Annotated in this window: 59 protein-coding genes, 2 tRNA genes and 1 pseudogene (1 of these 62 only partly in view); 32 read left to right on the forward strand and 30 right to left on the reverse strand. The window is 68.9% G+C overall.

Annotation, left to right across the window (positions count from 1 at the left end; all coding sequences use genetic code 11):
• Window positions 1-638: 638 nt before the first annotated feature.
• Complete coding sequence (locus L2C96_RS26760; protein WP_237338210.1) at window positions 639-1,178, reverse strand: TetR/AcrR family transcriptional regulator; 540 nt, start codon at window positions 1,176-1,178, stop codon at window positions 639-641.
• An 83-nt stretch (window positions 1,179-1,261) separates the two neighbouring features.
• Between L2C96_RS26760 and L2C96_RS26765 the strand changes: the two genes are divergently transcribed.
• Together L2C96_RS26765 and L2C96_RS26770 are read left to right on the forward strand one after the other, a co-directional pair.
• Complete coding sequence (locus L2C96_RS26765) at window positions 1,262-2,422, forward strand: MFS transporter (RefSeq protein ID WP_237338211.1); 1,161 nt, start codon at window positions 1,262-1,264, stop codon at window positions 2,420-2,422.
• Between the two features lie 22 nt (window positions 2,423-2,444).
• Window positions 2,445-3,056 carry a D-sedoheptulose-7-phosphate isomerase gene (locus tag L2C96_RS26770; protein ID WP_020416531.1) on the forward strand — a complete coding sequence of 204 codons (612 nt, stop codon included), beginning with the start codon at window positions 2,445-2,447 and terminating at the stop codon, window positions 3,054-3,056.
• Window positions 3,057-3,193: 137 nt separating this feature from the next.
• Here L2C96_RS26770 and L2C96_RS44675 read toward each other — a convergent pair.
• Window positions 3,194-3,373, reverse strand: a pseudogene (locus L2C96_RS44675) (DUF2188 domain-containing protein); the annotation flags it as partial.
• A gap of 119 nt (window positions 3,374-3,492) precedes the next feature.
• Here L2C96_RS44675 and L2C96_RS26780 point away from each other — a divergent pair.
• Window positions 3,493-3,867 carry a helix-turn-helix domain-containing protein gene (locus L2C96_RS26780; RefSeq protein ID WP_237338212.1) on the forward strand — a complete coding sequence of 125 codons (375 nt, stop codon included), beginning with the start codon at window positions 3,493-3,495 and terminating at the stop codon, window positions 3,865-3,867.
• Window positions 3,864-4,454 carry an ImmA/IrrE family metallo-endopeptidase gene (locus tag L2C96_RS26785; RefSeq protein ID WP_237338213.1) on the forward strand — a complete coding sequence of 197 codons (591 nt, stop codon included), beginning with the start codon at window positions 3,864-3,866 and terminating at the stop codon, window positions 4,452-4,454. The genes L2C96_RS26780 and L2C96_RS26785 overlap by 4 nt, the downstream gene beginning before the upstream one ends.
• 152 nt (window positions 4,455-4,606) lie before the next feature.
• On the opposite strand, the gene L2C96_RS26790 is transcribed toward L2C96_RS26785, so the two are convergent.
• From L2C96_RS26790 to L2C96_RS26820, 7 genes are all read right to left on the reverse strand, one after another.
• Entirely contained in the window at window positions 4,607-5,107 is a 501-nt protein-coding gene (locus L2C96_RS26790; protein WP_237338214.1) for a hypothetical protein, read from the reverse strand.
• A gap of 224 nt (window positions 5,108-5,331) precedes the next feature.
• Window positions 5,332-6,513, reverse strand: coding sequence for a CaiB/BaiF CoA transferase family protein (locus tag L2C96_RS26795; RefSeq protein ID WP_237338215.1), 1,182 nt, complete (start codon window positions 6,511-6,513; stop codon window positions 5,332-5,334).
• Window positions 6,510-6,839, reverse strand: coding sequence for a putative quinol monooxygenase (locus L2C96_RS26800; protein WP_020416526.1), 330 nt, complete (start codon window positions 6,837-6,839; stop codon window positions 6,510-6,512). Before L2C96_RS26800 ends, L2C96_RS26795 begins: the two co-directional genes overlap by 4 nt.
• 37 nt (window positions 6,840-6,876) lie before the next feature.
• Entirely contained in the window at window positions 6,877-7,569 is a 693-nt protein-coding gene (locus tag L2C96_RS26805) for an SDR family oxidoreductase (RefSeq protein WP_237338216.1), read from the reverse strand.
• Between the two features lie 77 nt (window positions 7,570-7,646).
• A complete protein-coding gene (locus L2C96_RS26810; RefSeq protein WP_020416524.1) occupies window positions 7,647-7,769 on the reverse strand; it encodes a ribosomal protein bL36 in 123 nt (40 codons plus the stop codon).
• 24 nt (window positions 7,770-7,793) lie between these two features.
• Window positions 7,794-9,284 (reverse strand): DHA2 family efflux MFS transporter permease subunit, encoded by a 1,491-nt coding sequence (locus tag L2C96_RS26815; protein ID WP_237338217.1) that lies wholly within the window; start codon window positions 9,282-9,284, stop codon window positions 7,794-7,796.
• Window positions 9,281-10,360: a TetR/AcrR family transcriptional regulator gene (locus tag L2C96_RS26820; RefSeq protein ID WP_237338218.1), complete on the reverse strand. Its 1,080-nt coding sequence runs from the start codon at window positions 10,358-10,360 to the stop codon at window positions 9,281-9,283. Before L2C96_RS26820 ends, L2C96_RS26815 begins: the two co-directional genes overlap by 4 nt.
• Window positions 10,361-10,449: 89 nt before the next feature.
• Here L2C96_RS26820 and L2C96_RS26825 point away from each other — a divergent pair, with 89 nt between their 5' ends.
• The 4 genes from L2C96_RS26825 (at window position 10,450) to L2C96_RS26840 (ending at window position 14,941) form a co-directional block, all read left to right on the forward strand.
• Window positions 10,450-11,589, forward strand: a complete 1,140-nt coding sequence (locus L2C96_RS26825) for a cytochrome P450 (RefSeq protein WP_237338219.1) — start codon at window positions 10,450-10,452, stop codon at window positions 11,587-11,589.
• Window positions 11,590-11,621: 32 nt separating this feature from the next.
• Entirely contained in the window at window positions 11,622-12,662 is a 1,041-nt protein-coding gene (locus L2C96_RS26830; protein ID WP_237338220.1) for an LLM class flavin-dependent oxidoreductase, read from the forward strand.
• Window positions 12,663-12,728: 66 nt separating this feature from the next.
• Entirely contained in the window at window positions 12,729-14,309 is a 1,581-nt protein-coding gene (locus L2C96_RS26835) for an AMP-binding protein (RefSeq protein ID WP_237338221.1), read from the forward strand.
• Window positions 14,310-14,350: 41 nt separating this feature from the next.
• Complete coding sequence (locus tag L2C96_RS26840) at window positions 14,351-14,941, forward strand: LURP-one-related family protein (RefSeq protein ID WP_237338222.1); 591 nt, start codon at window positions 14,351-14,353, stop codon at window positions 14,939-14,941.
• A 4-nt stretch (window positions 14,942-14,945) separates the two neighbouring features.
• Here L2C96_RS26840 and L2C96_RS26845 read toward each other — a convergent pair whose 3' ends face one another.
• From L2C96_RS26845 to L2C96_RS26855, 3 genes are all read right to left on the reverse strand, one after another.
• The gene (locus L2C96_RS26845) at window positions 14,946-15,359 is read right to left on the reverse strand and encodes a lysyl oxidase family protein (RefSeq protein ID WP_237338223.1); all 414 of its coding nucleotides are present in this window, start codon (window positions 15,357-15,359) and stop codon (window positions 14,946-14,948) included.
• A 398-nt stretch (window positions 15,360-15,757) separates the two neighbouring features.
• Window positions 15,758-16,159, reverse strand: a complete 402-nt coding sequence (locus L2C96_RS26850; protein WP_237338224.1) for a hypothetical protein — start codon at window positions 16,157-16,159, stop codon at window positions 15,758-15,760.
• 469 nt (window positions 16,160-16,628) lie between these two features.
• Window positions 16,629-17,159, reverse strand: a complete 531-nt coding sequence (locus tag L2C96_RS26855; protein WP_272883314.1) for a very short patch repair endonuclease — start codon at window positions 17,157-17,159, stop codon at window positions 16,629-16,631.
• Window positions 17,160-17,210: 51 nt separating this feature from the next.
• Between L2C96_RS26855 and L2C96_RS26860 the strand changes: the two genes are divergently transcribed.
• The gene (locus tag L2C96_RS26860) at window positions 17,211-18,449 is read left to right on the forward strand and encodes a DNA cytosine methyltransferase (RefSeq protein WP_237338225.1); all 1,239 of its coding nucleotides are present in this window, start codon (window positions 17,211-17,213) and stop codon (window positions 18,447-18,449) included.
• A 68-nt stretch (window positions 18,450-18,517) separates the two neighbouring features.
• Here L2C96_RS26860 and L2C96_RS26865 read toward each other — a convergent pair whose 3' ends face one another.
• From L2C96_RS26865 to L2C96_RS26880, 4 genes are all read right to left on the reverse strand, one after another.
• On the reverse strand, window positions 18,518-19,339 hold the full coding sequence (locus L2C96_RS26865) for an HNH endonuclease (protein WP_237338226.1): 822 nt from the start codon (window positions 19,337-19,339) through the stop codon (window positions 18,518-18,520).
• Between the two features lie 74 nt (window positions 19,340-19,413).
• A complete protein-coding gene (locus tag L2C96_RS26870) occupies window positions 19,414-19,866 on the reverse strand; it encodes a HEPN domain-containing protein (RefSeq protein WP_237338227.1) in 453 nt (150 codons plus the stop codon).
• Window positions 19,867-19,907: 41 nt separating this feature from the next.
• Window positions 19,908-21,092: a DUF262 domain-containing protein gene (locus L2C96_RS26875; RefSeq protein WP_237338228.1), complete on the reverse strand. Its 1,185-nt coding sequence runs from the start codon at window positions 21,090-21,092 to the stop codon at window positions 19,908-19,910.
• Between the two features lie 971 nt (window positions 21,093-22,063).
• Entirely contained in the window at window positions 22,064-22,321 is a 258-nt protein-coding gene (locus L2C96_RS26880) for a GntR family transcriptional regulator (protein WP_237338229.1), read from the reverse strand.
• 202 nt (window positions 22,322-22,523) lie between these two features.
• On the opposite strand from L2C96_RS26880, the gene L2C96_RS26885 reads away from it, so the two are divergent.
• Window positions 22,524-22,769 (forward strand): winged helix-turn-helix domain-containing protein, encoded by a 246-nt coding sequence (locus L2C96_RS26885; protein ID WP_237338273.1) that lies wholly within the window; start codon window positions 22,524-22,526, stop codon window positions 22,767-22,769.
• A gap of 31 nt (window positions 22,770-22,800) precedes the next feature.
• Entirely contained in the window at window positions 22,801-23,703 is a 903-nt protein-coding gene (locus tag L2C96_RS26890; protein ID WP_237338230.1) for an aminoglycoside phosphotransferase family protein, read from the forward strand.
• 6 nt (window positions 23,704-23,709) lie between these two features.
• Here L2C96_RS26890 and L2C96_RS26895 read toward each other — a convergent pair whose 3' ends face one another.
• Entirely contained in the window at window positions 23,710-25,113 is a 1,404-nt protein-coding gene (locus L2C96_RS26895) for an NsdA family TPR-like regulatory protein (protein WP_486303669.1), read from the reverse strand.
• 364 nt (window positions 25,114-25,477) lie between these two features.
• Window positions 25,478-25,822, reverse strand: coding sequence for a GntR family transcriptional regulator (locus tag L2C96_RS26900; protein WP_027935631.1), 345 nt, complete (start codon window positions 25,820-25,822; stop codon window positions 25,478-25,480).
• 124 nt (window positions 25,823-25,946) lie between these two features.
• Between L2C96_RS26900 and L2C96_RS26905 the strand changes: the two genes are divergently transcribed.
• From L2C96_RS26905 to L2C96_RS26955, 11 genes are all read left to right on the forward strand, one after another.
• Window positions 25,947-26,279 (forward strand): hypothetical protein, encoded by a 333-nt coding sequence (locus tag L2C96_RS26905; protein ID WP_237338232.1) that lies wholly within the window; start codon window positions 25,947-25,949, stop codon window positions 26,277-26,279.
• 322 nt (window positions 26,280-26,601) lie between these two features.
• Window positions 26,602-26,850: a hypothetical protein gene (locus L2C96_RS26910; RefSeq protein ID WP_237338233.1), complete on the forward strand. Its 249-nt coding sequence runs from the start codon at window positions 26,602-26,604 to the stop codon at window positions 26,848-26,850.
• 188 nt (window positions 26,851-27,038) lie between these two features.
• On the forward strand, window positions 27,039-27,302 hold the full coding sequence (locus L2C96_RS26915; protein WP_027932934.1) for a hypothetical protein: 264 nt from the start codon (window positions 27,039-27,041) through the stop codon (window positions 27,300-27,302).
• 3 nt (window positions 27,303-27,305) lie between these two features.
• Window positions 27,306-27,491 (forward strand): hypothetical protein, encoded by a 186-nt coding sequence (locus tag L2C96_RS26920; RefSeq protein WP_237338234.1) that lies wholly within the window; start codon window positions 27,306-27,308, stop codon window positions 27,489-27,491.
• A gap of 83 nt (window positions 27,492-27,574) precedes the next feature.
• A complete protein-coding gene (locus L2C96_RS26925; protein ID WP_237338235.1) occupies window positions 27,575-28,939 on the forward strand; it encodes an FtsK/SpoIIIE domain-containing protein in 1,365 nt (454 codons plus the stop codon).
• Window positions 28,939-29,178 (forward strand): hypothetical protein, encoded by a 240-nt coding sequence (locus tag L2C96_RS26930; RefSeq protein WP_027932937.1) that lies wholly within the window; start codon window positions 28,939-28,941, stop codon window positions 29,176-29,178. The genes L2C96_RS26925 and L2C96_RS26930 overlap by 1 nt, the downstream gene beginning before the upstream one ends.
• A complete protein-coding gene (locus L2C96_RS26935) occupies window positions 29,145-29,570 on the forward strand; it encodes a hypothetical protein (protein WP_237338236.1) in 426 nt (141 codons plus the stop codon). Before L2C96_RS26930 ends, L2C96_RS26935 begins: the two co-directional genes overlap by 34 nt.
• A gap of 15 nt (window positions 29,571-29,585) precedes the next feature.
• On the forward strand, window positions 29,586-30,263 hold the full coding sequence (locus L2C96_RS26940) for a DUF2637 domain-containing protein (protein WP_237338237.1): 678 nt from the start codon (window positions 29,586-29,588) through the stop codon (window positions 30,261-30,263).
• Window positions 30,264-30,428: 165 nt separating this feature from the next.
• The gene (locus L2C96_RS26945; RefSeq protein WP_237338238.1) at window positions 30,429-31,775 is read left to right on the forward strand and encodes a replication initiator; all 1,347 of its coding nucleotides are present in this window, start codon (window positions 30,429-30,431) and stop codon (window positions 31,773-31,775) included.
• Window positions 31,772-31,948: a helix-turn-helix transcriptional regulator gene (locus L2C96_RS26950; RefSeq protein WP_020416502.1), complete on the forward strand. Its 177-nt coding sequence runs from the start codon at window positions 31,772-31,774 to the stop codon at window positions 31,946-31,948. The genes L2C96_RS26945 and L2C96_RS26950 overlap by 4 nt, the downstream gene beginning before the upstream one ends.
• A complete protein-coding gene (locus tag L2C96_RS26955) occupies window positions 31,948-33,129 on the forward strand; it encodes a tyrosine-type recombinase/integrase (RefSeq protein ID WP_237338239.1) in 1,182 nt (393 codons plus the stop codon). The genes L2C96_RS26950 and L2C96_RS26955 overlap by 1 nt, the downstream gene beginning before the upstream one ends.
• A gap of 103 nt (window positions 33,130-33,232) precedes the next feature.
• Here L2C96_RS26955 and L2C96_RS26960 read toward each other — a convergent pair.
• The 5 genes from L2C96_RS26960 to L2C96_RS26980 form a co-directional block, all read right to left on the reverse strand.
• Window positions 33,233-33,305, reverse strand: a tRNA-Arg gene (locus tag L2C96_RS26960).
• Window positions 33,306-33,347: 42 nt separating this feature from the next.
• Window positions 33,348-33,437 (reverse strand) — tRNA-Ser (locus L2C96_RS26965).
• Window positions 33,438-33,499: 62 nt separating this feature from the next.
• Window positions 33,500-35,206 (reverse strand): phosphatidylglycerol lysyltransferase domain-containing protein, encoded by a 1,707-nt coding sequence (locus L2C96_RS26970; protein ID WP_237338240.1) that lies wholly within the window; start codon window positions 35,204-35,206, stop codon window positions 33,500-33,502.
• A 24-nt stretch (window positions 35,207-35,230) separates the two neighbouring features.
• Window positions 35,231-37,198: an acetoacetate--CoA ligase gene (locus L2C96_RS26975; protein ID WP_237338241.1), complete on the reverse strand. Its 1,968-nt coding sequence runs from the start codon at window positions 37,196-37,198 to the stop codon at window positions 35,231-35,233.
• A 12-nt stretch (window positions 37,199-37,210) separates the two neighbouring features.
• On the reverse strand, window positions 37,211-37,837 hold the full coding sequence (locus L2C96_RS26980; RefSeq protein ID WP_237338242.1) for a dienelactone hydrolase family protein: 627 nt from the start codon (window positions 37,835-37,837) through the stop codon (window positions 37,211-37,213).
• 104 nt (window positions 37,838-37,941) lie between these two features.
• On the opposite strand from L2C96_RS26980, the gene hisC reads away from it, so the two are divergent.
• A complete protein-coding gene (hisC, locus tag L2C96_RS26985; protein WP_237338243.1) occupies window positions 37,942-38,994 on the forward strand; it encodes a histidinol-phosphate transaminase in 1,053 nt (350 codons plus the stop codon).
• Here hisC and L2C96_RS26990 read toward each other — a convergent pair.
• Window positions 38,984-39,748 (reverse strand): sulfite exporter TauE/SafE family protein, encoded by a 765-nt coding sequence (locus L2C96_RS26990; protein ID WP_020416496.1) that lies wholly within the window; start codon window positions 39,746-39,748, stop codon window positions 38,984-38,986. The two genes, hisC and L2C96_RS26990, sit on opposite strands and share 11 nt — an antisense overlap.
• A gap of 54 nt (window positions 39,749-39,802) precedes the next feature.
• Between L2C96_RS26990 and L2C96_RS26995 the strand changes: the two genes are divergently transcribed.
• The 6 genes from L2C96_RS26995 to L2C96_RS27020 all read left to right on the forward strand — a co-directional run bounded on the left by L2C96_RS26995 (window position 39,803) and on the right by L2C96_RS27020 (window position 45,957).
• Entirely contained in the window at window positions 39,803-40,858 is a 1,056-nt protein-coding gene (locus tag L2C96_RS26995; RefSeq protein WP_237338244.1) for an Rv2629 family ribosome hibernation factor, read from the forward strand.
• A 118-nt stretch (window positions 40,859-40,976) separates the two neighbouring features.
• Window positions 40,977-41,411 carry an ATP-binding protein gene (locus L2C96_RS27000; protein ID WP_027935629.1) on the forward strand — a complete coding sequence of 145 codons (435 nt, stop codon included), beginning with the start codon at window positions 40,977-40,979 and terminating at the stop codon, window positions 41,409-41,411.
• Window positions 41,408-42,214, forward strand: coding sequence for a SigB/SigF/SigG family RNA polymerase sigma factor (locus L2C96_RS27005; RefSeq protein ID WP_020416493.1), 807 nt, complete (start codon window positions 41,408-41,410; stop codon window positions 42,212-42,214). Before L2C96_RS27000 ends, L2C96_RS27005 begins: the two co-directional genes overlap by 4 nt.
• A gap of 41 nt (window positions 42,215-42,255) precedes the next feature.
• Entirely contained in the window at window positions 42,256-43,197 is a 942-nt protein-coding gene (ligD, locus tag L2C96_RS27010) for a non-homologous end-joining DNA ligase (protein WP_237338245.1), read from the forward strand.
• The gene (gene ku, locus L2C96_RS27015) at window positions 43,197-44,186 is read left to right on the forward strand and encodes a non-homologous end joining protein Ku (RefSeq protein WP_237338246.1); all 990 of its coding nucleotides are present in this window, start codon (window positions 43,197-43,199) and stop codon (window positions 44,184-44,186) included. The genes ligD and ku overlap by 1 nt, the downstream gene beginning before the upstream one ends.
• Window positions 44,187-44,475: 289 nt before the next feature.
• Complete coding sequence (locus L2C96_RS27020; RefSeq protein ID WP_020416490.1) at window positions 44,476-45,957, forward strand: adenylate/guanylate cyclase domain-containing protein; 1,482 nt, start codon at window positions 44,476-44,478, stop codon at window positions 45,955-45,957.
• Here L2C96_RS27020 and L2C96_RS27025 read toward each other — a convergent pair.
• The gene (locus L2C96_RS27025; protein WP_237338247.1) at window positions 45,954-46,961 is read right to left on the reverse strand and encodes a beta-ketoacyl-ACP synthase III; all 1,008 of its coding nucleotides are present in this window, start codon (window positions 46,959-46,961) and stop codon (window positions 45,954-45,956) included. The genes L2C96_RS27020 and L2C96_RS27025 overlap by 4 nt on opposite strands.
• A 120-nt stretch (window positions 46,962-47,081) precedes the next feature.
• On the opposite strand from L2C96_RS27025, the gene L2C96_RS27030 reads away from it, so the two are divergent.
• The 3 genes from L2C96_RS27030 to L2C96_RS27040 all read left to right on the forward strand — a co-directional run bounded on the left by L2C96_RS27030 (window position 47,082) and on the right by L2C96_RS27040 (window position 49,262).
• Window positions 47,082-48,191, forward strand: a complete 1,110-nt coding sequence (locus L2C96_RS27030; RefSeq protein WP_237338248.1) for a winged helix DNA-binding domain-containing protein — start codon at window positions 47,082-47,084, stop codon at window positions 48,189-48,191.
• A 37-nt stretch (window positions 48,192-48,228) separates the two neighbouring features.
• Window positions 48,229-48,705, forward strand: coding sequence for an Lrp/AsnC family transcriptional regulator (locus tag L2C96_RS27035; RefSeq protein ID WP_027935626.1), 477 nt, complete (start codon window positions 48,229-48,231; stop codon window positions 48,703-48,705).
• 152 nt (window positions 48,706-48,857) lie between these two features.
• Entirely contained in the window at window positions 48,858-49,262 is a 405-nt protein-coding gene (locus L2C96_RS27040; protein WP_020416486.1) for an SsgA family sporulation/cell division regulator, read from the forward strand.
• Window positions 49,263-50,005: 743 nt separating this feature from the next.
• On the opposite strand, the gene L2C96_RS27045 is transcribed toward L2C96_RS27040, so the two are convergent.
• The 5 genes from L2C96_RS27045 to L2C96_RS45180 all read right to left on the reverse strand — a co-directional run.
• Window positions 50,006-50,692 (reverse strand): hypothetical protein, encoded by a 687-nt coding sequence (locus L2C96_RS27045; protein ID WP_237338249.1) that lies wholly within the window; start codon window positions 50,690-50,692, stop codon window positions 50,006-50,008.
• Window positions 50,693-50,948: 256 nt separating this feature from the next.
• Complete coding sequence (locus L2C96_RS27050) at window positions 50,949-51,599, reverse strand: response regulator (RefSeq protein ID WP_237338250.1); 651 nt, start codon at window positions 51,597-51,599, stop codon at window positions 50,949-50,951.
• Window positions 51,596-52,843, reverse strand: a complete 1,248-nt coding sequence (locus L2C96_RS27055; protein WP_237338251.1) for a sensor histidine kinase — start codon at window positions 52,841-52,843, stop codon at window positions 51,596-51,598. The genes L2C96_RS27050 and L2C96_RS27055 overlap by 4 nt, the downstream gene beginning before the upstream one ends.
• 184 nt (window positions 52,844-53,027) lie before the next feature.
• Entirely contained in the window at window positions 53,028-55,325 is a 2,298-nt protein-coding gene (locus tag L2C96_RS27060; protein WP_237338252.1) for a molybdopterin-dependent oxidoreductase, read from the reverse strand.
• Window positions 55,326-55,458: 133 nt separating this feature from the next.
• Window positions 55,459-55,830 carry the final stretch of a rhodanese-like domain-containing protein gene (locus L2C96_RS45180; protein WP_308191181.1) on the reverse strand. It continues 1,434 nt past the right edge of the window, so 372 of the gene's 1,806 nt are visible here — the last part of the coding sequence; the start codon falls outside the window, past its right edge; the stop codon is at window positions 55,459-55,461.

Raw genomic sequence — 55,830 nt, forward strand, 5'->3', positions numbered from 1 at the left:
AGCAACGCCGCCGCGATCGCCTTCACCTGCAGGGCCGGCTCCGCACCGCGCCCGCCAAGCGCCACCACCACCGCCCACATCGCGGAGTCTCGACTTCACCCCAGCCGACCCCTGCGCCCTCAGCCACCGCGCCAGCCAACGCCGCACCACCCGTCAGTCCAGCAACGCCGCCGCGATCGCCTTCGCCCTCAGGGCCGGCTCCGCGCCGCGCCCGCCAAGCACCACCACCACCGCCCACATCGCGGAGTCTCGGCTTCCACCCCAGCCGGCCCCTGCGCCCTCAGCCACGGCGCCGGCCAGCGGCCCACCGCCCGTCAGCCCAACAACGCCGCCGCAATCGCCTTCACCCTCAAGGCCGGCTCCGCGCCGCGCCCGCAAAGCGCCACCACCATCGCCCACACCGCGGAACTCGACTTCGCCCCACCCGAGCCGACCCCTGCAACCCTCAGCCCCCACGCCGGCCCGCGGCCCACCGCCCGTCAGCCCAACAACGCCGCCGCAATCGCCTTCACCCTCAAGGCCGGCTCCGCGCCGCGCCCGCCAAGCGCCACCACCAGCGCCCACACCGCGGAGCCCGACTTCACCCCACCCGACCCGTGCGCCCTCAGCCACCGCGCCAGCCAACGCCGCACCACCCGTCAGCCCAGCAACGCCGCCGCAATCGCCTTCGCCCTCAGGGCCGGCTCCGCGCTGCGCTCACGTAGCGCCGTGACCAGCGCGCCGTCCACCAGCAGCATCAGCTGCTTCGCGAGCGTCGCGCTCGAGGCGTACCCGGCCTTCTCCAGCAGCCCCGCCAGGTAGTCCGTCACCGCCCCCTTGTGGGCCCGCGCCAGCCGGTACACCGCCGCGTCCGCGTCGCCCACCTCGGCCATCGCGTTGATGAACGCGCAGCCCCGGTAGTCCGCCCGCGCGAACCGCTCGGCGAGGAAGTCGAACACCGCCAGCGGGTGGTCGCCGCGCGCGGCGACGCCCTCCGCCAGCGCCTGCCGCCACTGCTGGTCGCGCTCGGTCAGGACCGTCTCGACCAGGTCGTCCTTGCTCGCGAAGTGCCGGTAGAACGACGCGCGCCCGACGCCGGACACCTCCAGCAGCCGCTCGACCCCCACCGCGCGGATGCCCTCCGCGTAGAACAGGTCCTCGGCGCTCTGCACGAGACGTTCACGGGCTCGGGTCGGCATGACTCCACGGTATCGGATCTTGACCAGAAACGGAACCGATCAGTACCGTTCAAACGGAACCGATCAGTACCGTTTGAGGAGCCATGGTCACCACCACCCACCGCCTGCCCGCCCGGATCGGCGTCCTGACGATCGCGACGTTCGCAGTCGGCACGGACGCCTTCGTCGTCAACGGCGTCCTGCCCGAACTGGCCCGCTCGCTGGACGTCAGCGTCGGCGAGGCCGGCCAGCTCGTGTCCGTCTTCGCGATCGCCTACGCCGTGCTGTCCCCGGTGCTCGCCGCCGCGACCGGGAACTGGCCGCGGCGCACCGTCCTGCTGGCCGCGCTCGGCGTCTTCGTGCTGGGCAACGCCGTCACCGCCCTCGCGCCGGGCTACGGCCTCGCCCTGGCGTCGCGGGTGATCGCCGCAGCCGGTGCCGCCGCCATCACGCCGACCGCCTCCACCGCCGCGGCCGCCCTGGCGCCACCGGAACGGCGTGGCCGCGCGATGTCGCTGGTCACGCTGGGCCTGGTGTCGTCGACCGCGCTGGGCGTGCCGATCGGGACGCTGCTCGGCTCGGTGGCGAGCTGGCGCCAGACGATGTGGCTGGTCGCCGCGCTCGGCCTGGTGGCCGCGGCGGGCGTCGCGCTCTGGCTGCCGCCGGTGCCGAACCCGCCTGCCACCACCCTGCGGGCGCGCCTGGCTCCGCTGCGGGACCGGACGGTGCTGCTGATCCTGACCGCCACGGTGGCCATGTTCGTCGGGATCTACCTGGTCACGATCTACCTCAGCGTGATCGTCGAACAGGCCACCGCGGGCGACGGCGTCCGCCTCACCGTCCTGCTGTTCGCCGCCGGGGTTGCCGGCACGGTCAGCAACGTGGTGACCGGCGGGTGGACCGACCGCTTCGGCCCGATGCGGGTCATCACCGCCGCGATGGCGCTGGGCGCGCTCGACTTCGCGCTCATGCCGTGGACGGCGGCGACGTTCGCGGGCGCGCTGATCGCCGTCGTCGCCTACGGGCTGGCCTCGTGGTCGGTGATGGTGCCGCAGCAGCACCAGCTGATCGCCGCCGCGCCCACGACGCCGTCGCTGGTGGTTTCGCTGAACGCGTCGGCGATCTACCTCGCGGTGTCCCTGGCCGGGGTGCTGGGCGCCGCCGCACTCGAGGTGATGCGTGGCGCTTTCCTGCCGTGGCTCGCGGCGCTCTTCCTCCTCGCCGGGCTGGCCGCCGCGTGGGCGGCGGAGAAGTTTAAACGTTGAACAGCAGGCAAACCTCCTCCACATGAGCGCGACCACCACACTGCCGAACGTGGCGCGCGGACACCTGGACACCCTGGACGAGACGCTGGGCGCGCTCCGTCGGCAGACCGGGCGCCTCACGCGATGGGGCCGCGTGCTCGCCGAGCGGTTGAGCGAGGGCGGCCGGCTGCTCGCCGCGGGCAACGGCGGGTCCGCGGCCGAGGCCAGGCAACTGACCGCGGACCTGCTGGGCCGCTACCACGACGACCACCCGCCGTTCTCCGCGATCGCCTTGCACGCCGACGCCTCCAGCCTCATCGCGGTGGGCGACGAGTACGAGTACGACCACGCCGAGGTCTTCGCGCGGCAGGTGCGCGCGCACGCCCGGCCGCGCGACATCCTCCTGCTGCTGTCGGCGAACGGCCGCAGCCGCAACCTGACGCGCGCGGCCGAGGAGGGTGTGCGGGCGGGGGCGAACGTGTGGGCGCTGACCGGGCCGAGCCCGAACCCGCTGGCGAACGTCGTCGAAGACGCCCTGTGCCTGCCCGGCACGGCGGCCACCGTGCAGGAAGCCCACCTCGTGGCGGTCCACATCCTCTGCGCGGAGGTGGAAACCGCACTGTCCACAGGGGACGCCGGGCGGAGGGCCTCCTGAGGCGCCGGGACGAAGCGCCCCGAATTGTCAGACCCCACCCCTATCGTCCACCCCATGCCCACCCACCCCACCCCCGGCGGCAGGCCGCGGGAGAAGTCACCCGGCGCAGGCAGCGGATCGTTGCCGTAGAGCCGTCTGCTCTCGATCGACCCGTCGCGCCGCTGGATCCTGAGCACGCTCGGGCGGTCGGCGCGCGCCAGCTTCGCGGCCGCGCGCACCGCATCCCGCTTGCGTTCGTGGTGCGACAGCACGGCCTCGCCCCGCTTCACATCCCAGCTGCCCAGCATCGGCGAGACCCAGTACACCGTCCGCGACATGATCCCTCTCCCTCCTCGGGTGTTGCACTGGAGCAACACTGTCCCTATAGTACATCACCGTTGCACCTCCGCAACGGTTCGGCAAAACTGCGACGGAACGGAAAGCGGAGGTGTGCCACATGGGCGGACGGCTGGACACGGGGAGGCTCTATGCGGCCCTCGACGCGGAGCGCGAGTCACGCGGATTGTCGTGGCGGCAGCTCGCGGCCGAGGCCGGGGTGAGCGCGTCCCTGGTCAGCCGGATGGGCAACGGTCACCGGCCGGACCTGGACGGGTTCATCGCGCTCGTCCAGTGGCTCGGGATGCCCGCCGAGACGTTCATGGTGTGGCCGGAGGGCCAGCCCGACGGGCGCCGCCGGCCCTCGCTCGAAGCGCAGCTCGCGCCGCTGCTCCGGGCCGAGGAAGAACTCAGCGAGTCCGACCAGCAGCACCTGCTGGACGTGGTCGGCCTGACGATGCGACACATCCGCACCAAGAACAAGGAGTCGAAATGACCCTCCGCCGTGGTTTCAAGAAGGAGGCCAGGGAACTCGCCCTCGAGGTGCGGGCCGAGCTGGGGACCGAGGTCTTCGCCCCGCTGGACCCGTGGGCGCTGGCCGAGCTGTACGGGATCGAGGTGTTCGACCTGCGCAGCCCGTTCCTGCCCGCGGAGTCGGTGCGGCACCTGACGGAAGAACGCCCGCACGTGTTCTCCGCGGCGCTGGTCCCGCTCGACCCGAGCGGCGCCGTGATCATCGAGAACCACGTGCACCCGATGCGCCGCAGGCGATCCACGATCGCGCACGAGATGGCGCACGTGCTCCTGGAGCACCCGTTCGGTCCAACGCTGACCGACGAGAACGGCTGCCGCTCGGCCGTGGCGGGCATCGAGGAGGAGGCCGCCGAACTGTCCGGCGAGCTCCTCATCCCCACCGACGCCGCGCGGATCGCGGCGTTCAAGGGCTGGTCGGATCACTCGGTGGCCAACCACTTCCGGGTCAGCGTCGCGATGGCCACGTGGCGCATGAACATGAGCGGCGCCCGCCGGATCGCCGCGCGAACGCGGTTCAAAGCTGAAGCACGGTACGCCACACCCGCCTGAGCGGTTGTCCACAAAGCGATCCACAGGTGGATGGATCTGTGGACAACTCGACTGTCCATTGCGGACTGATGGGAGACGCCTAACACACGACGCGACGAAACGGGTTAACCACAGGGGAAGAACTCGTGGATCCTGGCGCGCGACCGGTGTCGTCAGGCGGCCTGGTCGGTTTCCTCACCGAACAGCTCGGCCACCGCGCGTGCCCGCAGGCGTTCGAGCCGCGTCGCCTGACTGCGCCCGTTCGCGATCAGCTCGTCGAGCCGGTCGGCGTCCAGCCGCGGGTCGACGGCGGCGCGGGCACGCAGGGTGCGCCAGGCCGCGACCTTGCCCTCGACGCCGAGCCGGAGCCCCTCGAGTTCGACGACGCGGCTGAGCGGCGAACGGTTCAGCAGGCGGCCGTTGAACTTGAGCCTGCCCGCCTTCTCCAGGAGCCACCCGGCCCAGTGGCCGGTGGGGCGGGAGGGTTCGCCGAGAGCGCGCATCATGTCGACGAGGGCGTCGCGGTCCTCGGCCATCTCCTCGGCGAGGCGATCGAGCTTGCCGTTGCCCGCCCAGTCGGCCTCGGCACGGGCGAAGCGCCTGGCCAGCTCCACCCCGGCCGTCACCACGGCCACATGGTCGTTCAGGTAAATCCCGAGCAACGTGCGACGCATACTGGGGAGTACCCCACGAACGAGGGGCTCAATCCAGGTCACCCAGCCCCCCGAAGCGCTGCGGGCTCTGCTTCCGCCGGACCAGCACCCCGCACCACAGCAGGAGGCGGCGCCGGCGGGCCAGGAACAGACCACACCCGCCACCCAAAACCGCTCGGCAGGCACATCGTCGCCCAGCCGCAAGGCCACTCGACTATGAGAACAACCCCCGCCAACCCCGCGGGTCAGACCACACCCTCCGCCCGCAGTCGCTCCACGGCGGCCTCGTCGTGGCCGAGTTCCTGGAGGATCGCGGAGGTGTGCGCGCCCACCTCGGGCACCGGCCCCATCCACGGCTCGAACCCGCCCATGATCACCGGCGGGAGCAGCGCCTCCACCGTCCCGCCAGGGATCGGCACCGTGCGCCACCGGTCGCGCTCGGCGAGCACCGGGTGCGCCAGGAACTCGTGCACCGAGTTCACCCCCGCGTTCGCCACGCCGATGTCGTCCAGCAGGGCCATGATCTTGTCGCTGTCCAGCTCACGGAACCGCGCCGCCACGATCTCGTTCAGCTCGTCCCGGTGCACCACCCGCGCGGAACCGGTCGCGAACCGCGGGTCGTCGACCAGCTCGGGCCGCTGCAGGAACCGCGAGCACAGCGCGACCCACTCCGGCTCGTTCTGGATCGAGAACAGCACGTCCTTGCCGTCGGCCGCGGTGTACGCCCCGTAGGGCGCGATCGTCGCGTGCTGGGTGCCCACCCGCGGCGGCTGCGTGCCGCCGTAGCGCGTGTAGTAGGCCGGCTGTCCCATCCACTCGGACAGCGCGTCGAACAACGACACCTCCACCGGCTCCGCCCGGCCGGTCGTGGCCCGCGTGAACAGGGCCGTCAGGATGCCCGAGTAGGCGTACATGCCGCCCGCGATGTCCGCGACCGACACCCCCGCCCGCGCCGCGCCCTCCGGCGTCCCGGTCAGCGACACCAGGCCGGTCTGGCACTGGACGAGCAGGTCGTAGGCCTTCCGCTCCGCCCACGGCCCGTCCGTGCCGTACCCGCTGATCGTGCACGGGATCAACGACGGGTACCGCTGCGCGAGCGTCGCCGGATCCAGCTCCAGGCGGGCCGCCGCGCCGGGCGCGAGGTTCTGCACGAACACGTCCGCGCCGGCGAGCAGGCCGGCCAGGACCTCCCGGCCGCGGGGGTCCTTGAGGTCGAGGGTCAGCGACTCCTTGGACCGGTTGAGCCAGACGAAGTAGCTGGACTGGCCGTGCACGGTCGTGTCGTAGCGCCGCGCGAAATCGCCGCCACCGGGACGTTCCACCTTGATCACCCGGGCGCCCAGATCGGCGAGCTGGCGCGTCGCGAACGGCGCCGCGACGGCCTGCTCCAGGCTGACGACGGTGATCCCGGCGAGCGGCAGGTTCACAGCGCGCCCAGCTTGCCGTCCCCGTCCGGCAGCGGGGTCAGCAGCCGCACGTCCATCGGCTTCGCGAGCAGCCCGTCGAGGGCCGCGCCCAGTTCGGCGAGGGCCGCGCCCTTGCCGTGGGCGCCGAGCGCCGGGCCGGACGCCCACTTCTCCACCATCACGAACGTCGTCGGCGACTTCGCGTCGCGGTGCAGCGCGTAGCGTTCGCAGCCCGGCTCGGAGTGCACCGCCCGCACCGCGGTCCGCAGCGCCTCCTCGACCTGGGCCTCCTTGCCTTCCGCGGCCTCGATGGTCGCGATCACGACGACAGCGTCCGTCTGGTTCATGCCGCCATACCACCGGATGCGGGCCGCGACCGCAAGGTCACGGACGCCATTCGGGCTCGATCACGAGTTCGGTCGGATGCGTGTTCGGCGGCGCGTCCAGCACGGATCGCACCGCGTCCGCGATCGACGCCGGGTCGAGGTACCGCTCGGGCTCGTAGGGACCGCCCTCCATCCAGCGGACGGTCTGCTGCATCGGCGTCGCGACGCGTCCCGGGTAGATGCTCGTGACGCGGACCCCGTTCGGGAGCTCCTCGCGGCGCAGCGCCTCGGCGAACACCCGCAGCGCCGTCTTGCTGGCGGCGTAGGCGGACCGGTGGGCGGGTGAGCCGAGGACGGCCGTCGAGTTCACCAGGATCACCCGGCCCCGCGCGGCTCGCAGCGCGGGCAGCAGCCGCCGGGTCGTCCCGATGACGCCGAACAGGTTCACGGCGAACAGCTCACGCCACACGTCGAGATCGGTTTCCGCGACCGAACCCAGTTGGAAAACACCCGCACAATGCACGACCACGTCGACCGACGACAATTCCGGACAATTATCGGAAATGTCCGGATCGGCCGCGAGGTCGACGGTCCAGCAATGCGCGTCCGGTAACGTTCCGGCCAATTCCTTCAACGCGGTCTCGTCCCGCCCGGCGACCCATACGGTGTACCGGTCGGCCAGGGCGGCGGCCACTTCCGCACCGATCCCGCCGGTAGCGCCGACCACGACGGCAGTTCCACGCACGTTCATCGATCGACACGATAAACGGCACGTGACACAAAAGAACAGGGTCCGTCGACTCTGGACGGACCCTGTTTCCGGACAATTCAGCCTTGACGGGCGTTCACCCGGGGGTTGTTCTTGTTGATGACGAACGAACGCCCCCGGCGCCGGACCACGATCGAGCCCGGCTGACGCTTGAGCGACCTGAGCGAATTCCTGCTCTTCATACCCGCTCCTTCCTCGCACACCGGTCAACGTTCCAAGGGCTCGCGGCATTCCGCGGGGTGCAGCGGTGTGCCGGCCACCGCGCAGTGCACCTTCACCGGGCTGACCGGCGCCGGCTTCGGGCGGCCGGGCACGAACGCGAACGCGATCAACGCGCCCGCGACGAGCAGTCCGGCGCACACCAGCATCGCCGTGCGGTAGGCGGGCGCGAGCGCCGCGGGATCGGTCAGGCTGCCCGTGCCGATGCCCGCGACCAGCGGCAGCACCGCGACCGCGAGCAGCCCGGCGGTGCGGGCGATCGCGTTGTTCGCGCCACTTGCCACCCCCGCGTACCGGTCGTCGAGCGCGCCGAGCGCGGTCGCGGTCAGCGGCGCGACCGTCAGCGACAAGCCGAGCCCGAGCACCACGACCGCGGGCAGGACCTCGGTCAGGTACGACGGGCTCGCCGAGATCCGGGACAGCAGCACGAGAGCCACCGCGCACACGACCGGCCCTGCGGTCATCGGCAGCCGCGGCCCGGTCCGCTGCCCGAGCGCCCCGGCGCGCGCCGACAGCACGAGCATCAGCGCGGTCACCGGCAGCATCGCCGAACCCGCCGCGACCGGCGAGTACCCGCCGACGACCTGCAGGTTCAGCACGACCAGGAAGAACACGCCGCCCAGCGCGGCGTACACCGCGAACGTCACCAGGTTCGCCGCGGTGAACGCCCGCGACGCGAACACGCCGAGCGGCAGCATCGGGTGCCGCGACCGCCGCTCGGTCAGCACGAACGCCGCGATCCCGGCGACCCCCACGCCGAGCGCCGCCAGCACCGTCGGCGAGCCCGCGCCAAGCGCCGGCCACGCCGTGAAGCCGTAGCTCAGCCCGGCCAGCCCGAGCGCGCCCATCGCCGCGCCGGTGAAGTCCAGCTGCCGCGCGGCCTCCGGGTTGCGGGTCTCCGGGACGTGCCGGAGCGCGACCAGCACGACTATCGCCGCGAGCGGCACGTTGATCAGGAACACCAGCCGCCAGCTCGCCACCTCGACCAGCCAGCCGCCGAGGAACGGTCCGAGCGCCCCGGCGATCCCGCCGAGCCCGGACCACGCGCCGATCGCCTTCGCGCGGTCGTCGGGGTGGAACGAGGCCTCCAGGATCGCCAGCGATCCGGGCGTGAGCAGGGCTCCGCCGACGCCCTGCAGCACCCGGGCGGCGACCAGCGTCCAGATGTCCGGCGCGAGCCCGCAGAGCAGCGACGCGATCGCGAACCACGCCACGCCGAGCACGAAGATCCGCCGCCGCCCGAAGCGGTCGCCGAGGGAGCCGCCGAGCAGGATCAGCGCGGCGAGGCTGAGCGTGTAGCCGTTGATCGTCCACTGCAGACCGGCCGTGCTCGCCTCGAGGTCGCTGCCGATCTTGGGCAGCGCGATGTTCACGACCGTGGCGTCCAGGAACGTGACGCCGGACCCGAGAACGGTGGCGAACAGGACCCAGCGCCCGGCGGCCTGGCCGTACCGGAGCGAGGTTTCCGCCGTAGTCACGAGGACCGATCGTGGTTGGCCGTGGCGGCGGGCGCAAGTTTCCCTGCTGACACCGCGTGGCAGGCGCCGAATCCATCCGCGCGCGCGATGATCCGGCCGCCGGCCACGCGCACCGCCACCTCGGTCGCGTCACTGACCGCCGCCACCCCGGCCGCCGCGGCCAGCTCGCCCCGCTCGTCGCACACGACCCGCAGGCGCGGCCACGCGGCCTCGGGGAACGCCTGCCGCAGGCACGCGGCGACCTCGGTGATCACCAGGCGCGCGAGCGGCCCCAGCTCGGCCGGTTCCCCGGTGACCGCCACGAGCGTGACATCCAGCCCCGCCCGGACGGCTTCCTCCACGACGGCGAGCCGGTGCAGGCCGAGGACCGCGACGACGCCGTCGGACGGAAGCCGGACCGGCTCGCCGCGCACCAGGTCGACGGCCTCGCCGGGCGACCACGGCTCGTCGGCGGGGCGCGGGTGCGGGGACACCTGCGGCGGGGCCCACCAGTCGTTGAACGGCAGGTCGGCGAGCTGTTCACAGGTGCTGATCACGTCGAACGGCTCGACGAACCCGGGCGCCGCGACGGTGAGCTGACGCGCGCCGTGCAGCGACGTCAGCACCGCCCGCGCCCGGCGCACGTACCGCGCGGGTGGCGCGCCCGGCGGGGACTCCGGCGGGTCGAGCCGTTCCACCGCCAGCGCGAGCAGCAGCGCGCCGAGTTCCATGAGCTGCGCGTAGGGCAGCCGCACCCGCTCGTCGGCCATCACTTCGGCGGGCAGGTCGCGGGCCAGGCCGGCGTCCCGCACGATCCAGTCGCGGGCGAACGAGCCGACCGCGGACCGGGCGTCGGTGCCGGGCCTGCTGTGCGGGGACGGCTCCGCGCGGGCCGCGAGGTCGGCCAGGACCGCGAAGTACAGGGCCCGCTTGCCGGGGAAGTTCGAGTAGACCGCGCCGCGCGTGAGCTCCGCCCGCTCGGCGATGACGTCCACCTTGGCGTCCCGGAACCCCCGCTCCGCGAACTCCTCCCGCGCCGCGACCAGCACTTTCGCGCGGTTGCGCTCCTGCGTCTCCGCCCTGGTCAGCCGCGCCACGAAGCCTCCTCGTTGCCATCCGGACGAAGACCAAGATATCGTGCCCATTCAGATGACGTGAACATCTGAATCCAACATCTGGAGTGCGAGTGATTCCCGAGATCTCCCTGACCGACCCCGAAGTGCTGACCGACCCGTTCACCGCCTACGGCCGCGCGCGGGAGCAGTCACCGCTGGCCCGCGTCGGCGCGCCCGGCTTCGGCCCGGTGTGGGCCGCGACCCGCCACGAGACCGCGCGAGCGGTCCTGTCCGATCCCCGCTTCGAGCTGACCGCGAACAGCTACCAGCGCCCGGACGTGCCCGAACACTGCCGCGCGTACATGCGCACGATGTCCGAAGTGGAGGGTCCGGAGCACGCCCGGCTGCGCCGCCTGGTGTCCCCCGCGTTCTCCGCGCGCCGCGCACTGGACTTCCGGCCACGCGTCGAACCGCTCGTCGGACGGCTGCTCGACGACCTGCCCGCGGAGGCCGACCTGCTGCGGGACTTCGCCCGTCCGCTGCCGATGGACGTGATCTGCGAGCTGGTCGGCATCCCCGGCGAGGACCGCCCGCAGTGGCGCGAGTACGGCATGGCGGTCGCGAGCGGCCACGGCCCGGCGTTCGCCGCCGCGATCCCCGGCGTCATGGCCGGCGCGCAGGCCGCCATCGCCCGTCGCCGGGAGGAGCCGGGTGACGACGTGCTCGCCGACCTGATCCGGGCCGAGGACCGGCTCAGCGACACCGAGATGGTCACGCTCGTGTGGCACCTGGTGCTGGCCGGGCAGACGCCGTCGAACCTCGTCGCGAACGCCGTGGCCGCCCTGCTGGAGCACCCGGACCAGCTCGCCGCGCTGCGTGCCGACCCAGGACTGATGCCGCGCGCGGTGGACGAGTTGATCCGCTGGTGCGGGCCGACGCTGATGACGATCCCGCGGTACGCGCGCGAGGACGTCGAACTGGAGGGCGTGCTGATCCGCGAGGGCGAGGCGATCGTCGCGGCGGTCGCGGCGGCCAACCGGGATCCGCGCGCCTTCGAGGATCCGGACCGCTTCGACGTGACCCGGCCCGGCGGCGGGCACCTCGGCTTCGGGCACGGCCCGCACTTCTGCCTCGGCGCCGCGCTGGCCCGGGTGCAGACCGAGGTGGCGCTGACCGCGCTGCTGGCCCGGGAGTTCGAACCGGTGAAGGTCGAGCGCATGCCGGACCCGGGGACCTGGCGGCTGTCGAGCCTCGTCGTCCGATTTAGTTGACGTGTCATCATCCGCTGGTTACCTTGGGAGGCATGGAACTCGGCATCTACAGCTTCGGTGACCGCCCGGCCGACCCGGTCACCGGCGAACAGCTGTCCGTCTCGGCGGCGCTGGCGAACACGCTGGAGCGGATGAAGCTGGCCGACGAGCTCGGCTTGGGGTTCTACGGCCTCGGCGAGCACCACCTCGACTCGTACGCGATCTCCAACCCGGCCACGGTGCTGGCGGCCGCGGCGAGCGCGACCTCGAAGATCACGTTGTCGACCGCGGTGTCCGTGTTGAGCACCGAGGACCCGGTGCGGCTCTACCAGCAGTTCACGACGCTCGACCAGCTCAGCGGTGGCCGGGCCGAGCTGCTGGTGGGGCGCGGGTCGTTCATCGAGTCGTTCCCGCTGTACGGCGCGGACCTGGAGGACTACGACGCGCTGTTCGAGGAGAAGCTCGACCTGTTGCTGGCGCTGGACCGCGAGGACCCGGTGACGTGGTCGGGCAAGTTCCGCGCGCCGCTGCGGGGTGCGCGGGTGCTGCCGCGGCCGTACGGCGAGCACCTGCGCATCTCGGTCGGCACGGGAGGCAACCAGGACTCCTCGATCCGCGCCGGCGCGCTCGGGCTGCCCGTCGTGTACGCGATCATCGGCGGCCGCCCGGAGCGGTTCGCGCCGCTGGTGGAGCTGTACCGCCGAGCGAGCGAGGTGTCCGGCAACGACCCGGCGACACAGCACGTGACGATGAGCGCGATCGGGCTGGTGGCGCGGAAGTCGCAGGACGCGAAGGACACGTTCTACCCGTACTGGCTGGAAACGATGAAGTACGGCGCGCGGGCCCGCGGCTGGGCGGTCCCGACCCGCGCCGAGTACGACGCGTACACCGCCGGGGCGTCGTCGCTGTTCACCGGCAGCCCCAACGAGGTCGCGGACCGGCTGATCACGGTCGGGAAGCTCGTCGGAGCGGACCGGTACGCCATGCAGATGGACTGGTCGGGGGTGCCGCAGAAGCACGTGATGACGGCGATCGAACTGCTGGGCACCGAGGTGCTGCCCCAGGTACAGGCGGAGTTCGGCCCTACCGAGTGAATTGAAACTGAGGTATCGTCTGCCGGAACGCGGTCACCGACGCCCCGCGTCAGGAGGACGAGACTCGTGACTTCGGCCAGCTCTCGCACGCCACTGGTGGACGCCGTCCGGACGGACCTGCCGAGCCTGCTGCGCAAGCGCGCCGCCGCGCAGCCGGAGCAGGTGTTCGTGGAGTCCTTCGACGGCACGACCTGGACCTACCGGGAGGTGTGGGACAAGGCGGCCGCGGTGGCCGGCTGGCTGTCCGCGGCCGGCTGCGGCAAGGGCGATCGCGTCGTGTGCGTCACCGGGAACCGGCCCGAGATCCTCGCGGTGCTGTTCGGGGCCAACCTGATCGGCGCCATCTTCGTGCCGCTCAACCCGGAGCTGAAGGGGCAGTTCCTGGGCCACCAGCTGGCGAACTCGGAGCCGGCCGTGGTGTTCGTCCAGGCCGACCTGCTGGAGACGGTGCGGGACGCGGGACTGCCCGGTTCGGTCCGCGAAGTCGTGGTCTTCGGCGAGCCGCGGTGGGACGAGGTCGTGGCGCACGCCCCGATCGCCGAGCCCGCCGAGCTGGCGCCATCGGACATCTCCACGATCCTCTACACGTCCGGCACGACCGGGCCGGCGAAGGGCGTGCTCCTCCCGCACGCGCACTGCGTGCTCTTCGGCGCCGGGATCGCGACGCACCTGCGGATGACCCCGGCGGACAAGGAGTACGTCGCCCTGCCGCTGTTCCACGCGAACGGCCTGTTCATGCAGGTCGGCGCGGTGCTGTTCGCGGGCGCCCAGTTCTACCTGGCGAAGCGGTTCAGCGCGTCGGGGTGGCTCCCGGACGTCCGCCGCACCGGCGCGACGATCACCCACCTGCTCGGCGTGATGGCCGATTTCGTGCTGCACCAGCCGCCTTCGGACGCCGACCTGGACCACGGGCTGCGGGCTGTGCTGTCGATCCCGGTCTCCGACGAGGGCGCCCCGGAATTCGAACGGCGCTTCGGCGTCGAGGTGCTCCACGGCTTCGGCATGACCGAGTGCAACATGGTGGCGTACTCGACCTCGGGCCGGAACTCCGGCAAGGCGCTGGACGCGTTCGAGCTGGCCATCGCCGATGCGGAGACGGGCCAGCTGCTCCCGGCAGGCACCGTCGGCGAAATAGTCGTGCGCCCCCGGATTCCCGGCGCGTTCATGGCCGGGTACTTCAAGATGCCGGACAAGACCGTCGAGGCCTGGCGTGACCTGTGGTTCCACACCGGGGACGCCGGTTTCCTGGACGAGCAGTCGCGGCTGCACTTCGTCGACCGCATCAAGGACTGCATCCGCCGCCGCGGCGAGAACATCTCGTCGTACGAGGTCGAGCAGGCCGTGTTGCACTACCCGGGGATCGCGGAGTGCGCCGCGGTGGGCGTGAAGACCGACGACGCCGGCGGCGAGGACGAGGTCATGATCTGCGTCGTGCCGGACCCCGGAGCGGAGATCGACCCGTCCGCGCTGACCGAGTTCTGCCGCGAGCGCATGCCGAAACACATGGTGCCCAGCTTCGTCAAGGTGATGACCGAGTTGCCGAAGACCGCGACGGGCAAGCTGCAGAAGGCCCCGCTGCGCGAATCAACAAACGGCGCGGCAGACGTGCGGAGGCGGCACGCGGCTCAGCCCAGGATCTCCGCCTAAAGTATCCGGGGACGAGCGAACACTCGACCTGGGGGAGATCCGTGAACCTGCAGCAGCACGACCAGTTCCACATCCACCAGCGGGTCACCATGATGGTGAACCGCTACGAGGTGTTCACCGACGACGGCAACGGCGGGCCCGGCGCGCTGGTCGCGTTCGTCGAGCAGAAGCGGATGACCTTCCGCGAGCAGGTCACCCTCTACGCGGACGAGAGCAAGCAGCACGTGCTCGCCGCGTTCCGTGCCCGCAAGGTGATCGACTTGGCGAGCGGCTACGACGTGACGACCGGCGACGGGCAGCCGATCGGCGTGTTCGGCAAGCAGTTCGGCAAGTCGCTGCTGCGGTCGACGTGGCGGCTGGAGCAACCGGGCCTGCCGCCGGTGGAGATCAGCGAGCGCAGCATGGCTCTGGCGCTGTTCCGCCGCGTCTGGGACTTCCTCCCGTGGGTCGGCGACATCCCGTTCCCGTGGAAGTACCACTTCGACTTCGTCCGCGACGGCCAGCTGGTCGGCAGTTTCGAGAAGAAGACCCGGTTCCGCGACCACTACCTGGTGCGCGTCGCCGACCCGTCGCTGGACCGCCGGCTGGTGCTCGCGCAGGCCGTGGCTCTGGACGCGCTCCAGTCCCGCTGACGGCTCAGGCCGCCGGGCCGTAGCCGAGGATCTTCACCGACGTCCCGCTCTTGCGGCTCGTCACGGCGATGTCCACCCACGTCGAGTTGTTGGCGCGGTTGCTTTCCACGAACAGGCCCTGGGCGTCGGCGGTGGCGATGAGCCGGTGCTGGCCGTTGGCGAGGCCGGTGATGTCGATGTACTGGTCGGGCAGCGTCCACGGGTACCGGTCGCCCCAGCCGACGGACAGGCCCATCGACACCGTCAGCGAGTCGAGGTGCCCGCAGGTCTCCGGCGAGTACACAGAGGACTGCGGCGCGCCCGGCAACGTGAGGCGGTAGGCGTCGGTGTCGAAGAAGCAGAAGCCACCCGTCGACGAGGTGCCGACCTTGCTGCCGTTGTCGAGCCGCACGAGCTGGTAGCTCTCCAGGTCCCGCACGTGCCAATGGCCGTGGCCGTCCCCGCCGTACACCAGGCTCGCCGGGACACCTACCGAAACGCGGGAGCCGTCCGACTGCGGAACCCGTTAGGAGACCACGAGGACGACGCCTCGGACGCGCGGTCCGCGACGAGCTCGAACGGCCCGCGCCCGACGTTGACGATCGTCGCCGAGAAGCGGAGCTGCCGTTGCCCCGAGGCGGTTGTGGCGATCTTGAGGTCACTGATGCGCGCCATGCCGAGGTCGGGCTGCAGTGGCTCCGCGGCGGACGCGATGCCGGGGACCTGGGTGAGGAGCGCGGCCGCCAGGACGGCCGCGCGAGACGACGGATCACGGGCACCGCCGGCGAGGGCGGGCCGGGCACGCTCCGTGTGATCGTGCCCGGCCGCTGACGGTGTTCACTTGGGGTCGGGGAACTTCTTGTCGTCGACGGAGATGCACAGGTGGCTCAGGCCGTAGGGCTTGCCGCTGTTCGGGTTGAGCGGGGCGGTGAGGCCGGTGTCCGACGTGACCGGCGGGTCGTAGTGGTACCAGTTCGCGTTCGGGCCGCCCTTGACGATCACGTCGCTCACCACGGCGTCACCGACGGTGTAGAAGCTGAACGACGATCCACTCACGACGATCCGAACCGGACCGTAGGTGCCACTGACGACGGGGTCGATCTTGATGCCACCGTCGCAGGACGGGTTGCCACTGATGAAGACCGGGGTGACCGAGGCGGCGGACGCGGTGGCCGAGCCGAGCACACCGGCCACGGCGAACATCAGGCCGACCACGAGCAATCGGAAGACTTTCGTCACGGCTCCTCCTCGAGCGGTGCGACAACGGTGCTGGTTGGTCGCGGCCGACCCAGCCCCTGTTGCACCCGAAGAGGAGGAATCCCCCACTGGGGTCATACCGCCCAGCGCCGGGCGCGTCCTCGAACCACCCTGAACAGCACGAAGCCCCTCTGTCGCCAGAGGGGCTTCGTGGTCTTGCTGTCTCAACCAGACGCGCGCCCGAAGGGATTCGAACCCCTAACCTTCTGATGCGGTTTCTAGGGTTTCTAGCATCTTCCGTCCCTTGTGGACATTTGCCTTGACCTGCGCGGAACCAATTGAAGACTTTGCTGTCACCATCGCCTGGAGTTCGCTCTTTGCCATCGATTATTGGCGATAGATCGGCAACCTCCGCTGTCTCTTCCGGCCGTGACGTGGGCGCGGTGCGGTCACCCACATGGATGGATCAGCTTCAGCGCCATCAGCGACCGCTCCGAGATGGCAAGAAATGTCAGTCCTTGCCCGTAGTCTCGAACCCATGTTCGACAACAGCGCGTACACGGTCCACCGCATCCTGCACATCTTCGTGTTCCCAGATGCGAACGACCCGCCACCCTGCTTCTGCAAGGGCCGCGTCTGCGATGCGGTCCCGTTCGACGTTCCGCCGTAGCTTAGGGCTCCAATACCACTCGTTGCGGGTCGGCTCCCGGCCATGCTGAGGACACACGTGCCAGAAGCAGCCGTCGACGAACACGGCGACCTTTCGCCGCGTGAAGACGATGTCTGGCCGGATGCGGACGCCAGCCGCGAGGTCCAGCCTGTGATCTTTGCGATACCGATAGCCCAGACGGTGCAGCTCGCTACGCAAGGCTACCTCGGGTTTGGTGTTTGACCGCCGGTTCGCTCGCATGTTCCGTGAGCGTCCCTCGTTGAGCGCCTCGGGGTATCGCTGCTGCTCAAGGCGCTCCGGCTGCAGCCTGTCGCGCTGACCCGCCGACACGATTCCGAACCACCACACCTTCCGGACCTTGGCGCCGTGCATGAGGCAAGATACCCGCATCAGCTCGCACGGCGCAGACAGAGAGGAGCATCGATGAACACGTTCGACGTCGTCGAGATCTGCGCCGGCGCAGGAGGCCAGGCGCTCGGTCTCGAGAAAGCCGGGTTCGAGCACGCGCTCGCCGTGGAGCTCGATAACAACGCCTGTAACACGCTGAGAGCCAACAGGCCAAGCTGGAAGGTCGTAGAGGGTGACGTCGCCGACCAGGCGGTCTGGCGCCCCTCCGACTACCGAGGAGTCTCGCTGCTCGCGGGCGGCGTGCCATGCCCTCCCTTCTCCATCGCTGGTAAGCAGCTTGGGGCAAGTGACGAGCGCGACTTGTTCGCGTGGGCCGTCACGCAAGTTGAGGTCGTCCAGCCCCGCGCCCTCCTGCTGGAGAACGTTCGCGGTCTCAGCATGCCCCGATTCGCCGGGTACCGGCAGCACGTTCTTGACCGCCTGACCGAGCTTGGCTACATCGCGGAGTGGCGGCTCTTGCACGCTTCCGATTTTGGTGTTCCCCAGCTCAGGCCCCGGTTTATCCTCGTCGCGTTGAAGGCGGAGGACGCGCCGTACTTCCACTGGCCTGAGCCGGAGGCAGCGCCCCCGACAGTAGGTGAAACGCTGGTTGACCTGATGGCCGCCGGCGGCTGGCGTGGAGCGAAGAAGTGGGCGAAGAAGGCGAACAAGATCGCGCCCACCATCGTCGGTGGTTCCAAGAAGCACGGCGGTGCTGACCTTGGGCCAACGCGGGCGAAACGAGCCTGGGCCGAGATAGGTGTGGACGCACTCGGCGTGGCTGACGCTCCACCGCCTGCTGGAACCCCCGCGGACTTCATGCCAAAGCTGACGTGCGACATGGTGGCCCGGATCCAGGGCTGGTCCGACGCATATCCGTGGGAGTTCACGGGCCGCAAGACCTCGCGGTACAGGCAGATTGGCAACGCGTTCCCACCTCCGGTCGCACATGCTGTCGGCGCCGCGATCATGCGCGCTTTCCAACATGAGGGCAGCCCGCGAGAGCTTGAGAACACTGAACATGATCCGGTGTACCGGGCATTGCGCTCATCGGAAAGCTTTGTTACGCCGGAACGCTTGATGAAGATCGCGCGTCTGGAGAACCCGGCGGAACTCGAACGCCGAATTGGCCTCCTGAGCCGTGATTTCGATGTCGAGATCCAGACTGACGGCACCAAGACGCGGTACAAGCTCGGCGACTTTAAGGCGTTCACCGGGCAGGAGAACCACGAGCGCCACAACCTATTCCTGCAGCACAGGGCACGCATCAGCTAAGGCGTTCGTCTCGGCTTGCCCCGCGACAGCGATCAGACGGTGGCGTCGCGGGGCAAGCCGGACGAGCGTCAGGTCTTGTTGCGCTTGTTCGATGGGTCTCGGCGAGCAACCTCCGCCCGGATAGAGCCCGGTGGCCACGGCTCCCAATGCTCGGCCCGGTACCAGGTATTGACCCGTCCAGTTATGGGATCCTTGGCACGCTTAGATGAGATCGTCCACCCCAGTAGACGCAGCTCTCGCAATCGTTTTTGCCAGTCTTCCTGGTACTGCTGCATGGATGCAACAACGCCGATGAGGCTAGACGGTGCCCAATCTCCCCGGAAAGCCTTGAGCAGCTCGCCGATCCGGCCATGCGGCTCAGGATGCATTGACGCCGCCGCAATCTCCTCTGCGTACTCGTCGTACGTGGCGTAGAAGGCCTTCTTGCCCGCATTGCACTCCTCGCAGAGCGGTTGGAGGTTGTCGATGTCGTCCGTGCCGCCCCACTCCCGCGGAACTTTGTGATCGACAACCAGTACGACGCCATGCTCCAGCGGCCTACGTCCGCACTGCGCGCAACGCTGCGGAGCGAGCACCTCAGCGCGGACCCGGTTGCTGAAGCCCCTCCTAGAGCCGTCCTTCTTGACCTTGGACCATCCGACTAGCTCGTACCGGTGTTCTGTCCCGGACCGTACGGCCGGCACGTCAAAGTGATCCCGCAGGTCCCGAACCCGTCTGTCGGTCTGCGCTGGCGCCTCCCCAAGCTCTTCTGTCATGTAAGCCCGGATTTCCCGCATTGTCGGCGGATCGTCACGGCGCAGGTACAGGTAGCCGTACAGCAACCTGTGGGATTCGGTCGGCAAGATGGCCAGCTCGGGCGAGTCTGGCGGTGGCAACGGTCTCTCGTCCATGCCCCTATCGTCGCCGGCCCGTCCTTGCCGTAATCGATCAGCCCTTGACCTCGGTACCACTTGCCGCAGTCACGTCATGCGCCAATCATCCGGTCGTGAACCCAACGATGCATGGAATCGACTAACTTCTTGTACGATCGAATGTTGGAGAGCGTTCCCCCGTAGCTTTTACCATGCGCCGTGTCATTCCTAATCTTCAGTAAGGTGCCAAGTAAATCTCGGTTGTTTCCATGCGACAGAAATTCGTCCAGGTCCGCTTCCCATTTATCACCTAATCTGGCAACTAGCTTCTGCAATGCACTAGGATTCAAGTTTGGAGCTTGCCGGAACCAGGATAGCGCAAAGCTGGCGGCCGAGTCGCTTGCACTATCAGCAACGTATGCACAAATAGCCTGATGAAAGAGTTGCTCCAGATAGCCCGATAACCTCACGCATATGTACAGATGAAGATCTTGCTGAATATCAATCGGGACGTCTGTTATTGACCGCTCGTATCTCTGGTAAGTCGAGTCAAGAACGGACTTCATACGGTGAATCTCAACGCGCGCACGACTCAGGTTAGTAGGCATTACCGGTCCTGAAATGCTGCGATACTCGCTCTGAGCCGGGCGTTCACTGAGTTCCGATGAGAGGTGCTCTTCTGTGTATTATTGTCGAATTCTTCGTTCGATCCCAGTGATTCGTAAGCGGTCCGCACCTTGTCGGTCGATATCGATGGATTCTCGCGTATAGCAAGTGTTAGACCCGCAAGAATGGAATCAGCACGAGCGGCGTTGATTGCCCTATTCCGGCGCAACGCGAGGGGCCCAACGGATTCGACAAGGAGAGCACACGCAGTCGAAAACTCGTACATTTCACGCTCGCGCAATTCTTCCGTGATATTCTTGTCGAGATACTCGAGGTGATCAGTCATGAACGTGGCGAGTGGCGACTTATATGCGGTGTCGTCGCCATTATCACGAAGAGCCAGTCCCACGGACTTCAGCGTAAGGTACCGCAGAATGAGCTCCTGGTCCTTCAAATCGCGGTGTGGCGGCCCGCCAAATAACGTTCGCCAGTTTCCATCTCGATTCATCTCACGAATCATATTTACTGCGGTGCCGCTATAAATCGCGACGCGAATTTGTTGCTCGTTTAGCTTAGTTCCACCGCTATTGATCCGGTCGAACAGGGCATATATGGCTTTTTTTCCTTCATCCCCGGCTGGCAATACGACGGTTGCCTGAATCAGGGCGTTATTAAAAAGACGTTTGTCGGCCGGGTCAAGAGTTTCATATGTTCTACTTTTGAACGGGCCACCTTTCTTGACATACTCGAGAGAAAATGGGACGTTTTTCCCGCCCGCGTCGTAGTCGCCACGATAAAAGGCGTGCAACGTAGTCAGCCGCTGCTGTCCGTCCAGAACGATATACTGCCTGTTCTTCAGTTCAACGAGAAATATGCCTGGAATAGGGTAGCCAAGCAAGATGGATTCGATAAATCTATCCATTTGCTTCTTCTTCCAGACGAAATTCCTCTGAAAGGCTGCGTACCCGGTGTTTTCGTTTGCTGGCTCTTCTGGGTCGAACCTCGGTATGATCAGCTCGCCGCGCTCAAATCTACGAACCAGGCCTTCGACGTCAAAATCGACACCAAAATAGCGGAGCGATTCCTCAGCAGACGGAGCACCGAGGTCGATCTCATCATCGTCCTGTTCGGGATCGACAACCTCGGTCTCGACGGCTTCAGCTACCTCATCGGCGCTTGTTGTCACGCGGTTCCTTCCATCAATTAACTAAGCAGGATGTTACTACCCGAAATGCATCTGTAGCACAAGTCTGCTGCAGAAGAACTGGCGATCGTTGCGGCAAGCAGCGGTTGACTGCCAACTACTGAGCTGTCCTATGGACCTGCTGACGTCGGTCGTCTCCCTGGGCCCCCGAAGCTGCTTGGTGGTCATCCCGTCGCCTGATGGCGTCTCGATCACGCCGTGCCGGGGCCGCAACCTCCGTGCGCAACCGCCGGCCGAACTTGCCAACCTTGCGGCCCCGGCACGGCGTGATAGCCATCAGATCAGGCGACGGGATGACCACCAAGCGCCCACCCTGCCAGCGCAACCCGGCCTATGGTCCCCGGTCATCCCGGAGCCTGCCTGCCCGGCGAGGGCATCATTGTTCTTCCTCTTGCGGCGGCTGTGGGGCCGCCCGGCCTCCGTCGAACCGCCACGCGGGACCGGCGCCAGCCGCACGCCCGCGTCTGGCGGTTCGACAGGATGAGGGCAGGATCAGCGGCCCCACAGGGGCCGCCTTGAACAAGTAAGGAAACTCTGAACACGGCAATTACGGTCGGCTGGGCAGTTGGTCGGCGAGCAAACGGCATGCGATGTCCTGCAGACCGCGTCCGAGCGAATCTAGGTTGACGTGTTGCGTCCCGCCGCGCTCAACCAGGCGAGGCAGTCTCGGCACTGATTGAGCTGACCACCAAACGCCGGCCTGTCCGGCGGGATGTACGTGACCTCTGCGTCACACACAGCGAAATCAGTGATCGGGTCGACCGCGTGTGCTGGCCCAACTGGCAACTGATTCACGTGCTTCAGGGTCTTGAACCCGCCTCTCGCCGGTTTTCCGTCCCGAACACCGCCGTAACCGAGGATGTACTCCATGCTGCTCGGTCGGCGCAGCATTGTTGATCGTTACTGAGGGAAGTCGCGGAAGTCGTGGTTCCCGCGTCTCGCGTTGATCCGCCTTACCCCTGATGAGTGACGAAGGTGCCGCGGCCGAAGACCACGGTCACCAGCCCTTCGTCCCGCAGAGCCTTGATCGCCCTGGCGGCCGTCGCCTTCGCTACGCCGTAGATCTCGGCCAGCTCCGGTCCGCCGGGGAGCTTCGCGCCTGCTGGTAGAGCGCCGCTTTCGATGTCATGGCGGATGTCGTTGGCGATCTGCGCCCAGACGTACTCCGGCCCGTGGTGGTCGATCCGGCCGGAACGGTCTCCCCATGACATGCCGTAACGCTATGCACCAGCAAGAGCCTGCATACTCATAGCGGTACCTGTGGGTTCCTATAGGTGCCTAGGGCGCGCTACTCTCGATCCAGTCGCGGCCGGTCGTTCTCGGTCGCGGATTGACGGAGACGAGATCCACGGGGGACCTATGACCTTCTATGAGGAGCTGGAGCCAGACAAGCCGGGCATGCTCTACGAGAAGATGGCCGACCACCTCGCCCGACGCATCAAGCGCGGGGACCTGCCGCCGGACACACGACTGCCTGCGGAACGTCGGCTCGCACAGGAGTACGGCGTCTCGTTGGGTACGGCTCGCCACGCTACCGAGCTGCTCCGTTCCAAGGGGCTGGTGATCACGGTGCCATGCAAGGGGACGTACGTGGCTGGGGTCGGGCGATCTTCGGAACCGTCCGCGGCTCGGTCAACTCTTCTCGCTTTCCGCCCGTAACCTGGACCCGGATCACACGACGGGAGGCTTGATGACGGACACCGCGCCAGCGTTCACCGCCGACTCCACTCGCGCTGTGCTCGACAGTGCTTGTCGTGACGCAGGCCTGGACCCCAAGGGCGCAACGCTGATGCGTCTGGGCGAGAACGCCCTCTACAAGCTCGCCTCAGCCCCCATCGTGGTGCGGATCGCGCGGACCATGGACTACTGGCCGAACGTTGAAAAGGAGGTCGCGGTAGCACGCTGGCTCGCCGACCAGGGGTTCGCCTCGGGTCGACTGTCGAGGCCGGCCGATCAACCGCGCGCGGCAGGGGGCCACCCGGTCACGTTCTGGGAGTTCATCCCCGGCGAGGTCGCGATGCCGGACGACGTCGCGCTTCTTGGCCGCGAGCTTCGGGAACTTCACCGGCTGCCGTCTCCTACGACGTTCACGCTGCCACGCACAGACATCCTCGCTCGAATCCGGCCGCGAGTTGCGTCCTCACCCGTCTCGGACGACGACAAACAGTTGCTGCTGGAGCGGTGTGAGGAGCTGGAGAACGAGGTTGCGCGGCTGAGCTTTCCGCTGGACGAGTGCGCAATCCACGGCGACGCTCACATCAAGAACCTGATGATCACCGATTCGGGGCCGCTGCTCATCGACTTCGAGAACTTCTCCTGGGGACAGCCGGAGTGGGATCTTTCGATGACCGCGACTGAGTACGTCACCGCTGGGTGGTGGACGGACAAGCAGTACAACGACTTCGCCCGTTCCTACGGCTACGACATCCGGAACTGGGAAGGCTTCCCGACGCTGCGAGCAACCCACGAGATCAAGATGACGACGTGGATCATGCAGAACGTCGACCACTCGCCGGAGATCAAGGCGGAGTTCGACACGCGCATGCGCACTATCCGCACTGGTGAGGCGAACGCTCGCTGGCGGCCGTTCTGAACCCGGTCACGCCGCGACCGGCGGGATGGCAAGCTTCGGGTACCGCGACCGCAACAGGCTGGTGAAGTTCTGCGACAGCTCCCGGTCGGCCTTGAGCTCGTGGAGCGCCTTGCAGAAGTCAGTGAGGTAACGCAAGTACCGCATGGACTGCAGGCCGTCTGCCAGCTCGACCGCCTCAGTCGCAAGCGCTACGGCCTCGTGCGGTTCCCCGTTGGCCAGTGAGCCTGCCGCGGAAACCATCTGGATGAACGCACGAGTCCGCGGCGGTGTGAGGACCGGGTCGATGGCCTGAGCAGTGAAGAGTTTCGTCCTGTTGCCATCGCCAAGGTCCATGAAGCAGTGGGACGCCTCCCCTGCCAGCTCCAGCGCGTCGAAATAGTTGATCCATTCTGGTTCAACGGACGGATCTCGGGTCTCGAAGGCTTGCTCGGCACGGTGCAGCGCGGTAGCCGTCCCGCGCTTGTCGCCAAGACTCGCGAGCGCTCGCGCCTCCATTGCCAAGAACATCGAGGAGACCGTGCTTGTCGCTCGGCCAAGCGTCGCGGTCTGGGCCGCTCTGGCGAAGCTGACAGCATCGTTGAACCGACCGAGGTAGTTCGCCTGATGGGACAGACTCGACAGCATCCGCGCCCCAAGCATGTGGTCGTCGGCCTCGCGCGCGAGCTTGAGTCCCTGGGTGAAGTACCGCATGGCGACCCCGTGTCGACCGGCGTCGTAGGCGCTCCAGCCGAGCAACTGTGCGACCTCTGCTGCGGCACTGAAGATCTCGCGTCGGACCGGCTCTGGGTGGTGCTTGCGAAGCAGCGGCACAACCTGGTCTCGGAAGAACTGGATGAGCATGCGCCGGGTGTGGCCACCGCCGAACTGGAAGTCCATGTCCATGAGGTGCGCCGTCGTCCGGCGGATGCGCTCGGCGGCTGCGGCCCCACGCAACGGCCCGTCATCCCCGGGGGTGAGCACAACGGGCGCAGAGAACATGTACCCCGTGATGATCTGCGGAGCGACGTCCTCCCGCCATGTCGCGTTGACGACTCGCCTACGGTCGCTGAGGTCCGCATCGGTGAGTTGACGCAGTAGAGCGACGGCTTGAGATGGTTCGGCCTGGTACGCCAACCCGTCGTTTACAAGGGCGTCGTCCTCGGACGCGTCCGCCGCCCCCAACCCGATGTCATCCAGGCTGACGGGCCGGCCGAGTTTCGCCGACAGCACCTGCGCGATGACGCGAGGCTTCGGGTCCCTCGGCACCATGCCGTCAAGCCACTTGCGGACGTCGTTGTGGTCGGCGCGCAGTGGCTCCTTCCAGGCGGCTGTTGCCTCGACGATGCGGCGGGCGAGCCCCTTGTTGCTCATGCCCGCTTCCTGCATCACTGCTGCTAGACGCCTGTTTGGCTCCCTCTTCCCTGCCGCCATCGTCACCTCCCTGCGACCAGTGAAGCACAATGAGTTGCGCCTGGACGCGCCCTTGCGCATCTCTCTGCGCTCAAGTGCTCCCCCATTTGCTCCCGTGCTCCCCCTGTGCTCACTGCCGTGCTCCCGGCCGCCGCGGGTTTCATTTGAGCCATGAACAACACGGGTTGGACAGAACCGGGTCAGACGGGAGATGCAGCCGACATGGCGGCACCGCGAGAGCAGCGGGGTGCATCCGGCGCGCCCCACGGATTATCCGAAGCTCAACTCCGGCGGATCGCCGGTCGCCTCCGGGCGCTGACTGCTGAACTCAACGAGGTGCGTCAGCGGGTCGTGCGACTGGAAGCCGCGGAGCGCCGAGCGAGCGTCAGCCGGACTGCTCTTCCAGCCGCTCAAGACGCTGAGCCAGGTCGGCGACAGTCGCGTTCAGAGCGTCGATCTGCCGGTGGATGGCAGCGAGGGGGTCGTCATGCGACTCGCCGGGCTGGGTCACGAAGTAGCCGAGGCCGGCAGTGACTTCGGCGTAGCCATCCTCGGCGAGCTGAGTCAGGGCCTTCTGGGCCGTCATAGGCGAAACCCCACGATCGCGAGCAAGTGCGCGCACTGAGGGCAGCTTCTCCCCCGGCTTCAACTCGCCAGCGTCGATCTTGGCCGCGATAGACGCAGCCACTGCCTGGTAGGGGTGCCCCGTCACCTGCTGCGGCTGCTTCATGCATCAACTGTACCGAGACGCCATATGACGCGCTAGTTCACCCGAACGGACCATAGCACTGTCCTAGCACTGTGCTACCTTAGTTCTAGTACGACATATAACGTCACAAGACAGGAGTGGATAGATGAGGAACATCCCCGTGAACCTCGGCGGCTACCGGCTCCGGATCGCCGAAGCCCCGACGATGAAGACGCGGAAGGACAAGGACGGCCGCGAGGAGGTCGTCACCGTGGACGGCGTGACCCGCTATGTCGTGTCGCTGTTCGCGAAGTCGGACGGCGCGAAGGGCGAGGAGATCCGGGTGACCCTGGAGACCGACCCCGGCGAGGGGTTCGAGGAGGGTCAGCTGGTCGAGCTGATCGACGCCCGGGTGTCGCCGTACTCCTTCCGCAACGACCGGGGCGAGACGGTTTCGGGCATGGCGTTCGCCGCCATGGGTCTCAAGCCCGCCGCCTGATCGGACCGCGTGTCCGGGTAGCCCTTCCTATTCCTGGTTAGCCGCCCGTTCGAGTCGGGCAAGGGCACTTATCTGCTGTTTGAGAATTACACAGTGGGCCGATCCATGCCAAAATTCGCGCCCTTTGTGGTGGCGCGCCTTGGCTCCCGGCATTGTTTCCGGGGGTCTTGGGGTTCTACCACAGAACGGATTGGGGTACCGCATATGTGCAATCGGGACTGGATTGACGGTGATTACCGGCACGGCGACGACGAGCGCCCGGGCGGACTGTCCACCTTCAACCCCCATGGACCGAAGCGGAATTCCTGAGGGGAGGAATTTCATGAGCCTGAAGGTCGATTCGGACCGGATCGCGAGCACGGTGACCGAGCATCACGCGGTCAACGGGCCGGACGGCTGGGTGGTCACCTGGCTCCCGGGACGGACGTTCGATCGGAACGCAGCAATTACGGCGATGCTGCTGGTCGAGATCTACGTAATCGACCCGCCGCCGAGGAATCCGATGTGGAAACTCGCGGGGAACTGGGAACGGGAAATCGGCGTAGACCGCCAGCAGGACTGGCAGGGGTAACAGACCTAGGAGGGAAACACGTTGGTACGCGAGATTCAGGACATCATCAGAGCGGCGACCGCAGCGTATGAAAAGTTCGCGGCGAGTCGGCCGGACCAGGAAACGCGGGTGACGGTAGGCAACGCGGTGCGATTCCTCGTGGCTGACCTGACCTCGGCAGCGGAGTATGCGGCAGGAAAGGGGAACTGATGCAAATCGACGCGATCAACCGGCGCGCTCGGGAACGCTACGGCAACTTCGTGGTCGCGATGGACCTGGTGCTGGAAGCACTGGAGGGCCTGACCGGCCTGATCGAGAAGGTCGACGACAAGCACGCTGGGTCCGGTTGGACCGTCGCTACTCAGGACGAACTCAAGGGCTACCGCACTCAAGCCACCGATGAGCTGGAGCGCCTGCGGACGGTGGCCAAGAAGTACGAGACCGAGCTGGTCTCGCGCGATTGGAGGGTCTGAGCAATGGCAGGGCATCAGGTGGACCGGGCGCTGGATGAGGTGGACGCCGCGATGCGGCAGCTCCGGCAGGCGATCAAGGGTATTCCGGTGCGGCGGGAGGGCTTCAAGGGTCACCACGACCGCATGGCCAAAGCCGTCGCCAAGCTGACCGTCTCGCTCTCCGACTCCCGCTCCGCAATCAAGGACTGACCGAACAGCAACCGCCTCAGGACCGGCCTGACCACCTCGACACGGGTGGCGGGCCGGTCCTTTCGTTTCTCGGAAGGAACACCATGGCTTCGGAATTCTCCAAGCGCACCAAGGGCGCAGAGGTCAAGGCCGCCGCCTGGCTCGGCCGACACCCCGGCAGCATCCTCGCTCCCGCTGCCGTCACTACCGCCGGGCTCGAACTGGGCTGGATCACCACCGGCGGCATCCTCGGCGGCACCGCAGCGAGCCTGGGTGCCTGGTACCGAGCGCATCCGGACACCTTCGATCGGTTCGCCGCACCACGGATCCGGGCGTGGCGTCGCCGCTGGATCACCTACCTGGGGCCGCGCTGGCGCAACGCCCTGATCGCCTGCGACCTGTTCACCACCAACCGCAAAACCGGCGAACTGCACGTCCCCCGCCTGCTGCGCATTCGCTCCTACTCCCCGAGCGTCGACACCCTCTACGTCAAACTCCACCCCGGGCAGCATCTCCGGCAGTTCGAGGCCAAGCTCCCCGAGCTGACCGAAGCCCTCAAGGTCGAGCGGATCGCCATCGAGCGGGTCAAGCCCCGGGTGATCGCCCTGGTCGTCGAGCGGTCCGAGCCGTTCACCGAGGTCATCGAGGCCCCGGAGATGGTCTACGACTCCGACGCGATCGAGCTGACCAACCTCTACGTCGGCGAGACCGAGTACGGCGGCGACTGGCGGTTGTCCGCGCTGGGGCAGCACCTGTTCGTCGCGGGCGCGACCGGAGCGGGCAAGAACTCGGTGGTCAACGCTCTGCTCCGCGGACTGGCACCGTTGATCCGGGACGGCGCGGTCAGGCTGTGGATCTGCGACTCCAAGCAGATGGAGTTCGCCAAGCTCGCCGGCATCGCGTACCGCTACGCCTGCGAGGAGGGCGACTGCGCGGAGCTGGTCGAGGAGTACGTGGCCGACATGCAGGCCACCCAACGCGGCCTGGCCGACCAGGGCAAGCGCAAGATCACCCCCTCCTCGGTCACGCCACTGAACGTGCTGATCCTCGACGAGATGGGCGCACTGCTCGCCTACGGCGACGCCTCCGCCGCCCGCGGCCTGAAACGGCAACTCGCCCTTGTCGGCTCTCAGGGCCGTGCAACCGGGCACTCGATGGTCGGACTGGTGCAGGAACCCACTAAGGACACCGTGCCGGTGCGGGACCTGTTCACCACCCGAGTGTGCCTGCGGGTCACGTCCGCGGCACACGTGGACATGGTGCTCGGCGAGAACGCCCGCCTTCGCGGTGCGCTGGCCGATGAGATCCCGAACGCCCCGGAAACGTCGGGGATCGGCTACGTCATCCGGCAGCGCTCCCGCGTCCCCATGCGCGTGCGCGCTGCCTACGTCGACGACCGCGAGCTGGACGAGCTGGTCGAGTTCGTGCGGGCCGGATGGCGCGGTGCTGGGCTGCGGGTGGTGGCCTGATGCTGACCCTGCGGTTCGTGTGGTCCTGGACCAAAATGACCGGCCTCGCCTTCCTCGCCCTGCTGATCGAGCGGGCGGTGATCCACAGCTTCTGGGGCTTCGCCCTCGCTGCCGCCGCCACGCTCGTGACCTGGGCCGTGATCACGGTCGGGCTGTACCGGGAGTGGCGGGCACACGGCACCGGCTACCGGCACGAGGTCAACGAATGGCTTACCGGTCGACCGGACCGGAGGCCGTGATGGAGGACGAGTTCGGGCTGTTCAGCGCTCCCGCTGCTGGCACGCCTGCTCCCTCCCGGCAGTGTCCGCCACCGCGGCCGCGTAAGCGCTCGAAGGCGGTCATCAGCCCGGCGTTGGCTCAGGACGTGCTGGCGGAGGTGCAGGACGGCCGGTATGGGCTGCTGGACGACTCCGACCGGGTCGTGCTGTTCGAGGACACCGACCGGGTGCGCATCGCCACTGACGAAGACACCGTGCACGCGCTCATGCAGGGCCGCTACGTCGAACGTTGTCCCGCCCGCGCCACGGTCTCCTGCCTGCACGGTGTCGTCCGGCGTCCGGTGTCCCCGCTGCGGCTCACCCGGCAGGGACGGAACCTGCTCTCCCGCTGGTCCGCGCTCAAACCCTACTGACGGAAGGAGAAAGCCGTGTCCAAGGTGGACGCCCTCAAGGTGACCGGCACTCGGCTGGTGGAGGTGGTGCGGGTGCTGGTCACCGTGGTGCTGGGCGGAATCGGCGCGGCGGCCGGGTTCACCCACACCCACGACTGGGCCGTCCATCACGGACAAACCGGCTGGCTCGCCTGGGCCGACGCCGTGGTCATCGAGGGCATCGCCATCGTCGCCGGGTTCGAGGTCCGCCGTGACCACCAACGCGGCAACACCCGGTTCCTCACCTTCCCGATGGTCGTCCTGGTAGCCGGGTTCGGGATTCAGATGACCGCCCAGGTCGCCCTGGCCGAACCGACCCCGGGTGGCTGGCTGCTCGCGGCGATGCCCGCTCTGGGCTTCCTGGTGGTGGTGAAGCTCCTCATGCGTCGCGCACCCGCCGACGCCGCGCCTGAGCCCCAGGCGACGCCCGCACCAGTCAAACCCGCGGAAGCAGCTCCGTCCTCGACACCTGCACCGGTGCGCGGATCAACGCTGGCGAAATTGCCGGCCGGAGTCCGGGACACCGTCACTCGCACCACCGAGACCGCCCACGCCGCGGGACGCCCCGTCACCGCCGACGAGCTGTCCACCGCGGTGAGACTGCCCGACGCAATGCTCACCGCCCTGCTCGACGAGCTGAACACCCGCGTCAACCACCACCCCGTCACCACATGACCGGGGGCTTCCGGGGGCACGCTGTTTGGCCCCCGAAAGCCACAAGATCACTACCCCACCCGCTCGGCGCTAACCGCGCCACGCACCACGAAGGGCGGGCCACCGGCACCAACCGCCGCGCTGGCCCGCCCTTTCTCGCGTCTGGACAACCTCTGGAGGCTGCCCATGCCCCATGCATCCCTCAACCTTGACCTCGCCGCCCGCATCCAGCAGCGGCTCACCGCCCCCGACTACCGGCGCTGGCGGGCACGGGTCGAGGCCACCGGCGGATGCCTCAAACCCGTCCACCTCTCCGGCTTCCGCAAGCTGATCGACCGGAAGACCGGCGCTGTCCTGGACCGGAACGCCGGAACGATCTACGCCCCGTGCGGCAACCGCCGCGCCTCGGTCTGCCCGGCCTGCTCCGACCGCTACGCCGGAGACGCCTTCCAGCTCATCCGCGCCGGAGTCGCCGGAGGCAAGACCATCCCGGCCGACGTGGCCGACAAGCCGCGCCTGTTCGTCACCCTGACCGCCCCGAGCTTCGGCGCGGTGCACACCCGGCCGACAACCCGGCACGGCAAGCCGCGGCCGTGCTCGTGCGGCACCTTCCACCACCCCGACGACCCGCGCCTGGGCACCGCGATCGACCCCGACGCCTACGACTACCGCGGCGCGGTGCTCTGGCAGGGCCACGCCGGGGAACTGTGGCACCGCTTCACCATCCGGCTGCGCCGCGAACTCGCCACCGCCGCCGGCATCCGAGTCAAAGACTTCCCTCGGCACGCTCGGCTGTCCTACGCCAAGGTCGCCGAATACCAGCGCCGCGGGCTCGTCCACTTCCACGCCGTCATCCGCCTCGACGGCCCCGAGGGACCGCACGACCCGGCCCCGGACTGGGCCGACACCGACCTGCTCGACCACGCCGTCCGCGCTGCCGCGCAGACCGCGCAGGTCAGCAAGACCCTCGACCTCGACGGGGCCACCGCGGAGCACAGGTTCACCTGGGGCCAGCAACTCGACGTCCGGGCGATCCACCGGCCCGGCGAGGTCGAGGACGGGCACGGCAACCTCAGCGATCAGGCGCTGGCCGGCTACATCGCCAAGTACGCCACCAAAGGCACCTCCACCAGCGAAACCCCCGACCGGCGGGTGCACTCCGAACGCCACATCGAACACCTCGACGTGCACCCGCACCACAAACGCATGATCCGCGCGGCCTGGCAGCTCGGCGGTAACGACGACCTCGCGTTCCTGCGCCGCTGGGCACACATGCTCGGCTTCCGCGGCCACTTCCTCACCAAAAGCCAGCGCTACTCCCTCACCTTCACCCAGCTCCGCGGCGACCGCCGCACCTTCCAGCACCACGCCGCCCTCGACGCCCTCGGCGTCGAACCCGGCTCCGTCGTCGTGGTCAACCACTGGAACTACACCGGCAACGGCCACGCCGACGACGCCGAACGTGAGCTCGCCGAAGCCATCTACCAGCGCAAACGAACCAACCGAACCACCAAAAAGGAGGACCAGCCATGACCCGCAAGCTCCTGTCCATCGAGGACTTGTCCGACTACCTCGGTATCCCCAAAGGCACCCTCTACCAGTGGCGCAGCAAGGGCTACGGCCCGGACGGCATCCGCATGGGCAAGTACGTCCGCTACCGGCAGGAGGACGTGGACGCCTGGATCGAGCAGCAGGGAGCCGCGTGATGGGCCGTCTCCCGCTATCCCCGGGCAGCCACGGGGAGATCAAGGTCAAGCAGGTGGGCAAGTCGTGGGAAGCTCGCTGCCGCTACCGCCACGAGGACGGCATCTACTCGGACGTCCGACGTCGCGCCGGCACGAAGGAGAAGGCCAAGCAAGCAGTCCGCGATGCGATGAAGGACTTCGTGTCGCACGCTCCGGGAGCCGACCTGACAGCGTTCAGCCGGTTCAACGAGGCCGCCAAACAATGGCTCGACGAGTACCGGAAGGACGCCGAAAACGGCATCTACGCCCTCACGTCCGTGGACACCTACAGTGATCATCTGCGCAACCATGTGCTCCCGCGGCTGGGCAACCTCCGGCTGTTCGAGGTCAAGACTCCGGTGATCAACGCGTTGTGTCAGGCCAAGCTCAAGGCTCACAGCTTGAGCCTCGCTAAGCACACCAAGGCAGTGATCAGCAACGTCATGACCTTCGCCGTGCAGGCGGGCGCGATCGAGCGGAACCCGACCCGGGAGATTGCTCCGCTGACCGAGCGCAGGGCCAAGACCAAGAAGACGAAGTCGCGCGCCCTCAGCGGAGACGAGCTGGTGGACTTCCTCGCAAAGCTCGACGCCGACGAGGAAGCACGAAAGGCGGACCTCCCGGACCTCGTACGCGGCTTCATCGCTACCGGTGAGCGTCGCGGTGAGATGCTGGCGGCCGACTGGCCGGACTTCGATGAAGAGGAACGCGTGCTCCACGTCACGGGCGGCCTCGTCCAGGTTCGGGGCAAGGGCACGCTGCGAAACGACGGCAAGACCGAGAATGCGGTGCGCCCGATCCCGCTGCCTGAGTGGTACGTCACCATGTTGATCGACCGTCGAGAACGGCTAGGCGTGCCGAACCCAACTGGGCCGATCTACCCGAACAGCCGGGGCGGCTACCTCAACTTCCAGAACCTGACCAACAGGCACTGGCTGCCGTTCCGGCGACGCGCCGGCTACGAGTGGGTCACCTTCAAGACCCTGCGGAAGACGGTCGCCACGCTCCTCGATGAAGCGGGTCTGACGGCTCGCCAGATTGCCGACCTCTTGGGGCACGCTCACCCGTCCATGACGATGAACGTGTACATGGGGCGCGGACAGAAGTCGCGGGCTACCGCGGACGCCCTCGGGGCACTGCCCCTGGGGAAAACTGGCGATTAATTGGCGACCCGCCTCCCAACCACCCCCAGGCCTGTCCTGCCTGGAACAGCAAGAAACCCCCTGTCACCAGGGGGTTTCTTGGTCTTGCTGTCTCAACCAGACGCGCGCCCGAAGGGATTCGAACCCCTAACCTTCTGATCCGTAGTCAGATGCTCTATCCGTTGAGCTACGGGCGCTTGTTCAGTTTTCACTCTAGCACTCGGGGTCCGAGTGCCTTGCGGAGGCTCCGGGATTTGAACCCGGGAGGGGGGGTTACCCCCAACCGCATTAGCAGTGCGGCGCCATAGACCAGACTAGGCGAAGCCTCCCGGATCACGACCACTGCTGAGATAGCGTACACAGCCCCTCGAAGCCGCGGCAAAGGACCCCCTCATCTCCGCAACAACCGCCGCAACCTGGGGGAACGTCCGGCCAAGCCCTCGGCCTCGAAGACGGCCACCCCGACCCGTGGCAGCTCGCGCACGCCCGGGTACACCAGGTACCTGGGCACCCACGCCGGCTGGAACTTGGCGTTGAACCGGTACAGCGACTCGATCTGCACCCAGTGTGACATCCATCCCAGGACCTTCGCCGAGGCGCGCGCCACCGGGCCCGCCCCGATCCGCCTGCCCTGCTCCATCAGCTTCCGGAACGCGGCGAAGTTCAGCGAGACGTACCTCACACCGTGATCCTTCGCGGCCAGCAGCAGCTCCGAGATCATCAGCTCGTTGATGCCGTTGTCCGCGGTGCGATCACGGCGCATCACGTCCAGCGACAGCCCGTCGTCGCCCCACGGCACGAACTGCAGCAGCCCCCGCACCACGCCGTCCTGCTCGGCGGTCACCAGCACCGACCCGGGATCGCCCATCCGGCCCAGCGCCATCGAGAACCCGCGCTCGGTGTCGCTCCCGCGCCACTTCGCCGCCAGCGCCTCCAGCTCGGCCAGCTCGCCCTCGGCCAGCTCCTCCGACCGCCGCACGCGCACCGCGTACCCGGCCCGCTTCGTCTTCGCCACCGCCTGGCGCACCCCGCGCATCACGCGGCCCTCGAGCGTGAACGTGGCCGCGTCGACGACCGCCTCGTCGCCGATCTCCAGCACGTCCAGGTCGTACCGGGCCCACGCGGTCGCGCCCAGCTCCGAGCACCCCATCGCCGCCGGGACCCAGCCGTGCCGGCGGCAGACGGCCAGGAACTCCTCGATCGCGCCCGGCCAGGCCTCGTTGTCGCCCAGCGGATCGGCCGACGCGATCGCCGCGCCGGCGATCACCCGGTACGTCACGGCCGCCTTGCCGGTCTTGGAGAACACCACGAACTTGTCGTCGCGCAGCGCGAAGTACCCGAGCGAGTCGCGGGCGCCGTGCTTGTCCAGCAGGGCCTTCAACCGGGCCTTCTCGTCCTCGCTCAGGTGCGGCGCCGGCTCGGCCGAGCGCAGCAGGAAGTACGCGGCGAGCAGCACCGCGCCCAGCCCGAACAGCAGCCCGACCGTGGCGGTCAGGTCGTCCATCCACTCGACGTGGAACTCGGCCGGGCCGCTGACCCCGAACAGCGCCAGCGCCGCCTCGGCCATCCGGTCCGGGAACGACAGCGGCGCCATGAACCGGGACGGCGCGACCGACAGCAGCGCGACGTTGATCACGAACCCGGCCACCAGCAGCTGCAGGAACACGCGCAGCGCGACCCACTTCCCGGTCACCGGGTCGGGCAGCGCGACGAAGTGCCGCCGGTTCAGCACCAGCGTCACGGCCAGCGCGACCGCCACCACCCCGGCGCCGAACACGTGCTGCATCCCCAGGTGCGACACCGCCAGCACGACGCTGGCGGCCAGCGCGAGCTGCCAGGCCCGGCGCTTGCGCCGCTTCAGCCCGGACGCGAGCATGATCAGCAGCACCCCGACGGCCAGCACGACGGCGGCCGCGGCCGTCGTCGCCTCCTGGGGCAGCCCGAGCCACACCGCGACGTGCCCGCGCATGCCGCGCCGCCCGGCGGGCAGGACGACCGAGATCACCGCCAACAGCCCGACCAGCCTGGTCACCCAGGTGATCGCCACGACCGACGCCGCGCCCGTGACGCGCCAGACGGCCGGCCGCTCCCCGGTCAACGTCCTCCCGGACACCCCTGCCCCCTAACTCCCCCTGGCCATGTCGACGAACGGTTCGAGTGCCCCCGGGTTGGCGAGCGCGTCCCGGCTGACCGCCCGTTCCGGCGCCACCCCGGTCAGGATCTTCTTGACCGGCACCTCGCACTTCTTACCGTTCAGCGTCCGCGGCACCTCCGCCACCTCGATGAACCGATCGGGTACGTGTCGCGGCGAGAGGCCGCGCCGCAACTGGGCGCGCAGCTCCGGCTCGACCGCGGCAAGATCCGCCCCGGGCGCCATCACGACGAAACACAGCAGCTCACCGTCGGTATTCCCGGCTCGCGTGGTGTCGATGACGAGCGAGTCGGCGATCTCGTCGAAGCCCTCGACGATGCGGTAGAACTCGGCGGTGCCCATCCGGACGCCGCCGCGGTTGAGCGTCGAGTCGCTGCGGCCGTAGATCACCGCCGAGCCGCGCGGCGTGATCCGGATCCAGTCGCCGTGCCGCCACACGCCCGGGTACATGTCGAAGTAGGCCTCGCGCAGTCGTGACCCGTCCTCGTCGTTCCAGAAGAACACCGGCATCGACGGCATCGGCTTGGTCACCACGAGCTCGCCGACCTCGTCGACCACCTCGCGGCCGTCCTCGTCGAACGCCGTCACCGCGGCCCCGAGCGCCCGGCAGGACAGCTCGCCGAGCCACACCGGCACGTCCGGGGCGGCCGCGACGAACGCTGCGCACAGGTCGGTGCCGCCGGACACCGAGCAGATCTGCACCGACCGGCCGACCTCGTCGGCGATCCAGCGGAAGCCGTCGTCGGACAGCGGCGCGCCGGTCGATCCAAGCGCCCGCAGCGCGGACAGGTCGAACGAAGCCGCTGGGCGGATCTTCGCCTTGAGACAGCTCTGGACGAACGGCGCGGACGTGCCGAAGTACGTGATCCGCTCCTCGGCCGCCAGCCGCCACAGCGTGTTCAGGTCGGGGTGCCCGGGGCTGCCGTCGAACATCACGATCGTCGAGCGCGCGAGCAGCCCGGCGATCAGGAAGTTCCACATCATCCAGCCGGTGGTGGTGAACCAGAAGAACTTCTCGCCCGGCCCGAGGTCCATCTGCAGCACCGTCGCCTTGAGGTGCTCCAGCACGATCCCGCCGTGCCCCTGCACGATGCCCTTCGGCAGGCCGGTGGTGCCGGACGAGTACAGCACCCACAGCGGGTGGTCGAACGGCACCGGCTCGTAGGCCATCTCCGCGCCGGCGTGCCGGGCGAGCAGCTCGTCCCAGGCGAGCGCGCCGTCGACCGTGCCGCCGCCGGCGTAGTCCACCAGCACGGTCGCCGTCAGCGACGGGATCCGCGTCCGCAGCTCCTCGACCGTCGGCCGGACGTCGAAGGACCGTCCGTTGTAGACGTATCCGTTGATCGCGACCAGGACCTTCGGCTCGATCTGGGTGAACCGGTCGCTGATCGCGCGGACGCCGAAGTCCGGCGAGCAGGACGACCAGATCGCGCCGAGGCTCGCGGTGGCGAGGAACGCGACGAGCGTCTGCGGGCAGTTCGGCGCGAGCGCGACGACGCGGTCGCCGCGGCCGACGCCGAGCTCGACCAGCGCCGCGCGCATCGCGGCCACCTGCTCGCGCAGCTCGCCGTAACTCAACCGGGCGGACAGCCCGTCCTCGCGGCGGAAGATCACCGCGAGGTCGTCGTCGGCGCCGGTCAGGGCGTGCTCGGTGTAGTTGAGGGTGCCGCCGGGGAACCACTGCGCGCCCGGCATGCGCGTGTCGCCGAGGACCGCGCTCGGCTCGGCGTGCCAGCGGATGCCGAGGAACTCCGCCGCCGCGCCCCAGAACTCCGCGGGCCGGTCGACGGAGAACCGCCACAACTCGTCGTAGTCGTCGAGGGACACGTCGCGCTCCGCACGCAGCCAGTCGCGGAACGCCTGGATCCTGCTCGCGGCGACCCGCTCCGGGTCCGGCCGCCACAACACTTCCGGGGTCTCAGCAACGTCGGTGGTCACCCCGGGAGCGTATTAGCGCAAGTGGGCGTCGAACCAGCTCAAAGTCCGCTGCCAGGCCTCGACGGCGGCCTTCGGGTCGGCGTCGAACCGGTGGTTGGCGCCCGGGTAGCGGACCACGTTCGTGGCCACCCGGGCTTCGGCGGCGGCCTCGCGGAGCTTCTCGACCTCGGCGGCGCCCAGCTCGTCGCCGGCGTCGCCGTACAGGCCGAGCCACGGGCTGACCAGCTCGCGCGCGATGTCGACCAGCCCCGGCTTCTCGGCGACGCGGTGCCCGCCGACGCTGACCGCCGCGCCCAGCTTCCGGTTGGCGGCGACCAGCAGCGCGGCCGTGCCGCCCAGGTCGAAGCCGACGACGCCGAGGAGGTCGGCCTGCACGCCGCGCTCGACCAGCCAGGCCAGCGCGATGTCGGTGGCGGCCAGGACGCTGTCCGGCGTCGGCGTGTCCTCGATGTGCGGCGCGGCGGCCAGCCAGCCCTCCGCGGCCAGGCTCGAGATCAGCAACCGCACCCCGTCGGTGATCCCGCCGACCTCGTGCAGCACCACGAGCCCACCGCGGACGACGTTCTCGGGTTCGGCGTAGGTCAGCTCGATCGCCCGGCCGTCGGTCCGCTCGTAGTGCGAGGTGTGCGTCTGCGTCATCGCACTACTCAACCATCCCCGGGTGAACGGGAGTCAACACCGATCGCGATCAAGTGTTCGGGATAACGTGGCAGCAGCGCGTTCGACCCGAAGGAGTGCCCGCCATGTCCGTGCGTACCCGTCCCGATCTCGGCTCGCTGCCCGCCTACGTCGCCGGGCGGACGGTGCCGGGCGCGATCAAGCTCGCCAGCAACGAGGTCCCGGGCGGCCCACTGCCGAGCGTGCGCACCGCGATCGCCGACGCCGCCGCGGACGTGCACCGCTACCCGGACATGGGCGTGACCGCGCTGGCGAACCGGCTGGCGCGCAAGTACGACTTCCCGGTGGAGCGCGTCGCGGTCGGCTGCGGTTCGGTCGCGCTGTGCCAGCAGCTCACGCAGGCCCTGTGCGCGCCCGGTGACGAGGTCGTGTTCGCGTGGCGCTCGTTCGAGGCGTACCCGATCGTCACGCAGATCGCGGGCGCGACCTCGGTGAAGGTGCCGCTGGACGCCACGCACACGCACGACCTGGACGCGATGCTCGCCGCCATCACGCCGCAGACGAAGCTGGTCTTCGTCTGCAACCCGAACAACCCGACGGGCACCGCGAACCGCCACGAGGAGCTGGTCCGCTTCCTCGACCAGGTGCCGCCGCACGTGGTCGTCGCGCTGGACGAGGCCTACCGCGAGTTCGTCACCGACCCGGACGTGCCGGACGGCATGGAGTTCGCGCGCACCCGCGACAACGTGGTGGTGCTGCGGACCTTCTCCAAGGCCTACGGCCTGGCCGGGCTGCGGGTCGGCTACCTGGTCGGCCCGGCCGAGCTGGCCGAGGTGGTGCGCAAGGTCTACATCCCGTTCAGCGTGAACTCGCTGGCGCAGATCGCCGCGCTGGCCTCGCTCGACGCCGAGGACGAGATGCGTGAGCGGTGCGCGGCGATCGTCACCGAGCGGCAGCGCGTCGCCGACGAACTGCTCGCCCTCGGCTACGAGGTGCCCGAGACGCACGCCAACTTCGTGTGGCTGCCGCTGGGCGACCGCGCGCTCGAGTTCGCCGAGCACTCGCTGGCGAACAAGGTGGTCGTGCGGGCGTTCGCGGGCGACGGCGTGCGCGTCACGATCAGCACTCGCGAGGAGAACGACGCGTTCCTGCAGGCGGCGCGCGGCTTCAGCCGTTGACCACCAGCTGCACGATCGCGGCGATGCCGACCACGACGATCACGCCGCGCAGCACCGGCGCGGGCAGCCGGCGCCCGATCTTGGCGCCGAGCTGCCCGCCGAGGGTGGACCCGACGGCGAGCAGCGCCACCACCGGCCAGCTGACCGGGGCGATGAACGCGTAGACGATCCCGGCGACCACGTTGACCACGGCGGCGAGGACGTTCTTGATCCCGTTGAGCCGCTGCAGCGGGTCGGTGAGCAGCATGCCCATGAACGCCATCAGCATGACGCCCTGTGCCGCGGTGAAGTACCCGCCGTAGATGCCGACCAGGAAGATCAGGAACAACACGAGCCCGCCCCGCGAGCCGCCGCCCTTGCCGGCCTCGCGGCGGCGCGCCACCCACACGGACACCCGCGGCTGGATGATCACCAGCACCACGGCGAGCCCGACCAGCACCGGCACGACCGTCTCGAACGCGTTGGGCGGCAGGGAAAGCAGCAGCACCGTGCCGCACACCGCGCCGATCGCCGACGGCACCGCGTACCGGGCGACCCGCCTGCCCTGACCGGTCAGCTCGTGCCGGTAGCCGATCGCGCCGCTGATCGTGCCCGGCGCGAGGCCGATCGCGTTCGACGTCGTCGCGGTCACCGGCGAGTAGCCGAGCGCGACCAGCACCGGGAACGTGACGAGCGTGCCGGACCCGACGACCGTGTTGATCGTGCCCGCCCACACCCCGGCCAGGAACACGACCAGCGCCTCCCACCACTGCATGGCCCCATCAAACCCTGGCGTTTCACGGCACCGACCGACGGGTAAGAAGCGGGCATGGACACGACGACCTTGCGCCCGCTGGTGACCGCGACCGGTCCGTTCACGTCCGTCTACTTCGAGGACTCGCACGACACGGCCGACGCCGAGAAACAGCTCGAGCTGAAGTGGCGTGAGCTGAAGGACGCGCTGACCGCCCAGCACGCCCCGGACGGCGCGGTGAGCGCGCTGGAGAGCGCGATCCTGGACGGCCCGCGCGCGACCGGCCGCAGCGGCCGCGCGCTGCTGGCCGCCGGCGAACGGGTCGTGGTCGACGAGCACCTGCCGAGCCCGCCCGCGAGCACCATCGCCAGGGTGTCCGACCTGCCCTACCTGCTGCCGCTGGCGCGGTACGGCGAGCTGGCGCTGCCGCACGTGGTCGCCGAGGTCGACCAGGTGAGCGCGACCGTCAAGGCCTTCGACGAGCACGGTCACGAGATGGCCGCGGAGGAGGTCAGCGGCCAGGACCACCCGGTGCACCACACCCGCGGCGGCGGTGAGGCGCATCACCGCATGCAGCACCGCACCGAAGAGCTGAAGCGCCACAACGTCGCCGACATCGCCGGTGTGATCGCCCGTCTGGCCGAGCAGGCGAACGCGCAGCTGATCGTGGTGGCAGGCGAGGTGCAGGGCCGCAAGGCCGTGATCGACGAGCTGCCCGAGGCCGCCAAGTCGATCGCGCGCGAGGCCACGCACTCCGACGTCGCCGACGAGCTGGCCGAAGCGGTCCGGCAAAGCCGCCTCAACGACGTCGTCCAGCAGTTCCGCGACGCGCTGAACCAGCCGGACGGCCTTGCGGTGCAAGGGCTCGAGGCGGTGACGGCCGCGCTGCGGGAGGCCAATGTGGAGACTCTGCTCGTCGGGGATCCTGGCGAGGACGTGGTGTGCACGGGGCCGACCCCGGCGCAGATCGCGCTGGGTGAGGAAGAACTCAAGGCCTACGGCGCCACGGAGATCCACCGGTGCCGGGCCGACGAGGCGGTCCCCGCCGCGGCGATCGCCGTGGACGCGGACCTGGTGCACGTCGACGAGGAGCTCGTCGAGGGGTTCGGCGCGATCTTGCGCCATCGATGAGGAGTACAGCCATAACAGCAGCTACGGAATGCTTCCAGACGGTAACCGGACCGAGCGAACTTCCCTCGTTCGAGGCATGATGGTTCCGAAGCAACACTCGAACGACGGTGAGGTGAACGTGACGGACTGGGAGCCACCGTCCTTGCGCGCGCAGAACGAGATCGAACTCTGGCTCGGTGCCGACCTGGCACACCTGCCGATCGTCCGGTCGGTGGTGGCGACGCTCGCCACCCGCGCCGACTTCGACCTGGACTCGATCGCCGATCTGCGGCTCGCAGTGGACGAAGCGTGCTCGACGCTGATCACCCGGGCACTGCCGGGCTCCACCATGCGCTGCCGGTTCGCCGTCCAGGACGACGAACTGCGGTTCCAGGGCACGGTGCTGTCGGACAGCGACAGCGCGCCGAGCACGAAGTCGTTCGGCTGGCGGGTCCTGAGCACGCTCACGGACTCCGTCGACGCGCACGTGAAGTCGAACGGCCAGGGCCACCAGGTGGACATCGAACTCGCCAAGCGACGGGTCGCCGTCGACGTCCCAGGGGCAGGCGCGTGACCGGTTCCCGGACGGAGCCGACCAAACCCACCGCGTCGAACGAATACGGTCACCTGGCGCCGCTGTTCGACGAGCTGGCGGAACTGTCGGCCGATGACCCCCGCCGCGCCGCCCTGCGCGACGAGCTCGTGACGGGGCACCTGCCCCTGGCCGAGCACATCGCGCAGCGGTTCTCCGGGCGCGGGGTGGCGAAGGAGGACCTGGTCCAGGTCGCCACCGTCGGGTTGATCAACGCCGTGGACCGGTTCGACGCGAGCCGCGGCTCGGACTTCCTGTCCTTCGCCGTGCCCACGGTGATGGGTGAGGTGCGGCGCCACTTCCGGGACACCGGCTGGCTGGTGCGGGTGCCGCGCCGGCTCAAGGAGCTGCACCTGTCGATCTCCAGCGCGAGCACCGAGCTCGCGCAGCGGCTGGGCCGCGCGCCGACGCCGAGCGAGATCGCGAGCCACCTCGGCGTGAGCCAGGACGAGGTCTACGAGGGCCTGGAAGCGGGCAACGCCTACCACTCGATGTCGCTGGACGAGGTGCTGTCCGGCGACACCGAGAACCTCGCGCTCGGCGACACGCTGGGCGAGGAGGACGCCGGGCTGGAGGGCGTCGAGAACCACGAGGCGCTGCTGCCGCTGATCCAGGAGCTGCCCGAGCGCGAGCGCAAGATCCTCGGCCTGCGGTTCGTGCACAACATGACGCAGACCCAGATCGCGGAGCGGATCGGTGTTTCGCAGATGCACGTGTCGCGGCTGCTCGCGCGGACGCTGCAACGGCTGCGCGACGGGCTCACCGAGCAGGACGGAGAGCTGTGACCAGCGGTTTTGCGGAGCGCTTCGCAGGGTAACCGCCGATCATGGCTGATCCCGGGTGGCGCGCGCCGATGCTGGCGACGCTGACCCAGCAGCCGTTCTCCAGGGAGAACTGGCTGTTCGAGCGCAAGCTCGACGGGGTCCGCGCCATCTGCTCGCGCGACGGCGGCCCGCCCGTGCTGTGGTCGCGCAACCACAACGACATCAGCGCCGGGTATCCGGAACTCGGGGAGGCGCTCGCCGGATCGGGCGCCTCCTCCTTCGTCGCCGACGGCGAGATCGTCGCGTTCGACGGCAACCAGACCAGCTTCGCCCGGCTGCAGCAGCGCATCCACCTGACCGACCGGCGGCGCATCGAGGCCACCGGGGTCGCGGTGTACCTGTACCTGTTCGACCTGCTGGCCTTCGACGGCCACGACACCACTGGGCTGCCGCTACGGCAGCGGAAGCAGTTGCTGCGCAAGGCTTTCGACTGGGGCGGGGTGTTGCGGTACGCCACGCACCGCAACACCACCGGCGAGGAGTACTTCGCCCACGCGTGCGCGCGCGGCTGGGAAGGCGTTATCGCCAAGCGGGCGGACGCGCCGTACCGGTCCGGGCGGACGACCGACTGGCTGAAGTTCAAGTGCGTCAAGGAGCAGGAGTTCGTCGTCGGCGGGTTCAGCGCGCCGGGCGGGGCACGGACCGGGTTCGGCGCGTTGCTGGTCGGCTACTACGACCGCGGCCGGTTGCGGTACGCGGGGAAGGTCGGCGCCGGCTACAGCGAGGCCACGCTGCGTGAGCTGACCGGCACGCTGACGGGTCTGGAGCGCCGCCGGTCGCCGTTCGACGAGCCGGTGCCCGAGCGCGGGCCGCGCTGGGTCGAGCCGGAGGTGGTCGTGCAGGTGCGGTTTTCGGAGTGGACCGGCGACGGCAAGCTGCGGCATCCTCGGTTCACGGGCGTGCGTGTCGACAAGTCGGCTACCGAAGTGGTCCGGGAGGCGTGATGGCGCGAGCGATCTGGAGCGGTGCGATCAACTTCGGCCTGGTGACGGTGCCGGTCGAGCTGTACTCCGCGACCGAGGACCACACCGTGCACTTCCGGCAGTTCGAGCGCGGCACGTCGGACCGGATCCGGTACAAGCGCGTGAACGAGCGGACCGGCGAGGAGGTGGCCTACGAGGACATCGTGAAGGGCTACGACCTCGGCGACGGCGACTACGTGCTGGTCGAGCAGGAGGAGCTGGACCAGATCGCGCCCGGCCGGTCCCGGTCCATCGACATCGAGTCGTTCGTCGACCTCGGCGAGATCGACCCGCTGTACTTCCAGAAGAGCTACTGGCTGGCGCCGACGAAGGAGGAGTTCGGGCGCGCGTACGGGCTGCTCATGCAGGCCATGGCGGAGACCAACAAGGCCGGCATCGCACGCTTCGTGATGCGCGGCAAGGAGCACATCGCCGCGGTCCGCGCCGGTGATGGTGTGCTCGTGCTGGACACGCTGCTGTTCGCCGAGGACGTGCGGAACCCGGCGAAGGAGCTGAAGAAGCTGCCGGAGAAGGCGGAGCCGCGGGGCCGGGAACTGGAGATGGCGGTCGCGCTGGTGGACTCCATGGCGGACGACTGGCGTCCCGACGACTACCACGACCAGTACAACGAGCGCGTCCTGAAGCTGATCGACGACAAGAAGGCCGGGCGCACGGTGACGGTCGAGGACGAGCCCGGCGAGCCGACCAAGGTGGTCGACCTGTTCGAAGCGCTGTCCCGCAGCGTCGAGCGGCGCAAGGGCGCCGGCGGGAAGTCGGAGAAGGCCGCTTCGGGCGCCCCGAAGAAGTCCCGGAAGGCGGCGGAGCCGGACCTGTCCGAGCTGAGCAAGGCGGAGCTGGACAAGATGGCGCGTGAGCTCGACATCAAGGGCCGATCGAAACTCAACCGCGCCGAGCTGGAGAAAGCCATCCGGGAGGCGCGGCCGGCCAGTTCGCGCAAACGCGCTTCCTGACCCGGGCGGGCTCCTCCGTCCGCAAGGCGTGTCCAGCGCCGGACGCGCCGCGGCGCCGCCGCTGTCCCCGACCACTCTCTCCCGCTTCCGTCGCGCACGCCCCGGCGTCGCCCGAAACCGAGCCCGATCGCCACTGCACGCCGGCTCTCAACCCCAGGTTCTCACCGCACTCCCACTGCTTCCTCCCGTCACACCCCGAGCCTTGTCCACCGAACCCCCCGCGCGGGCAGGCCCGCCACTCACCGCGACAACGCGCCCTACCCCCGCCGCTGGCAATACGATCAACTCCGTGCCGAAGTTCGCCCAGCTCGCGAAGTTCCGCGTGGTGCTGCGCACCGGGCTGGGGTTCGTCGTCCTCGGCGTCGGGTCGAGCGTGTGCGGCGCGGCGGCCGTCTGGCTGCTGTTGTTCCTCCAGGGCATCCCCGCCGACATGGGCGACCGCAGCTGGATCCTGCTCACCTGCGCGGGCGCGTACGTCCTGCTCTCGGTGCTCGTCGGCTCGGCGTGGTCGGCGATCCTGCACCGCCGCACCGCCGTCTGGTTCGCCCAGGGCCGCCGCCCGACGCCGCCGGAAGCCCGCCGCGCGCTCCGCCTGCCCCGCGACCTCGCGCTGGTCAGCGGCACCCTCTGGCTCGGCGGCACGATCATCCTCGGCACCCTCACCAGCATCCTGGGCTCCGCGCTCGACGCCCTCGGCGTCACCCTCGCCGTCGGGCTCGGCGGCCTGCTCACCGTCGGCCTGATGTACCTGGCCGCGGAGTGGGTCGCGCGGCCGATCCTGATCCTCGCGCTGGAAGTGAGCCCGCCGCGCAACGCGGTGTCGGTCAGCGTCCTGTCCCGGCTCGCGATCACGTGGGCCGTGGCGAGCGGGGTTCCGCTGCTCGGCGTGCTGATCGTCGCTGCGCCGCCGAACATCGGCAGAGCCGACGAGACCTCCAGCCTGATCATGCTGTCGATCGTCGGGCTGGTCAGCGGCGCGATCGGCACCGCGCTCCTCGCGCGGGCGGTCGCCGCGCCGTTGCGCCGGTTGCGGATGGCGGTCGGCCTCGTCACCCGCGGCCGCAAGGACGTTTCGGTGCGCGTCGACGACGCCAGTGAGATCGGCTCGCTCCAGGTGTCGGTGAACAGCATGGTCGCCGGGCTGCGCGAGCAGGACCGGCTGCGGGACCTGTTCGGCAGGCACGTGGGCATCGACGTCGCCCGGCACGCATTGGAGCACGGCGTGTCGCTGAGCGGTGACGTGCGGGAGGTCGCCGCGTTGTTCGTCGACGTCGTGGACTCGACTGCCCTGGCCTACCGGCTGCCGCCCGAGGAGATCGTGCGCAAGCTGAACCGGTTGTTCGACAGCGTGGTCTCGGCGGTCGACGCGCGCGGCGGGCTGGTCAACAAGTTCCAGGGCGACGCCGCGTTGTGCGTCTTCGGGGCGCCCACCCGGCTGGCCGACCCGGCGACCGCGGCGATGTCCGCGGCGCGCGCCATCCGGGACGCGGTTCGCGAGGAAGGCGAGCTGGATCTGGGCATCGGCGTCGCGTGGGGGCCGGTGTTCGCGGGGCAACTGGGCAGCCGCAGCCGGCTCGAGTACACGGTCATCGGCGACGCGGTGAACGAAGCGGCCCGCCTGACCGAGCACGCGAAGCACGTGCCCGGCCGCATCCTCGCCAGCGACACCCTCTGGTCGCAGGCCGCGTCGGGCGAGCAAACCCGGTGGTCCCGCCACGAGACGGTTCAGCTGCGCGGGCGGGACACGCCCACGAAGACCTGGACGAACTAGGCCTCGCCGCCCGGCTTGACGTCGGGCCAGGTCAGCAGGGTCGAACCCCAAGTCAGCCCGGCGCCGAACGCGGTCAGCAGCACCCGGTGGCCGGGCTGGAGCTCGCCGTCGTCGCAGGCGTCGGCCAGCGCGAGCGGGATCGAGGCGGCGCTGGTGTTGCCGACGCGCTCGATGTTCGCCACCACCCGGTCGTTCGGCATGCCCAGCTGTTTGGCGGTGGCCTGCAGGATTCGGATGTTCGCCTGGTGGCCGACGAACCGGTCGACGTCGCCGACGCCGAGCCCGGACCGCTCCAGCACGGCACGCGCGGATTCGGCCATGCGCGCACAGGCGTGCCGGAACACTGCGGTGCCCTGCATGGTCAGGTAGTGGTCGTGCGGGTTGGCCGACTGGCGCTGCTTCGCGCCACCGGCCGGGACGATCAGCAGGTCCGCGTTCTCGCCCTCGCTGTGCAGGTCGAACGCGCCGAGCGCGCCCGGCTCGTCGGCGGTCCCGGCACGCAGCACGACGGCGCCCGCGCCGTCACCGAAGATCGGGACGGTGGTGCGGTCGGCCGGGTCGCAGTAGCGGCTGAACGCGTCCGCGCCGACGACGAGCACGCGGCCCGCGACGCCGCCGGCGATCATGCCCGCGGCCGTGGCCAGCGCGTAGATGAAGCCGCTGCAGACGGCGTTGACGTCGAAGGCGGCGACCCCGCTGAGCCCGAGCCCCGAGGCGACCTGCGGTGCGCTGGCCGGGCAGAGGTAGTCGGGCGTCGCCGTCGCGAGCACCACCGCGTCGATCGCGTCGGACCCGGCGCTGCGCAAGGCGTTGCGTCCCGCGGCGATCGCCATGTCCACAGTGGACACGTCAGGGTCGGCGATGCGGCGCTCGCCGATGCCGGTGCGCGCGCGAATCCATTCGTCGGAGGTGTTCAGGTGCTGGGCGAGGTCGTCGTTGTCCACCACCCGCGGCGGCAGCCAGGCTCCCAGCCCGGCAAGGACCGCGTGGTGTCCGTCATGCATGGAACCACTTGTAGGGGCTACCCCTGGGTAGACCGGTGAGTTGTGTTCCAGGTCACAAAACGCGGCCACGAAAGGACTACGCGGACCGGAACTGTCACCGATAGGTTCTAGGGTTCGGCCATGCCGGACACGCTGGGGCAGCGCGCGCTGAACCGGGCTCTGCTCGCCCGTCAGCTGCTGTTGCGCAGGACGAAGCTCACACCGCTGGAAGCCGTCCGGCACCTCTGCGGGCTCCAGGCGCAGGCACCGTTCCCGCCCTACTACGGGTTGTGGTCGCGCCTGCACGGTTTCCGGCCGGAACAGCTCGGACAGCTCCTGCTCGACCGGCAGGTGGTGCGGATCGCGTTGATGCGGGGCACCGTGCACCTGGTGACAGCGGACGACTGCCGGTGGCTGCGCCCGCTCCTGCAGCCGTTGTTCGACCGCGACCTGCGCACCAACGCCGCCTACAAGAAATCGCTTGCCCCCGTGGACTTGAGCGCGGTCGCGGAGCAGGCGCGTGCGTTGCTGGCGGAGGAGCCGCGCACCCCGGCCGCGCTGGGCGAACAGCTTGCGCGGGTGTGGCCGGACACGCCCGCGTCGGCGCTCGCGCACGCCGCCCGCGGCTTGCTCCCGCTCGTGCAGGTCCCGCCGCGCGCGGTGTGGGGTCGCAGCGGGCGGACGACTCTCGCGACGGCGGAGGACTGGCTCGGGCGCCCGCTGGAGCGGAACGCCTCGCTGGACGACCTGGTGCTGCGCTACTTGGCGGCGTTCGGGCCGGCGAGCGTCGCGGACGTGCAGACGTGGAGCGGGCTGACGCGGCTCGGCGAGGTGGTGGACCGGCTGCGCCCGCGGCTGCGGGTGTTCCGGACCGAGCAGGGCCGCGAGGTGTTCGACCTGCCCGATGCGCCGCGCCCGGACCCGGCCACGCCCGCGCCGCCGCGGTTCATCGCCGAGTTCGACAACCTGCTGTTGTCGCACGCCGACCGGACCCGGGTGCTGCCGGAGGACGCGCGCAAGCGGGTGTTCGGGGTGCCGAACGGGGTGTTCCCCGGAACGGTCCTGGTCGACGGGCTGGTGCGCGGCAGCTGGCGGATCACGCGGTCGCAAGCTGGGGCGGCGCTGGAGATCGAGCCGTACGGGCGTGTCTCCAAAAAGGACCGGGAGGCGCTGGAGAGCGCGGGGGCGCGGCTGGTGCGTTTCGCTGTCGGCGAAGATGCCTGCGACATCCGCTTCGCACCCCTTGCGTGAGCCGCGTCGCACACCCGGTTTTGGTTACGATGCGGTGGTGCCCGCCGTTGACCTGGACAAACTCGACTACGAGATTTTGCGACGCCTGCAGGACGACTCGCGGACGATCGCCGAGACGATCGGCGCCGAGGTGGGCCTGTCGGCTGCCGCGGTGCAGCGCCGCATCAAGCGGTTGCGGCACGCCGGCGTGATCTCGCGCGAGGTCGCGGTGATCGATCCGCCGTCGGTCGGGGTCCACATGACGTTCATCGTGATGGTGGAGATGGAGCGCGAGCGGCTGGAGGTGCTGGACGCGTTCCGGAAGCAGGTGCTGGCTGATTCCGCTGTGCAACAGTGCTACTACGTTACGGGGTCGGCGGACTTCATCCTGGTGGTGCAGTGCCGGGACATGGGGGAGTTCGAGGCGTTCACGCGGCGGATGTTCTTCGACAACGGCGAGGTGCGGCACTTCACGACGAGCGTCGCGATGGACCGCGTCAAGGTGGGCCTGACCGTTCCCCTGAACGGCGGCTGATCACGACGGTCCCGCGTGTTACAGGTTCGAAGATTTTGCAACCGATCGCGTGAAAGTCGCCCGCGACGCATCATTTTCGGGCTCCGCTTACATCTCATCGCTGTCCGACCCGTTCGCGCCGGGAGCGCGAACAAGACCGCGAGAGGTGGCACGTGAACACCGATACCGTCACCCAGAGCCAGTTCGTGTCACTCAACGGCTCCAGTGCTCCAGTCCTGTCTCGACTGTCGTACGTCGCGAGCGAGCCGTTCGCCGTGAACATCGCCTTCCGGACGGAGCGTGGCCGTTGGGTGGAGTGGACCTTCGCCCGGGAGCTGCTCGTCACGGGCCTGCGCGAGCCCTCCGGCATCGGCGACGTGCGAGTCCGCCCCGACCTGTCGACCGACGAGGGCATCCTCATCCTGGAGATCGAGTCCCCCGACGGCTACGCGCTGGTCGAAATCGAGCGCGAGGACGTCGAGCGCTTCCTGGACGCCGCTACGGAACTCGTCCCGCTGGGCACGGAGAGCGACCGCTTCGACGTGGACGCCTTCATCGACGAGATCACGAACGTCTGACCCTGGCACCGCACCCTCGCGGCGCCGGGGTCGCCCCCGGCTGACTCCAGGCACGAGGCTGACTCACCCCGTGCCACCCCCATCGCTCGGCTGGCCCGCGCGGTCAGCTCAGTCGGTGTGACACCCGACGGCTCGACACGTCGCCAAGCCGACACCCGACGCCGCCGACGCGTTGGCACCTCGACGTCTCGACAAGCCGACGCGTCGACAGCCCGCCAGCTATCGACCTGTCGGCAAGCCGGCACCTCGGCTACTCGGCGGCTGGGCGTTTTCGACACAACGGCTCCCCGCACGCCGACACCTCGCCACCACAGCAGGGCGCCGGCTCGGACCACAGCAGGCCGACACCTCGGCATCAGAGCGGGACGCCGCCCGGGCCCCTGCACGTCGACACAGCGGCTCCCCGCACTTCGACACAACCCGGTACCTCAGCAGGTCGCCGCCTCGGCACCGCAACGTGGCGCCACCTCGGCTCCCCTCCACGTCGTCGCCTCGACACCCTGCGTCGCCTCAACACCTGCAGTCGGCGACTCAGCAACTCAGCAGCCCGACGCGTCACTGACTCGACATCTCGGCACGTCGGTGCTCGGCCGACCTGATTCCGCCACCAGCCCGCCCACGGGGAACAGCCGCCTCAAGCCTGCGCAGCCAATCCTGGCCCCGGCTTACCTGCCCATCGGGTCAGCCCAGAACCCAGGCTGCAGCTTCGCCGACGATTCCTCGGCCGGCACCGACCCAGAGCGTCAGCGACCGAGCGGCCCGAAGGACCGCGGAGACCGGTCCTGCTCCTCGTCGAAGTCACCGCGCGGGTCGATCTGGTTCCACGTCCAGACCTCGAACAGCTGCTTGATCTGCTCGTCGAGCGTCTGGCCGAGCGGCTTGCCCTGCTCCGTGGTCTCCTCGACCGGACCGGTACGCGCCTCGCCGCGGTCGGCGGCCGTCTTCTTGGTTGCGGTCGGCTTCTTCTGCACCGGCGCAGAGGTCTTGGCCGTCGGCGGCGCCACTGGCGGTGCGGTGGTCACCGGCGCCTGGGGAACGGAACTCGTGCTCGGAGCCGGTTGCACCGGCTGATTGACACCCGCGTTCGGAACGACCCCAGCGGCCACCGCGGGTGCAGTCTCCGCATCCTGGCCGGCGCCGAAGGCGCCACCCGCGATCCAGCCCACACCCACGAGGACAACAGCCGCAGCTGCGACCAGCAGATTGCGACGGACCCGCCGGAGCAACCGCCGCTTCTCCACGGCGCCGGGCAGATCAACCACCACCGGGGCGAGGGCGAGCTCGCCGGACACCGGCGGGAAGTCGGCACCTGTGGGCTCGTCGTCTTCGACGGGCTTGGGCGCGCTCGCCGCAACGATTCCCGTACGGTCCGCCAGTTGCACGCTCCACACGAGGTCATCCGACCTGTCACGCAGGATCGTGCGCGCCATCAACACCCTCCATCGGCACGGCGTGGACTGTCCCCACTACTTCGCCGCTCGCCGGGCGTCACTCGACCACCCCACAGAACCAGCTGCGGCTCGGGAAAAGCTACCAGCGCGATGAGTTCATCGATGGCGAGAGACTCTCACTTTCCCTGATCATGGAGAAAGATAACTCCATCGGGTGATGATCAAGTGCACAATCCTGCGGTCCGTAGTCATCGCCCTCTCCTGCTCGCTCGACCTGTCGTTACCTTCTGCCCCTTCACCTCCCCTCAGCGCTGGTTTCCCACGCCCAAGCCGCGATCGCGACCCGATTACACAGGCCCAGCTTCCGCTGGATGCTCCTCAAGTGCGTTTTCACCGTTCCTGCCGTGATTCCCAGAGCCTCGGCGATCTCCAGGTTCGTCTTCGCCTCCGCGACGAGACGCGCTATCTCCCATTCCCGGTCGGTCAACACCGTCGGCCGGCGACCACCGACGGCCGGTAGGCCCATCTGCCGGAAGAGGCGCATGGTCATCTGTGGACTGATCAGCATGTCGCCCGACACGGCAGCGCGAACACCTTCAACCAGCAACCCAGGCCCGGACCGCTTCAACAGGAACCCGCAAGCACCGTTCTGGAGCGCGACTCGCGCGTACTCGTCGAGTTCGAACGTCGTGATCACGATGACCCGCAGTGGATCCGCCACCTCCGGTCCGGCAAGCTCCTGGGTCACCGACAACCCGTCGCGTCCCGGCATCCGGACGTCTACCAGCACGACGTCCGGCCTCAACTCACGAGCCCGTTGCACGGCCGATTCCCCATCAGCCGCCTCACCGACCACCTCGAGATCGTCCTCAGCCTCGAAGATCTGGCGCAGAGTGCGGCGAACCACCTCCTGATCGTCTGCGATGAGAATCTGGGTCGTCGTCACGAGACCACCGGGATCACCACGTGAACGGCCCAGCCCGCCTGCCCCACCGGACCCGCCCACGCTGTCCCGCCGAGCGCGACGACTCGTTCTGCCAAGCCGCGCAAGCCCGACCCACCGGCGCGAGCCCGCTTGAGCAATCCCTGCCTTCGCACACCGTCGTTGACCACTCGGACGAGCAGGTGCGCACCGTTGCGGCGTACCGCCACCGACACCTGACGCGCCTCTGGAGCATGGCGCCGTACGTTTGTGAGAGCTTCCAGCACCACGCGGCGGATCGTGCCCGCGATCTCAGGCCGCACTTCCTCCGCTCGCTCATCCAACTCCAGCCGCACCCGGATGGGTCCGAGCGCCTCGAACCGTTGCACCAGGGCTGGCAGGTCTGGGGGCCAGCGTGACCGCTCGACGTCGGCCATTCCGGGCGCGTTCTCGCCGTGTCGAAGCCAGCACAGCGCCTTGTCAATCGAGTCGAGCACGCGAACGCCGGCCTCTTCGATGCGCTCCAGCGCACGATGCGCATCGCCCGGGACACGGCCGGGAAGCCGCGCAGCCTGAGCCTCCAGCACCAGCCCGGTCACCTCGTGCCCCAGCCAGTCGTGCAAGTCGCTCGCCAGTTGCAAGCGCTGCTCGCGGCGCGCGGCACAAACGGACTCCTCGCGCTTCTGGTCGAGAGACCTCAGGTACAGGCCAACCGCCACTGCACATGCTGCCAACAACGCCCAGCCGAAGCACCACTCGCTTGCCGAACCAGTCGGCGGAGACGCACGCGAACCGGCCGTGAGCCGCAGTGGCGCCAGAACCACCGCACTCATGAGCAACCCGGCGAAGAACGGCGCACCCCGCCCCTTCGCCTGTCGGACCGCCTGCACGAGGACGCACAGCAGGAAAGCGGTCTCCAAAAGCAGCCACGAAGCGAGGCTCTGAGACGCCGCTTCGCCGTCGCAGAACGTCGCCATCAGCGAGCTCACGGCTGCAACCCCGGACGCCGCAGCAATGACCGCGGGCCTGCGGGTGCGTTGCATCGCGATGCCCAGCGCGGCAAGGAGAACCACCAACGAAGACGCGGTGGTGAGCACGGTGCCGACGGGCATCGCCACGAGCACCGTGCACACCGCCCCGAGGACTGGGACAGGCCAGCCCAGTTCTGCCTTGATCCTTCGGCCGATGCCGGTGGTAGCGCTCATGTCTTCTCCTCGCTCGGAATTGGCGGTGATAGGAGAATGCACGAACTGACTCGCGAGCACCATCTACCAAAAGACAGATATTTCCGGGATCGCCAGAACGATTAGATCGATTGGGTTAGAGACTGAATTCGATTTTGGTGTACTGTCGAAGACACCGCAGGCCACGAGAACCACCGAATCTGCTGCGGTGCAACCAAAATCGAGGACAAGGAGCTTCCATGCGCTACACCCTGCCCACCATCTCCAGCTACACCTCGCGTGTGCGCGAGATGACCGGTGGTCGATTCACGACAATGCCAGGTGGTTCACCCGCGAAGCGCTCGATTTCGACCAGCACGTGCTGCCCCGTGCACCCTTGGGACAGTCGTGACGACGGGACGTCCGCGGTGAGCACGTTAGGGTTGCCGTGCACGCACAGGGATCCCGCCGGATCGAACCAGGCGCCGGTCGGCAGCTGTGCCACGCCAGGGCGAAGATCGGTGCAGAGCAAGGCTCCAGCCAGACAAGCGCCGCGGTCATTGAATATGCGGACCACGTCTCCGTCGCTGATTCCCCGCCGACCCGCGTCGTCCGGGTGCAGGCGGACGGCCTCCCGGCCGGCGACCTTCGCCGCCTGGCTGACCGCACCGCCGTCGAGCTGACCGTGCAGCCGCGTGTGGGGCTGGTTGGCGATGAGGACCAACGGGAAACGAGCGGCCCGCTCACCGCCGGACCACTCGACGGGCTCCAGCCAGGCTGGATGACCAGGACAGTCGTCGTAACCGAACGAAGCCACTTTCTCGGAGACGATCTCGATCCGGCCGCTCGGGGTCGCGAGCCGGTTGGCTATGGGGTCGGCCCGGAAGTCGGCCCAGAGCGTCCGGTCGGTCTCCATGTTCGGCAACCGGAAGCCGCCCTCCTCCCAGAATTCCTCGAAGGACGGCACGAAGATTCCCTTGCCGGCCAGGCGCTGCCGCCAGGTGCCGTAGAGGTGCTCGAGCCACTCGCGCGCCGTGCGGCCCTCGGTGAACCGCTCCTCGATCCCCAGCCGGGCAGCCAGTCCGGCGAGGATCGCGTAGTCGTCCCTGGCCTGGCCGCAGGGTTCGGCGATCCGGTGCATCGCGACGAGGTGGGTGTCACGGCGGCCGGAGCCGAAGTCTTCACGCTCCAGTGCTGTCGTGGTGGGCAGAACGATGTCGGCGTGCCGTGCGGTGGCGGTCCAGAAGGGTTCGTGCACGACGACGGTGTCAGGCCGGGCGAACGCATTTCGTAGGCGGTTCAGGTCCTGGTGGTGGTGGAAGGGGTTGCCGCCGGCCCAGTACACGAGACGGATGTCCGGATAGGTGCGTTCGGTGCCGTCGTACTGGTAGCGGGTGCCGGGATTGAGGAGCATGTCCGCGATCCGGGCAACCGGGATGAACTGCTTGACCGGGTTGATCCCCTGGGACAGGTAGGGCACCTGGAAGTTCGGGCCGATATCGCCGCTGTCTCCCATGGAGCCGTATCCGTGCCCGAAGCCGCCCCCGGGCAGCCCGATCTGGCCGAGCATGGCGGCGAGGGCGATGGCGGCCCACACGGGTTGCTCACCGTGCTCGATGCGCTGAAGGCTCCAGGTGACGGTGATGAAGGTGCGGTGGGTGGCCATCCGCTTGGCGAGGTCGACGATGTCCGCGCCCGAGATGCCGGTCAGGGCGCTGGCCCAGGCGGCATCCTTGACAGTTCCGTCGTCGGCGCCGAAGAGGTAGCGCTCGAACGCGTCGTAGCCGGTGCAATAGCGGTCGAGGAAGTGGCGGTCGTGCAACCCTTCCGCGGCGAGGGTGTGCGCGAGCGCGAGCATGAGTGCGGTGTCCGTCGCGGGGCGGATGGGATACCACCGCGCGGCCAGCCGCTGCGGGAGATCAGCGCGGAGTGGGCTGATCAGGGCGACCTCGACGTCGCGGTCGGCGAGCTGGGCGAGGAACCCGGGTGTGTGGTGCCGGGTGACTCCGCCGGGTGTGACGAAGACGTTCTTCTCGGGGACTCCGCCGAACGCCACGAGTAGTTCGGTGTTCGCCACGATCGTCGGCCAGCTCGAACCATTGCGGAGGACATCGTTAGCGGTGCCGACGATGTGCGGCAGCACCACCGAGCTGGTGCCGTTGCTGTAGGTGTTGCGAGAGGAGGTGAAACCACCGAAGGCGTTGAGGAACCGGTGCAACTGGCTCTGGGCGTGGTGAAAGCGGCCAGCGCTCGCCCAGCCGTAGGAGCCGCCGTAGATCGCCTCGTTCCCGTGGTCGGCCCGGACCCGTCGGAGCTCGGCGGAAAGCAGATCAAGGGCCTCGTCCCAGCTGACCTCGACGAAGTCCTCGTGACCGCGTTTCGGATCCGGCCCCGGCCCGCGCTCCAACCACCCCCGTCGGATTGCCGGCGCCGCAATCCGGTTGGGGTCCGTCAGGGCGCTCGGCAGGTTGCCGAGTAACGGTGACGGCGCCGGGTCTTCTGGGTGCGCGGCGACCTGAAGGTGCCCGTTTTCGTCTAGTCCGGCTGAGAAGGCTCCCCAGTGCGAGGTGCTCGGCCGCAAGCGCATACGTCTACAACTACCAGGAAGGAAGGTGCGCGACCGTGTGGTGAGAAGTGAGCGTGGACATGTCCGGGCACGCGCTGCCCGGGCTGGGCTCCCTGCGTGAAGCAACCGACCCGGGCAGCACGTGGTCGCTTCGCTACGGGTTCGGGCCGGTCGCCGCGGGACGGTCGGGCTGGTTCGACCACTGCGACCACGAACCGGGGTACAAGGCCGCGTCGATGCCGGCGATCGCGAGGGCCGCGATCTCGTGAGCCGCCGTCACACCAGAGCCGCAGTACACCCCGACCGGGCCTTCGGCTGCGCCGAGCTCGCGGAAGCGGGCGGCGAGCTGCTCGGGCGAGCGGAACCGACCCTCGGTGGTGAGGTTCTCGCCGGTCGGCGCGCTGATGGCACCGGGGACGTGGCCGGCGCGGGGGTCGATCGGCTCCTGCTCGCCCCGGTAGCGCTCGCCGGCGCGGGCGTCGAACAGCGTGCCCTTACCAGGCAGCGCGGCTGCTTCGTCGATGGT

This window comes from Amycolatopsis tucumanensis, from assembly GCF_021654135.1.
Taxonomy (GTDB): Bacteria; Actinomycetota; Actinomycetes; order Mycobacteriales; family Pseudonocardiaceae; genus Amycolatopsis_E; species Amycolatopsis_E tucumanensis.

Bases quoted from the DNA above. Each gene is read 5' to 3' on its own strand.
- L2C96_RS26760 (WP_237338210.1), bottom strand. From the start codon at position 1,178: ATGCCGACCCGAGCCCGTGAACGTCTCGTGCAGAGCGCCGAGGACCTG.
- L2C96_RS26765 (WP_237338211.1), top strand. From the start codon at position 1,262: ATGGTCACCACCACCCACCGCCTGCCCGCCCGGATCGGCGTCCTGACG.
- L2C96_RS26770 (WP_020416531.1), top strand. From the start codon at position 2,445: ATGAGCGCGACCACCACACTGCCGAACGTGGCGCGCGGACACCTGGAC.
- L2C96_RS26780 (WP_237338212.1), top strand. From the start codon at position 3,493: ATGGGCGGACGGCTGGACACGGGGAGGCTCTATGCGGCCCTCGACGCG.
- L2C96_RS26785 (WP_237338213.1), top strand. From the start codon at position 3,864: ATGACCCTCCGCCGTGGTTTCAAGAAGGAGGCCAGGGAACTCGCCCTC.
- L2C96_RS26790 (WP_237338214.1), bottom strand. From the start codon at position 5,107: ATGCGTCGCACGTTGCTCGGGATTTACCTGAACGACCATGTGGCCGTG.
- L2C96_RS26800 (WP_020416526.1), bottom strand. From the start codon at position 6,839: ATGAACCAGACGGACGCTGTCGTCGTGATCGCGACCATCGAGGCCGCG.
- L2C96_RS26805 (WP_237338216.1), bottom strand. From the start codon at position 7,569: ATGAACGTGCGTGGAACTGCCGTCGTGGTCGGCGCTACCGGCGGGATC.
- L2C96_RS26810 (WP_020416524.1), bottom strand. From the start codon at position 7,769: ATGAAGAGCAGGAATTCGCTCAGGTCGCTCAAGCGTCAGCCGGGCTCG.
- L2C96_RS26830 (WP_237338220.1), top strand. From the start codon at position 11,622: ATGGAACTCGGCATCTACAGCTTCGGTGACCGCCCGGCCGACCCGGTC.
- L2C96_RS26855 (WP_272883314.1), bottom strand. From the start codon at position 17,159: ATGCACGGCGCCAAGGTCCGGAAGGTGTGGTGGTTCGGAATCGTGTCG.
- L2C96_RS26860 (WP_237338225.1), top strand. From the start codon at position 17,211: ATGAACACGTTCGACGTCGTCGAGATCTGCGCCGGCGCAGGAGGCCAG.
- L2C96_RS26865 (WP_237338226.1), bottom strand. From the start codon at position 19,339: ATGGACGAGAGACCGTTGCCACCGCCAGACTCGCCCGAGCTGGCCATC.
- L2C96_RS26870 (WP_237338227.1), bottom strand. From the start codon at position 19,866: ATGAAGTCCGTTCTTGACTCGACTTACCAGAGATACGAGCGGTCAATA.
- L2C96_RS26880 (WP_237338229.1), bottom strand. From the start codon at position 22,321: ATGTCATGGGGAGACCGTTCCGGCCGGATCGACCACCACGGGCCGGAG.
- L2C96_RS26885 (WP_237338273.1), top strand. From the start codon at position 22,524: ATGGCCGACCACCTCGCCCGACGCATCAAGCGCGGGGACCTGCCGCCG.
- L2C96_RS26890 (WP_237338230.1), top strand. From the start codon at position 22,801: ATGACGGACACCGCGCCAGCGTTCACCGCCGACTCCACTCGCGCTGTG.
- L2C96_RS26895 (WP_486303669.1), bottom strand. From the start codon at position 25,113: ATGGCGGCAGGGAAGAGGGAGCCAAACAGGCGTCTAGCAGCAGTGATG.
- L2C96_RS26900 (WP_027935631.1), bottom strand. From the start codon at position 25,822: ATGAAGCAGCCGCAGCAGGTGACGGGGCACCCCTACCAGGCAGTGGCT.
- L2C96_RS26905 (WP_237338232.1), top strand. From the start codon at position 25,947: ATGAGGAACATCCCCGTGAACCTCGGCGGCTACCGGCTCCGGATCGCC.
- L2C96_RS26910 (WP_237338233.1), top strand. From the start codon at position 26,602: ATGAGCCTGAAGGTCGATTCGGACCGGATCGCGAGCACGGTGACCGAG.
- L2C96_RS26915 (WP_027932934.1), top strand. From the start codon at position 27,039: ATGCAAATCGACGCGATCAACCGGCGCGCTCGGGAACGCTACGGCAAC.
- L2C96_RS26920 (WP_237338234.1), top strand. From the start codon at position 27,306: ATGGCAGGGCATCAGGTGGACCGGGCGCTGGATGAGGTGGACGCCGCG.
- L2C96_RS26925 (WP_237338235.1), top strand. From the start codon at position 27,575: ATGGCTTCGGAATTCTCCAAGCGCACCAAGGGCGCAGAGGTCAAGGCC.
- L2C96_RS26930 (WP_027932937.1), top strand. From the start codon at position 28,939: ATGCTGACCCTGCGGTTCGTGTGGTCCTGGACCAAAATGACCGGCCTC.
- L2C96_RS26935 (WP_237338236.1), top strand. From the start codon at position 29,145: ATGGCTTACCGGTCGACCGGACCGGAGGCCGTGATGGAGGACGAGTTC.
- L2C96_RS26945 (WP_237338238.1), top strand. From the start codon at position 30,429: ATGCCCCATGCATCCCTCAACCTTGACCTCGCCGCCCGCATCCAGCAG.
- L2C96_RS26950 (WP_020416502.1), top strand. From the start codon at position 31,772: ATGACCCGCAAGCTCCTGTCCATCGAGGACTTGTCCGACTACCTCGGT.
- L2C96_RS26955 (WP_237338239.1), top strand. From the start codon at position 31,948: ATGGGCCGTCTCCCGCTATCCCCGGGCAGCCACGGGGAGATCAAGGTC.
- L2C96_RS26980 (WP_237338242.1), bottom strand. From the start codon at position 37,837: ATGACGCAGACGCACACCTCGCACTACGAGCGGACCGACGGCCGGGCG.
- hisC (WP_237338243.1), top strand. From the start codon at position 37,942: ATGTCCGTGCGTACCCGTCCCGATCTCGGCTCGCTGCCCGCCTACGTC.
- L2C96_RS26990 (WP_020416496.1), bottom strand. From the start codon at position 39,748: ATGCAGTGGTGGGAGGCGCTGGTCGTGTTCCTGGCCGGGGTGTGGGCG.
- L2C96_RS26995 (WP_237338244.1), top strand. From the start codon at position 39,803: ATGGACACGACGACCTTGCGCCCGCTGGTGACCGCGACCGGTCCGTTC.
- ligD (WP_237338245.1), top strand. From the start codon at position 42,256: ATGGCTGATCCCGGGTGGCGCGCGCCGATGCTGGCGACGCTGACCCAG.
- ku (WP_237338246.1), top strand. From the start codon at position 43,197: ATGGCGCGAGCGATCTGGAGCGGTGCGATCAACTTCGGCCTGGTGACG.
- L2C96_RS27025 (WP_237338247.1), bottom strand. From the start codon at position 46,961: ATGCATGACGGACACCACGCGGTCCTTGCCGGGCTGGGAGCCTGGCTG.
- L2C96_RS27030 (WP_237338248.1), top strand. From the start codon at position 47,082: ATGCCGGACACGCTGGGGCAGCGCGCGCTGAACCGGGCTCTGCTCGCC.
- L2C96_RS27045 (WP_237338249.1), bottom strand. From the start codon at position 50,692: ATGGCGCGCACGATCCTGCGTGACAGGTCGGATGACCTCGTGTGGAGC.
- L2C96_RS27055 (WP_237338251.1), bottom strand. From the start codon at position 52,843: ATGGTGCTCGCGAGTCAGTTCGTGCATTCTCCTATCACCGCCAATTCC.
- L2C96_RS27060 (WP_237338252.1), bottom strand. From the start codon at position 55,325: ATGCGCTTGCGGCCGAGCACCTCGCACTGGGGAGCCTTCTCAGCCGGA.